The sequence below is a fragment of the Pseudomonas sp. Lz4W genome (genome assembly GCF_000346225.2).
GTDB lineage: Bacteria > Pseudomonadota > Gammaproteobacteria > Pseudomonadales > Pseudomonadaceae > Aquipseudomonas > Aquipseudomonas paraversuta.
In genome coordinates, this window is record NZ_CP017432.1 from 565,291 (window position 1) to 621,244 (window position 55,954).

Sequence of the window (55,954 nt, forward strand, 5' to 3'; positions counted from 1 at the left end):
TTCAAGGCAGGTCCGGCGCTGGTTGCCACCTGCGTACCTCCCGCCGAGCAATACCGCACGGGGCCGGAATGCCTGGTGATCCACGGTGCCAACGGCCAGGTCGATTTACGCAAGTTGCTGGTTGCATTGGCCGCACGCGGGGTGAACGAAGTGTTGGTGGAGGCCGGGCCGCGTCTGGCCGGGGCTTTTGCCGAACAGGGGCTGGTGGATGAATACCAGATTTTCATCGCCGCCAAGTTCCTCGGCTCTACTGCCCGGCCATTGCTTGAGCTGCCGTTGACCCATATGAGCGAAGCGCCTTTGCTCAAAATCATTGAAATGCGCGCGGTGGGTGATGACTGGCGAGTCACCGCCATACCTGTGCCATCCGCGAGCGTATAATTATCAGCCTCCGTTCTACGCAGGTTCTGTTCTCAAGGGGAACGCCATGTTTACCGGCATCATTGAATCCATCGGCAGCATCCGTGCACTGACCCCCAAAGGCGGCGATGTGCGGGTTTATGTAGACACCGGCAAGCTCGACCTGAGCGACGTCAAACTCGGCGACAGTATTGCAATCAATGGCGTGTGCCTGACTGCCGTGGAACTGCCGGGCAACGGTTTTATGGCTGACGTCAGCCGCGAGACCCTCGACTGCACCGCGTTCAACGATTTGAAAAGCGGCAGCCGGGTCAACCTGGAAAAGGCCCTGACCCCGACCACGCGTCTGGGCGGTCACCTGGTGAGCGGGCACGTTGACGGTGTGGGTGAAGTGATCTCGCGGGAAGAGAACGCCCGGGCTATCGAGTTCCGCATCCGCGCTCCCAAAGAGCTGGCCAAGTACATCGCCCATAAAGGCTCGATCACCGTCGACGGCACCAGCCTGACCGTGAACGCGGTCAATGGCGCCGAGTTCTCGCTGACCATTATTCCCCACACCCTGAGCGAAACCATCATGGACGACTATCGTCCGGGTCGCCGGGTGAACCTCGAAGTGGACCTGCTGGCGCGTTACCTTGAGCGTCTGCTGCTGGGCGATAAAGCCGCCGAGCCGACTTCGGGCGGCATCAGTGAAAGTTTTCTGGCCGCCAACGGCTACCTCAAATCCTGAATTAAGGGGGTGCCGCGTGGCGCTCAACAGCATCGAAGAACTGGTTGAAGACATCCGCCAAGGCAAGATGGTCATCCTGATGGATGACGAAGACCGCGAGAACGAAGGCGACCTGATCATGGCTGCCGAGTGCTGCCAGGCCGAGCACATCAACTTCATGGCGCGCTTTGCCCGTGGCTTGATTTGCATGCCCATGAGCCGCGAGCGTTGCGAGCTGCTGCAACTGCCATTGATGGCGCCGCGCAACGGTTCCGGCTTTGGCACCAAGTTCACTGTCTCGATCGAAGCGGCTACCGGTGTGACCACCGGCATCTCGGCAGCGGACCGTGCGCGCACCGTGCAAGCGGCTGCGGCCAGGGACGCGAAAGCAGAAGACATCGTGAGCCCGGGGCATATTTTCCCGTTGATGGCACAGGCGGGCGGTACTCTGGCCCGCGCCGGTCACACCGAAGCTGCCTGCGATCTGGCACGTATGGCCGGGTTCGAGCCAAGCGGTGTTATCTGCGAGGTGATGAACGACGACGGGACCATGGCCCGCCGTCCGGAACTAGAAACCTTCGCTGCTGAACACGGCATCAAGATCGGCACAATTGCCGACCTGATCCACTACCGCATGATCCATGAACGTACCGTTCAGCGGATTGCCGAACAGCCACTGGACAGCGAGCTGGGCCAATTCAACCTGGTGACCTATCGTGATTCAGTCGAAGGCGATGTGCACATGGCACTGACCCTGGGCAAGATCTGCGCTGAAGAGCCGACCCTGGTGCGTGTGCATAACATGGACCCGCTGCGTGATCTGCTGATGGTCAGGCAACCGGGGCGCTGGAGCCTGCGCGCCGCCATGAGCGCGGTGTCAGCGGCCGGCAGTGGTGTAGTGCTGTTGCTGGGTCATCCGCTGGATGGTGACGTATTACTGGCCCATATTCGCGAAACTGCTGACCAGGTGCCGGTGAAAAAACCGACCACTTACAGCATCGTGGGTGCCGGTTCGCAGATCCTGCGTGACCTCGGCGTGCGCAAAATGCGCTTGATGAGTTCACCAATGAAGTTCAATGCCATATCCGGTTTCGATCTGGAAGTTGTAGAATACGTGCCCTCCGAATAAAGACCGGTCGTGTCCTGTCCGAATTCGTGGCCCAATATCCTTAAAGAACGCACGCGAGTGCGTTCTGGCTCTTTAATACGAGACATACCGAATGACCCTGAAGACCATCGAAGGTACCTTCATCGCCCCCAAAGGTCGCTACGCTCTGGTAGTTGGCCGCTTCAACAGCTTCGTCGTCGAAAGCCTGGTGAGTGGTGCCGTTGATGCCCTGGTTCGCCACGGTGTGAACGAAAGCGACATCACCATCATCCGTGCTCCGGGTGCGTTCGAAATTCCACTGGTTGCGCAAAAGGTTGCCCAGCGCAACGAATTCGCCGCCATCATCGCCCTGGGCGCCGTGATTCGTGGCGGTACTCCGCACTTTGAATACGTTGCCGGCGAATGCACCAAGGGCTTGTCCCAGGTGTCCATGCAGTTCGGCGTACCGGTTGCATTCGGTGTGTTGACGGTCGATTCGATCGAACAGGCCATTGAGCGCTCCGGCACCAAAGCCGGTAACAAAGGCGCTGAAGCTGCCTTGTCCGCCCTTGAAATGGTCAGCCTGTTGGCACAGTTGGAGGCCAAGTGATTTCCGACGAAAGCGATCGTTTTAACCCGCGCGATCCTAAACCTGCGGACGCCGGCAAACCATCCAAGAGCGCCAAGCGCCGTGAAGCGCGTCAACTCGCGACTCAGGCCTTGTATCAATTGCACATGGCCAAGCAGTCCCTGAACGAAATCGAAGCCCAGTTTCGGGTCGATAACGACTTCACCGACGTTGATGCCGCGTACTTCCGTGAAATTTTGCACGGCGTACCTGCAATCAAGGCTGAAATCGATACCGCCCTGGCACCATGCCTGGACATCACCATCGAAGAGCTCGACCCGGTTGAACTGTGCGTTCTGCGCCTGTCCACCTGGGAGCTGATCAAGCGTGTCGACGTGCCTTACCGCGTTGTGATCAACGAAGGCATCGAGCTGGCGAAAGTGTTTGGTTCTACCGACGGCCACAAGTTCGTCAACGGTGTGCTCGACAAACTGGCGCCACGCCTGCGTGAAGCTGAAGTAAAGGCTTACAAGCGCTGATCAGCGCTGTCGGCCATGGGCGAGTTCGAGCTGATCCGTAACTTCTTCGCTGCCGCGCCTTGTGCGCAAGGCGGCGAAGGTGTTGCTCTGGGCATCGGCGACGACTGCGCCCTGCTGGATGTTCCTTTCGGGGAACAACTGGCGATTTCCACCGACACCCTGGTAGCCGGGGTGCACTTCGCAGATCCATGCGACCCTTTCTTGCTCGGTCAGCGTTCGCTGGCAGTGGCGGCCAGCGATCTGGCGGCCATGGGCGCAACTCCCCTCGCGTTTACCCTTGCCCTGACCTTGCCTGCGGTTGAAGCCGACTGGTTGCAAGCGTTCGCCCGCGGTTTGAACCTGATGGCTCAAGGCTGTGGCTTGCGCCTGATCGGTGGCGACACCACGCGCGGGCCGCTATGCCTGACGCTGACGGTTTTTGGCCGCGTACCTCGGGGCCAGGCATTGACCCGCAGTGCAGCCCGGCCCGGCGACCTGCTGTGTGTTGGCGGCGAGCTGGGCAATGCCGCTGGCGCCTTGCCTCTGGTGCTCGGCCAGCGTAGCGCCACACCCGTCATCGCCGAGCCGTTGCTGGCGCACTACTGGTCGCCGCAACCGCAATTGGCGCTGGGCCAGGCACTGCGCGGCAAGGCCAGCTCGGCGCTGGATATCTCCGATGGCCTGCTGGCCGACTGCGGGCATATTGCCTTGGCGTCGAAAGTCGGCTTGCTGATCGAAAATGACCGCGTGCCGGTTTCCCTCGCCTTGCAGGAATTTCTGGGTGACGCCGCTGCGCAGCAAGCGGCGTTGAGTGGGGGTGACGATTATGTGCTGGCGTTCACTTTGCCGGCCGTTGAGTTGCCGACCCTGCTGGCCGATGGCTGGCCGATTCATGTGATTGGCCGAGTGGTCGAAGGGCAGGGCGTCGGTTTGCTGGACGTCGATGGCCGGGACATCACCCCTGGCATACGCGGTTATCAGCATTTTCGCGGTGAATAACTACGTGGCCAGCTGCTGCAAGAGCGATCAAACTTTTAGATCTTTATCTCCGATAATTCAGCCTAAGCGTCTATAGGAACGTCCTGTTACAATGCCGCCTCTGCGAATTTCCAGTACTCAAACTGATCAGGAGCACACGGTGCCCGTCGTTTTCGTTGCCGCTTGCAAGCTTCCCACCCCCTTTGCCGAATTCACCATGCATGGCTTTCTCGAGAAAGCCACGGGTCGTGAACACGTTGTGCTCAGTTTGGGCGACGTGGCGGACGGCGCTCCGGTACTAGGCCGGGTGCACTCTGAATGCCTGACCGGCGATGCCTTGTTCAGCCAGCGCTGTGACTGCGGTTCGCAGCTCGAAGCCGCCATGCAGGCCATCGCCCGCGAAGGCCGTGGCGTGTTGCTGTACTTGCGTCAGGAAGGCCGGGGCATTGGCTTGCTGAACAAGGTTCGTGCTTACGAACTGCAGGATGGCGGCGCCGACACGGTTGAGGCCAATGAGCGTCTGGGATTTGCCGCCGATCAGCGTGACTACGGGATCTGCCTGCCGATGCTGGAGCACATGGGTGTGAAGTCGTTGCGTCTGATGACCAACAACCCGCGCAAGGTCAAAGCCTTGACCGACATGGGCATCAACGTGGCCGAACGGGTGCCTCTGCACACCGGGCATAACCCGCACAACAAGCTGTACCTGGCGACCAAAGCCAACAAGCTCGGGCACATGATGGGCAACCAGCATCAAAGCGAGGCCGACCCGGCGTGACCCGTGGTCAGATCCGTCGCCGCATGAGCTTCAGCTGGTGGCAGCAATTGGTGCTGACCCTGCTGCCGCTGGTATTGGCCAATTGGTTGTTCGGCAAGTCCGAGCCCTTGTTGCCCGGGCTGACGATGCCGTTCTTCATTGCCGGTGTTGCGTCGATGTTTGTCACGCTGCGCTTTTTCGGGCCGTACAAACATGGGCTGATCGCATTGCAAAAAGCCCTTGATACGCCCCAGGAGCCCGCTGCCTGGGCCGAGCTTGCCCGTGCCCGCTACCGCGCCTTGCTGGCTGCCGGCCTGCCGGTGTGGATCGCTGCGCTGGCGGTGTTTGTCGGGCTTGAAGGCGTGCCGTTGCTGCTGCTTTCAGTGTCGACGCTCGTACTGTTTTACCTCTATCGCATCCCGCGCCAGATCGGCTGATGCGCGCCTGGCTGGCGGTTCTGCTGCTGGCCATCGGCACCCCGGCCGGGGCGGCTACACGGGTGATCAGCCTGTCACCCTCCTTGTCAGAGATGGTTGTCGAACTGGGCGCCGCTGATCTGCTGGTGGGCCGCCTGGAGGCGGGTGAGCCTTTGCCGCAGCTGCGCAGCGTGCCTTCCGTGGGCCGTTACGGCCAGCTGGACATGGAGCGCCTGATCAGCCTGCAACCCGATTTACTTTTGCTCTGGCCGGGTAGTGTTGCCGCTGCCCAGCGCGAACAGCTGCGCCATCTCGACATCCCGACTTACACCGCCGAGCCTGCGAGCCTTGAGCAACTGGCCGATCAGGTTGAAGCCCTGGCCGTGGCGCTGAACCGCCCTGAGCGTGGCCGTGAACTGGCAGCGCAACTGCGTCAGCGTCTGGCCGGGCTGCGTGTGCAATATCGGCGCGACATACCGCTACGGGTGTTTTATCAGGTGTGGGATCAGCCGCTGTACACCGTTGGCGGTACGCAGATCATCAGTGACGCATTGGCGGTGTGCGGGGCGAGCAATGTATTTGCCGACCTCAAACTGCCTGCGCCGCAGGTCAGCGTGGAGTCGGTATTGCAGCGCAATCCGCAAGTGATCATCGCCAGCAGCCAGGCGCAGCTGGATGCCTGGAAAGCCTGGCCGCAGATTGATGCGGTCAAGCACGGACGTTTGCTGTTATTGACCGACAAAGGCCTTGAACGCCCAAGTGCGCAGATGCTTGAAGCAACGGCCCGACTTTGCGAGCAACTGGCTGACTGACTCTCACCCTGTAGGAGCTCGCTCCTACAGGGGATATGGGGGATATCGGGTTTTTAGAGCGTCGGGGTCCAGGTCACGGCCAGTTGCACGCTGCGGCTTTCTTCACGGTAGCCGTAGTAACTGCCGTCATAGCTGTAGAGCGCGCGGGTGAAGCTCTTGTCCAGCAAGTTGTCGACTTTTAAATCAAGCCTCACTTCAGCGCTGGCTTGCCAGTTGCCACGCACCCCCAGCAGTCCATAGCCGGCAATCGGTTGCGTATTGCCGTCGTCATTAAAGCTGCTGCTCACCGCCTGCCAGCTGGCGCCGACACCTACCCGGTCGAACTGGCGATCCAGATCAAGGTTCAGGGTGCGGCGGGCACGGCGGCTCAACGTATGGCCGGTGTCGCGATCACGGGGGTCGGTAATGGCGACCCCGAGGCTGCTCTGCCAGCCGAACCATTCTTGCTGCAAGGCACTTTCAAAGCCGATGATCCGGGCGGCGCCAATGTTCTGCTGAATGAAATCGGCATCGGCCACAATCGCATCACGAATGTCGGTGCGATACAGCGAGGTTTCCAGGCGGCTGCTCTCGCTCAACTGGCTGCGCCACTGCAGCTCGTAGCTTTTGGAATGTTCGGGCTTCAGGGCCGGGTTGCCGTACTGCGGGTAGTACAAATCGTTAAACGTCGGCGCCCGGAACCCTTCGCTGTAAGACAGCAGCACATCGTTGTCCGGGTTGAGCGGTACCGTCAGGCTGGCGCTCCAGGTGTTATTGCTGCCGAACTGCTGGTTGTCGTCGTGACGCAGACCCAGTTCGGTAGAGAAATAATCGCCATTGAAGCGGTGCTGAATAAATACGGCGCGATTCCAGCGGCTGTCCTGGTCAAACACCGTGCTGCTGCGCACGCGATCTTCATAGGCATCGGCACCGAGTATCACGCTGTTTTGCCCGTTCAGCGTCAGGTTGTTTTGCCAGTTCAATGAGTCGCGATAGGTGTTGAAGCTGTAGTTGTCTGTGCTGAGCTTGTCGCGGGTTTTTTCGCGATTTTCGCTGTGGCCCAGTTCCAGGCGCGAGTTCCAGCGCTCGCTCAGTTGGGCGTCGATAAAACTGCCCACACTGCTGATATCGAAGTCGCTGTAGAGCTGCTGACCACTGACCGTCATGCTGTCCGGGTCCCAGCGGCCAAAGGAATTATCGAGCTCGGTCTTGCCCATGTTCTTCATCGCCGTCAGGCCGACTTCCAGATCATCCCTCAGGAAGTGGCTCAGATTCAGGCTCAGGGACTTGTTGCGATAGGCATCGTGATCGTTGTCGCTGGGGAAGGACTGGTGCGTGCGATTGATCCCGGCCGTCTCTTCCAGGCTGCCGCTGAGGTTGTAGCGGGTCTGGGCATCGCCGCCGGACACGCCCAGGCTGTTGTCGGAGCTGCCATAGCTGCCCACTGAACTGTGTAGCCGCAGCTGAGGGGCCTGGTCTGCGCCGCGGCGAGTGAAAATCTGGATCACCCCGCCAATCGCGTCACTGCCGTAGATCACCGACCGTGAGCCGCGCAGCACTTCAACACGCTCGACCTGATCGATATTCAGGTACTGCAGGTTGCTGTCGGCCGAGGTGGCATTGGCCATGCGCTGGCCGTCGACCAGCACCAGGCTTTGTGCCGCTTTGGTGCCGCGGATGTAAATCCCGGGCAAGCCGCCACGGCCACCGCTACGTGCCACCTGCACGCCGGGCACCCGGCCCAGCAGGTCGGTGAGGCTGGTGGGTTGCAAGCGATCGATGTCGGCACGGGTGAACACCGTGTTGGCGCTGCTGCTGTCAGAGCGCGCTTCGACCTGGCGGTTGCCGGTGATCAGTGTTTGCGGGAGTTTGAGTGCGTCTTCCCGTTCGAGCGTGTCGGCGAGCAAAGGGCTGGCGGGGATGATGCCGAGGATTAAAGCCAAACGAAGGTGTTTCATGTGTTCTCAATTAACCCTGTAGGAGCGAGCTTGCTCGCGAGCTCGTTGGAAAGCTCGCGAGCAAGCTCGCTCCTGCAGTAAGTCTGATTGGCTCAGAGCCCCAGCAGTTGCATGCGCTGGCGCACCGATGCTTCGATACCTGCCGCATCCAGCCCGCATTCGGCGAGCATCTGGCTCGGTTTGGCATGTTCGACATAGACGTCCGGCAAGCCCAGATGCAATACCGACTTGAGCACGTTTTCACGGGCCAGCAACTCGCTGACTGCCGCACCCGCACCGCCCATGATGGCGTTCTCTTCAATGGTCACCAGCAGTTCATGGCTGTCGGCCATTTCGCGCACCAGTGCTTCATCCATAGGTTTGACGAAGCGCATGTCGACCACGGTGGCGTCGATTTTTTCCGCCACTTGCAGTGCTTCGGCCAATTGCACGCCAAACACCAGCATCGCCACCTTGCTGCCTTTGCGACGTATCACGGCTTTACCGATTTCCAGCGGTTCAAGGGTTTTTTCGATGCTTGCATTCGGTCCGCTGCCCCGCGGGTAGCGTACTGCCGCCGGACCGTTGTACAGGTGGCCGGTGGTCAGCATTTTGCGCAGTTCGTTTTCATCGCTCGGGGTCATGATCACCATACCCGGGATGCACCGCAGGTAAGACAGGTCAAAACTGCCGGCATGGGTGGGGCCGTCTTCGCCCACCAGGCCCGCGCGGTCGATAGCGAACAGCACGTCCAGATTCTGCACGGCTACGTCATGCACCAGCTGGTCGTAACCGCGCTGCAAGAATGTCGAGTAGATCGCCACCACAGGCTTGGCGCCTTCGCAGGCCATGCCCGCGGCAAAGGTCACGGCGTGTTGTTCAGCAATGGCCACGTCGAAATAACGCAACGGGAAACGCTCGCTGAACGCGATCAGGTCCGAGCCTTCTTTCATGGCCGGGGTAATACCGACCAGGCGTTGATCGACAGCGGCCATGTCACACAGCCACTCGCCGAATACCGCAGAGTACTTCGGCCCGCTCGCAGCTTTTGGCGCTGCTTTCGGTGCGTCCAGCGGCTCAAGTTTGGTGATGGCGTGGTAGCCGATCGGGTCAGCCTCGGCCGGGGCAAAGCCTTTGCCCTTTTTGGTCACGATATGCAGGAACTGCGGACCCTTGAGGTCGCGCATGTTGCGCAACGTGGCGATCAGGGTCGGCAGGTCGTGGCCATCGATAGGGCCAATGTAATTCCAGCCCAGTTCTTCAAACAGGGTGCCGGGTACCAACATGCCTTTGGCATATTCTTCGGTGCGCCGGGCAATTTCCCACGCGCCTGGCAGACGCGACAGCACTTTCTTGCTGCCTTCGCGCATGCTGGCGTAGGTACGGCTGGAGAGGATTTTGGCCAGATAGTTGGACAGGCCGCCGACATTGCGCGAGATCGACATGTCGTTGTCGTTGAGGATGACCAGCATGTTGGCATCGACTTCAGGCGCATGGTTCAGGGCTTCAAAAGCCATGCCGGCGGTCAGCGCGCCGTCACCGATCACGGCGATGGCCTTGCGCTCGCTATTTTGCAGGCGGGCAGCGATGGCCATGCCCAGTGCGGCACTGATTGAGGTGCTGGAGTGGCCGACGCCAAAGGTGTCGTACTCGCTCTCGGCGCGGCGCGGGAAAGCGGCGATCCCGTCTTTCTGGCGCAATGTCGCCATTTGCTCGCGGCGGCCGGTGAGGATTTTGTGCGGATACGCCTGATGACCCACGTCCCATACCAGCCGGTCATCCGGGGTATCGAACACGTAGTGCAACGCAATCGTCAGTTCAATGACGCCCAGGCCGGCGCCAAAATGCCCGCCCGTCTGGCCGACGGTATAGAGCAATTCCTGGCGCAATTCGTCGGCCAGGGGTTCCAGCTCGGCTTCAGCCAGTCGGCGCAGGCCCGCAGGCGTGCCCGCTCGGTCGAGCAGGGGCGTAGTCGGGCGCTTGCGGGGGATCTCTTGAAACGTCGTTGGCATCAGGCGAATCGTTATAAATATAGAAGAGGTGGCAGTTTACCTTAAGGAACGTAAGCTGCCCACGCGCGGAGGCAATCGTTAGTCAGACCTTGGCATTAGACACTGCCTGAAAAACCGGATTTTCCAGGTCTAGTGGCGACGTTCGACTATGTATCGAGCCAGTGCGCGCAGCGGATCGGCTGTAGTGTCAAAAGATTGCAGCGCATTGAGTGCCTGGTCACGCAGCTCCAGTGCATAGGCTTTGGCGCCATCCAGACCCATCAGTGCCGGGTAGGTCGGTTTGTCCCGTGCAATATCGGCGCCCTGGCGTTTGCCCAGGGTTGCGGTATCGCTTTCAACGTCGAGAATGTCGTCCTGAACCTGGAATGCCAGGCCAACCGCCCGTGCATAGATGTTCAGAGCCTGCAGATCATCAGCACTGGCATGGCCGCTGGCCAGGGCGCCCAGCTGTACGCTGGCCTCGATCAGAGCGCCGGTCTTGTGCCGGTGCATGAATTCGAGAGCGGTCTGATCAAGTTTGATTCCGACCGAACCGAGATCGATCGCCTGTCCGCCAACCATGCCCGCCGGGCCGGCAGCGAGGGCCAGAGCTGCGACCATGCGCAAGCGTGTCTCAGCATCCAGAGTATTGAGTTGCGGATCCAGCAGGGCGCTGAATGCAAGGCTTTGCAGGCCGTCGCCGGCCAGAATCGCGCAGGCTTCATCGAACGCTTTATGGGTGGTCGGCTGGCCGCGACGCAAGTCGTCATCGTCCATTGCTGGCAAGTCATCATGCACCAGCGAGTAGGCGTGGATCAGCTCCACTGCACAGGCCGCACCATTGGCTTGCTCGGCCGCGGCACCCAAGGCTTCGCAGGCGGCATAGGCCAAAAGCGGGCGGACCCGTTTGCCGCCGTTCATTACGCTGTAGCGCATTGCTTCATAGAGGCGGACCAACTCCGCAGACGGAGCGACAAACAAGCGCTCAAGGGCCGCGTTGACGCGGTCCTGGCTGCTGGTCTGGTAGGCATCAATCATTCTGGCTGTTCCGCTTCAAAGGGCTCTTGGGCCAGTTCACCATCACGCTCAAGCAGAATCTGCACTTTCTGTTCAGCTTGAGCCAGTGCGCCTTGGCAATCACGGGTCAAGCGGATGCCTTGCTCGAAGGCGGTCAACGAATCTTCCAGTGACAGCTCGCCATTTTCCAGACGCTCGACCAATGATTGCAGGTCAGCGAGGGACTGTTCGAAATCCAGGGCAACTTTTTTGCGGGCCATAGCGGCATTCTCGGTAGGCGTTAAAACCGGCTGACACTAGCAGACGGCGGGTTCCGGGGCAAATCCTCGGCCCCTGCCTGTCCGCCCTGACGGGGACCTGAATGCCCGTGATGGCAACACAATGGCCGATCTGCAAGATCGCGCGGCCTGGGGATCGCGGGCAAGCCCGCTCCTACAGGGATTTGTACTGGCTGGCGGATCTTGTGGGAGCTGGCTTGCCAGCGATGGCATCTCTGCGGTCTGGCGGAACGACCGGGGGGGCTAGAGGATCGCGAGCAAGCTCGCTCCTACAGGGGGTTGTGGTGGCTGGCGGATCTTGTGGGAGCTGGCTTGCCAGCGATGGCATCACTGCTGTCTGGCGGAACGACCGGGGGGCTAGAGGATCGCGATCAAGCTCGCTCCTACAGGGGTTTTTGGTGGCTGGCGGTAATCTTGTGGGAGCTGGCTTGCCAGCGATGGCATCTCTGCGGTCTGGCGGAACGACCGAGGTGCAGCGGATCGCGAGCAAGCTCGCTCCTACAGGGGTTTGTGGTGGCTGGCGTATCTTGTGGGAGCTGGCTTGCCAGCGATGGCATCTCTGCGATCGGGCAACGTCCGTAAAACCTTAAACCCCGGAGCAGGGGATACACCGGGATGCTTGCTTTGGCGTTTTCAACAGCTCGCAGCCGCGCGTTGCTTGGTAGCGACTACGATATGCGGCATGCACTGCGCAGAGATCTTATGGCGGTCAAGCCCCTTGACCTTACCATGCTGGGAAGCTTCAAGATCGGCTCAATCGTGACATTCAAGGAGAATTTCCAATGGCTAGCGTTTCGCTTCAACCAGAGTCCAAAGCATCCGCGCGCCTGAGTCTGCCGGTTGAAGGCATGACGTGCGCCTCGTGCGTCGGTCGGGTCGAACGTGCGCTCAAGGCGGTCCCGGGTGTGCAGTCGGCCGTGGTCAACCTGGCCACCGAGCGCGCCGATGTCAGCTTCAGTGGCGTGGCCGATCCGCAGGCGGTAGTAGATGCCATCGAGCGCGTGGGCTACTCGGTGCGTGAAGAAACCACCGAGCTGTCGATTGCAGGCATGACCTGTGCCTCGTGTGTGGGCCGGGTCGAGAAGGCGCTGGCGAAGGTGCCCGGCGTGCGGCAGGCCAGCGTCAACCTGGCCACCGAGCGCGCCCGGGTCACTCACCTCGCCGGTGCCGTTTCTGCTGCCGACCTTGAGGCCGCAGTCGAGCGGGCGGGGTATACGGCGCGACGCTTGTCTGCCGACCTCCCGGATGCGGGCGAGCAGGACGACCAGCGGCGCGAGGGCGAGGCCCGGGGGCTGCAGCGGTCCTTGCTGATTGCCGCCATCCTCAGCTTGCCGGTGTTCATTCTGGAGATGGGCTCGCACCTGATTCCCGCCATGCATCATTGGGTGATGACGGTCATCGGTCAGCAGACCAACTGGAACATCCAGTTCGTGCTGGCCACCCTGGTGCTGTTCGGGCCGGGGCTGCGTTTTTTCCGCAAGGGCGTTCCGGCCCTGCTGCGCGGTGCTCCGGACATGAACTCGCTGGTGGCTGTCGGGACCTCGGCGGCATACGGTTATTCGCTGGTCGCGACCTTTGCCCCTCAAGTGCTGCCCCAGGGCACCGCCAATGTGTATTTCGAAGCGGCCGCGGTCATCGTCACTCTTATTTTGCTTGGCCGCTCGCTGGAGGCCCGGGCCAAGGGCCGAACCTCACAGGCGATCAAACGTCTGGTCGGGCTGCAGGCCAAAACCGCGCGGGTAGAGCGCAACGGTGAAACCCTTGAACTGCCCCTCGAGCAGGTGACAACCGGGGACGTGGTGCTGGTACGTCCGGGGGAGAAAATCGCCCTCGATGGCGAGATTGTCGAAGGCGCCTCCTATGTCGACGAGAGCATGATCAGCGGCGAGCCGGTGCCGGTGCATAAAACTGCGGGTGCTCAAGTAATTGGCGGCACGATCAACAAGACCGGCGCTTTCAGTTTTCGCGTGACCCGAATCGGGGCCAACACGGTGCTGGCGCAGATCATCCGTCTGGTCGAGCAGGCCCAGGGTTCCAAGCTGCCGATCCAGGCGCTGGTGGACAAGGTCACCATGTGGTTCGTCCCGGCCGTGATGGCAGCGGCCACCCTGACCTTTGTGGTCTGGCTGATCTTCGGGCCGACCCCGGCGCTGACCTTTGCCCTGGTCAATGCGGTGGCGGTACTCATCATCGCCTGCCCGTGCGCCATGGGGCTGGCTACGCCGACCTCGATCATGGTCGGTACCGGGCGCGCGGCGGAACTGGGGGTGCTGTTTCGTAAAGGCGAAGCCTTGCAGGCGTTGCGGGATGTGAGTGTGATCGCCCTCGACAAGACCGGCACCCTGACCAAGGGCCGCCCGGAACTGACCGATCTGGTGCCTGCCGAAGGCTTTGATTACGACGAAGTGCTGGGGCTGGTGGCGGCGGTCGAAACCCGCTCCGAACACCCGATCGGCGAAGCCATCGTCAGCGCGGCGAAACAACGTGGTCTGGTGATGGGTTCCATCGACAGCTTCGAGGCAACCCCGGGTTTCGGGGTGACGGCCAAGGTGTCGGGGCGGACCGTGTCGGTCGGCGCAGACCGTTTCATGACGCTATTGGGGCTGGATGTGTCGAGCTTTGTCGCGACCGCCCAACGTCTGGGGGAACAGGGCAAGAGCCCGCTTTATGCCGCCATCGACGGTCGTCTGGCGGCGGTGATTGCGGTGGCCGATCCCATCAGGGAGACCACTTTAGAGGCGATCAAGGCGCTGCACGCCCTGGGCCTCAAGGTGGCGATGATCACCGGTGACAATGCGGCCACGGCCAATGCCATCGCCCGCCAGTTGGGGATTGATGAGGTGGCGGCCGAGGTCCTGCCCGACGGCAAGGTCGCGGCACTGAAGAAATTCCGGGTCAATGGTGCACGGGTGGCCTTCGTCGGCGACGGCATCAACGACGCCCCGGCGCTGGCCGAAGCGGACGTGGGGCTGGCCATCGGCACCGGTACCGATGTGGCCATCGAGGCGGCAGACGTGGTGCTGATGTCAGGCGACCTGCGTGGCGTGCCGAATGCCATCGCCCTGAGTCAGGCGACGATCCGCAACATCAAGCAGAACCTGTTCTGGGCCTTCGCTTACAACGCAGTGCTGATCCCGGTCGCGGCGGGAGCGCTATACCCGGTGAACGGCACATTGCTGTCGCCGATCTTTGCGGCGGCTGCGATGGCGCTTTCCAGCATCTTTGTGCTGGTCAACGCGCTCCGGCTCAAGGGCTTCAAGGCGCCGATGGCGGTGAGTGGCGTGTAAACGGGGGCAGTTTTTCGCGGGCAGGAGCCAGGGAGAGGAACATGATGAATATCGGTCAGGCGGCCAGTTTTTCCGGGGTTTCGGCGAAGATGATCCGCTACTACGAACAGACTGGCTTGATCCCCAAAGCCCTTCGAACCGAGGCCGGCTACCGGCTTTACAGCCCCCATGACGCCAATGCCCTGGGCTTTATCCGGCGCGCCCGCGACCTGGGGTTCTCTGTTGAACAGATCTCGGAGTTACTGGAGTTGTGGCGCGACCGTGATCGTGTCAGCGCTGTGGTCAAGGCCATGGCGCTGACCCATGTCGCGGGTCTGAAAGCGAAAATCGCCGAACTGCAGGCGATGGCGCAAACCCTCGAAAGTCTGGCCAGTCACTGTCGCGGCAATGACCGTCCGGACTGCCCGATCATAGCCGGGCTGGCCGAGCTCAATGCTTTGGCTGCAGCGCCGCAAGCCCCGCGCCGGACACCGCGGTTCGGGCTCGACACACCGGCCTCAGCCCACCAGCGGCAGTTTGCTGAAAAGTGATTGACCTTGTCACGCTGGCAAACTTCAACGTAGCGGTTCACCTTAAATAATCAGGAGATCCCCATGCATCGTTTTCATATCCCCAACATGACCTGCGGCGGCTGCGCCCGATCCGTCACCAAAGCGCTACTGGCCGTCGACCCGCAAGCGCGAATCGAAACCGACCCGGCGGCCCGTGAAGCCAGAGTCGAAAGCCAGCTGGACGAGGGCCTGTTCCACGCAGCGCTCAGCGAAGCCGGATACCCGGACAAACACTGATCAGCAGCACCGGCGAGTTTGCAGGATTGATGTTGGCTGTCGACAACCATGTGGGAGCTGGCTTGCCAGCGATGGCGGCCTGCCTGAAGGGCTGTGGCGCCGGTGCTCGCAAGCAAGCTCGCCCCTGCAGGGCTGGCAGGCTGCGGCTTTGTGGCAGGCATTAAAAAACCGGCTTGTGGCCGGCTTCTCGGGGGCGGGTTTGGCTTATTTTTGGTAAGCCGTACTCGCCTTCAATTTAGACATCCAGGCCCTGAGTGTCAGGGGTGGGGCGTGGCGGCTTATTGCTGCCTTGCCTGCAATCCGGCCTGCTCGATGCAGGGCGCGGTGCTTATGTGGCACGAATCATACTGGGATTCAATGTCGTTTCCCAGCGAAAACAGCTCAATTTTCAGGCATAAAAAAACCTCGGCGAACCGAGGTTTTGGTGTGAGCCAAGCCTGCAGCAACGCAGGCCGGGGTTCACTTAGCCTTTGTAGGCCGCTACCGACTTCATGATCTCGGTACGGGCTGCTTCTGCATCGCCCCAACCTTCGATCTTCACCCATTTGCCTTTCTCGAGATCTTTGTAGTTCTCGAAGAAGTGCTGGATTTGCTGAATCAGCAAAGGTGGCAGGTCGGTGTACTCTTTCACGTCAACGTACAGCTGGGACAGCTTGTCGTGAGGGACTGCAACGACTTTGGCATCGCCACCGCCGTCGTCGGTCATGTGCAGGATGCCAACCGGACGGGCACGGATTACCGAACCTGGCGCTACCGGATAAGGGGTAACAACCAGCACGTCGAGGGGATCACCGTCGTCAGCCAGGGTGTTAGGGATGAAACCGTAGTTGGCTGGGTAGAACATCGGGGTTGCCATGAAGCGGTCAACGAACAGGCAGTCGCTGTCTTTGTCGATTTCATATTTGATCGGCGCGTGGTTCGCCGGAATCTCGATGGCGACGTAGATGTCATTCGGCAGGTCTTTGCCAGCCGGAATCTTGCTGTAGCTCATTGGGCGGTGCCCCCGTGTATAGGCCAGTTTACTTGGCCGATTTGGCCAAAAAGTGGCGGCGATTATAGGCGTATTCCGCTAACGCCGTCACGTCTGGCCGGTTTAGTGGTGCGTCACGTCCGGTTAACGGACCCTCGGTACTCGGGGTGCCCGCTTTGTAGCGTTTGCAGCCGGGTCAGCGGGTCTTGCCGGTAGAACAGGCTGAGCTGCTGGTACACCTTGGGGTAGGCGTGGGTCAGCAGGTCCGGTGCGCTGAAGAAGTATTCGCTGGTGACCGCGAAGAACTCTGCCGGGTTTTCGGCCGCATACGGATCAATGGGCGCGTGAGCCGGGTCGTGGTGATCGAGGTAGTGATTGAGATGGTCGTAGGCTTGTTGCATGGCCTCGGTCCAGTCGCCCAGGTGCATGCTGCTGTGCAAGGGCGGCATGCCATTGGCGGCACCATTGAGCATGTCGAGTTTGTGCGCCAGTTCGTGAATCACCAGGTTGTAGCCTTCCCAGCCGCCACTGGACAACACGCCAGGCCAGGCCAGCACCACCGGGCCATGTTGCCAGGCCTCACCGCTGTGGGTGCCTTGCCATTCGTGCTCGACTCCACTGGAGTCGCGATGACGCTGGGGGCTGATGAAATCATCGGGGTAGAGCACTATTTCGTGGAAACCCTGATACCAGTCCAGTTCGCCCAGGTTGAGCAGCGGCAGCTGTGCCTGGGCGGCCAGCAACAGGCGGCCTGCATCGGTGAGTTCAACCCCGGGCATGGGGGTCAGGTGTTTTTCTTGCAGAAATAACACGCTGTGCTCACGCAGCCATTTGTCCTGGGCGTCGTCCAGCCCGTCGAGAATACTCAGGTGCTGGCGCACGTCATGCCATACGTTTGCCGCGACCGGGTGTTGCGCCAGAATCCGCTGGCGCCGCCATTCACTCAGAGACCACATACGGGCGGCCCCCTATCAGGCTTTGGATGGGCTGCGGCCCATGCGGCTGCGGATCACACCAATGATCATCGGTACCAGAGACAGCAGGATGATGCCCACTACCAGCAACGACAGATTGGACTTGATGAAGGGCACGTTGCCGAAGAAGTAGCCCAGGGTTACCAGGCCGCCGACCCAGAGGATGGTGCCGAAGACACTGAACATCAGGAAGCGCGGGTAGAACATGTGTGCCACGCCGGCAACAAAAGGCGCAAAGGTGCGGAAGATTGGCAGGAAGCGCGCCATGGTCACGGTTTTACCGCCATGACGTTCGTAAAAATCGTGGGTCTTTTCCAGGTAATCGCGGCGGAATATTTTCGAGTTCGGATTACTGAACAATCGCTCGCCGGCGGTTCGTCCTATGACGTAGTTGGTGCTGTCGCCCAGAATTGCCGCCACCATCAGCAGGCCGCCCAGCAATACCGGGTCCATGCCACCGCCCGCAGCCACTGCGCCGGCAATGAACAGCAGGGAATCACCCGGCAGGAACGGCATGACCACCAGGCCGGTTTCACAGAAGATCACCAAAAACAGGATGGCGTAGATCCACACCCCGTAATCTCTTACCAGCATGTCCAGGTACACATCGAGATGCAGGATAATGTCGATCGGGTTGAAATCCATGTAAAGCACCTGTGCTGATGACCCGGCTCTGCAGGTCCGTGCGGGAAAGGGAAGGGTATTTAACTACAAGAGATGTAGTTTTTTCGTACATCTCTTAAAAAAGCGGATTATACGGATTGGTGCAAGTCTTGTTGGTTGAGTTTGTAGCGAGGCGTGTATTGGCTCGCAGCGGCTGGCTAATCAACCCTGGGAGCGAGCGTGCCTCGCCAAGCACACAGCTCGCTCCTACAGAGTCTGGCCCAGTGTTTATTCACCCTTGAGCAGGAAATTCTCGCTGGGGGCCGCTGATTCTATGGTGTGTACCTGTGCTTCGTCCTTCAGGTTGACCCCCGACAATTGCCGACGACAGGCTTCACGCATCAAGTAAACCAGCCGATGGGCGGCCATGGCGTAGCTCAGCCCTTCGAGCCGCACGTTAGAGATGCAGTTGCGATAGGCATCGGTCAAGCCGATCTTTGGCCCGTAGGTGAAGTACAGACCCAGGCTGTCTGGGGAGCTGAGGCCGGGGCGTTCGCCGATCAGCATCACCACCATTTTTGCACCCAGCAGTTCGCCGATTTCATCGGCGACGGCGACCCGTCCTTGCTCCACCAGAATCACCGGTGACTGGCTCCAGTTTTCAGTGGCCGTTTGCTCCTGCATGCGGTCCAGAAAGGGCAGGGTGTGGCGATGAACCGCCAGCGCCGATAGCCCGTCGGCTACCACTATGGCGACATCGATCGCGCCAGGATGAGCCAGGGCGTAGTCGCGCAATTGCTGCGCCGAGTCGTCGTCAAGTTTGCGCCCCAGATCCGGCCGTTGCAGATAGCTGTGGCGATCAATGGCGGCGCTGTGCAGCAGCAGCGTTTGCTGTCCGCGCTCGGCAAGCTGGCTGCTCAGCCCTGCGTGGTCAAACGGCAAATGCACCGCATCCCGGGCCTGGGCGTGGGCAAACTGAAAATCCAGCTGGGCCCCGGTGGGCATGCTGGTGCCGGTGCGGCCCAGGGCAATGCGCGCCGGGGTCAGGCGGCGCAGTTCCAGCCAGGGGTTGAGACTGTCGGTGGGGGTAGTGGCCATGTTCAGCGTCCTCCCAGATGAGCCAGTGCCTGGCGAAATGCCGGCGGCAGTTGATGGCCGAATTCGATGCGGCCATCGGTCTGGGTGAAAATCCCGATCTTGCTCAGCCATTGCTCGAACTCGGGGGCAGGTTTGAGGCCCAGGGTTTTTCGCGCATACAGCGCGTCATGGAACGAGGTGGTCTGATAGTTGAGCATGATGTCGTCCGAGCCCGGAATGCCCATGATGAAGTTGATCCCGGCCACACCCAGCAGGGTCAGCAGGTTATCCATGTCGTCCTGGTCGGCTTCGGCGTGGTTGGTGTAACAGATGTCGCAACCCATCGGCACGCCCAGCAGCTTGCCGCAGAAGTGGTCCTCAAGCCCGGCGCGGATGATTTGCTTGCCGTTGTACAGGTACTCGGGGCCGATAAAACCCACCACAGTGTTGACCAGAAACGGTTTGAAATGCCGCGCTACCGCATAGGCCCGGGTTTCACAGGTTTGCTGGTCGACGCCGAAATGCGCGTTGGCCGACAGCGCGCTGCCCTGGCCGGTTTCGAAATACATCAGGTTGTTGCCCAGGGTGCCGCGGTTGAGGCTTAAACCGGCCTCGTAGCCTTCCTGCAATAGATTCAGATTGATCCCGAAGCTGGCGTTGGCGGCTTCTGTACCGGCAATCGACTGGAATACCAGATCCAGCGGTACGCCACGGTTGATCGCTTCAATCGAGGTGGTGACATGGGTCAGCACACAGGATTGGGTCGGGATCTCATAACGCTGGATGATGGCGTCGAGCATGTTCAGCAGGTCGCAGATCGAGGCGATGCTGTCGGTGGCCGGGTTGATACCGATCATGGCGTCGCCGTTGCCGTACAGCAGGCCATCGAGAATGCTGGCGGCAATCCCCGCCGGATCGTCCGTGGGGTGGTTGGGTTGCAGGCGGGTAGAGAGCCGCCCGCGCAGGCCCATGGTGCCGCGAAAACGGGTGACCACCCGGATCTTCTGCGCCACCAGAATCAGGTCCTGCACGCGCATGATTTTTGACACCGCAGCGGCCATTTCCGGGGTCAGGCCCGGCGCCAGGGCACGCAGGCTCTGTTCGTCGGCGGCGTCGCTGAGCAGCCAGTCACGAAAACCGCCCACTGTCAGATGGCTGACGGCGGCGAAGGCGAGCGGGTCATGGCTGTCGATGATCAGCCGGGTAACTTCATCGGATTCGTAGGGAATCAGCGCTTCCTGCAGGAACCAGGAGAGCGGGATGTCAGCCAGGGCCATTTGCGCAGCGACCCGTTCACCGTCGTTGAGCGCGGCCACTCCAGCCAGGAAATCCCCGGAGCGTGCCGGGCTGGCTTTGGCCATAAGGTCTTTGAGGCTGTCAAAACGGTAAGTCTGAGTGCCTACCGCGTGAGAAAAAGTTGCCATTCAGGATGCTCCTCAACGCCAGACGCCACGCGTCTGGCGGGTTTCTCAGCGACTAGTGCAGGGCTTGCTCGGCTTTTTGGATCGCCGCGAATTCCTCTTCAGGCGTACCGGCCACCAAGTGGTGCCGACTGTAAAAAGCGAAGTAGGCAATTAATACGCCATAGATCACGGCAGCGCCAATCACAACGCGCGGGTCCACCAGGAAACCGGCCACGACCGCGACGCAAGCCAGCACCAAAGCGATGCCTGAAGTGAAGATTCCGCCCGGAGTGCGGTATGGACGCTCCATTTTGGGGCGACGAATACGCAGGGTGATGTGTGCAGCCATCATCAGCACGTAGGAAATGGTCGCGCCAAACACCGCCACCAGAATCAGCAAGTCCCCCTGGCCGGTCAGTGACAGGCCAAAACCGATGATGCCGGGGATGATCAGCGCCAGTACCGGCGCTTTGCTTTTGTTGGTTTCGGACAATTTACGCGGCAAATAGCCGGCACGGGACAGGGCGAAGATCTGACGCGAATAGGCGTAAATGATCGAGAAGAAACTGGCGATCAAACCGGCCAGACCCACCAGGTTGACGAAACTGCCCATCCAGGTTGAGCCGCCATAGGCCTTGCTCAGTGCTTCAACCAGCGGGTTGCCCGAGGCCATCAAGTGGTGCGCGCCCGCAGCGCCGGGGCCGATGACCAGAATCAGCAGGGCAAAGGTGACGAGTACCAGCATGGCGCCGATCAGGCCGCGAGGCAGGTCGCGCTTAGGGTTTTTGGTTTCTTCGGCGGCCAGCGGCACGCCTTCGACGGCGAGGAAAAACCAGATCGCATAAGGGATTGCGGCCCACACGCCGACATAGCCGAATGGCAAGAAGGTGCTGGCGCCTTTGGCCTCGGTAACCGGAATATCCAGCAGGTTTGCGACGCTGAAGTGCGGCACCATCGATACCAGGAACACGCCCAGGGCAATCGCGGCCACGGCGGTGATGACAAACATCAGTTTAAGGGCTTCACCCACGCCGAAAATGTGAATGCCGATAAAGATGATGTAGAACGCCAGATAGATCATCCAGCCGCCAATCCCGAACAGCGACTCGCAATAAGCGCCGATGAATACGGCAATTGCCGCGGGGGCGATGGCGTATTCAATCAGGATCGCGGTGCCGGTCAGGAACCCGCCCCACGGCCCGAATGCGCTGCGGGCAAAGCCATAGCCGCCGCCAGCGGTGGGAATCATCGATGACAGTTCGGCCAGCGAAAAGCACATGCACAGGTACATGGTGGCCATCAGCAATGTGGCGATGAACATTCCGCCCCAGCCGCCCTGGGCCAGGCCGAAGTTCCAGCCGGCATAATCGCCGGAGATGACATAGGCCACACCCAGGCCCACCAGCAGGACCCAGCCGGCAGCGCCTTTTTTCAGTTCGCGTTGTTGAAAATATTCGGAGCCGACCTTTTCAAAGTCGACCGAGGAAGCTGACGCCGGAGCGCCAATGGGTTCGCTAGGCATGTGAGTGCACCTGTTCTTTTATAGTTTGGAAAATATGACAGGGAGCAAAGCAAGAGCTGGGCCATGGGGCCTGATGTAGAGCGGCTTGCTCTGTAGGAACGAGCTTGCTCGCGAGCTTTTTACGGCTCGCGGGCAAGCTCGCGCCTACGGAGGTCAGAGAGGTTAGAAGAAGCCCAGCGGGTTGATGTCGTAGCTCACCAGCAGGTTTTTGGTCTGCTGATAGTGGTCGAGCATCATTTTGTGGGTTTCACGGCCGACCCCGGACTTTTTGTAGCCGCCAAACGCGGCGTGGGCCGGGTACAGGTGGTAGCAGTTGGTCCAGACGCGACCGGCCTTGATGGCGCGGCCCATGCGGTAGGCGCGGTTGATGTCGCGGGTCCACAGGCCGGCACCCAGGCCGAACTCGGTGTCGTTGGCAATCGCCAGGGCTTCGGCTTCGTCCTTGAAGGTGGTGATGCTGACCACCGGGCCAAAAATTTCTTCCTGGAACACACGCATTTTGTTGGTGCCCTTGAGCAGCGTCGGCTGGATGTAGTAGCCGGTTGCCAGGTCGCCTTCGAGCTTGGCTACCTGGCCGCCGGTCAGCAGCTCGGCACCTTCAGCCTTGGCGATTTCAAGGTAAGACAGGATCTTGTCGAACTGCTGCTCCGAGGCCTGGGCGCCAACCATGGTGTCGGTGTCCAGCGGGTCGCCGCGTTTGATCGACGCGACCTTCTTCATCACCACTTTCATGAAGTCGTCGTAGATCGATTCCTGAATCAGCGCGCGGGAAGGGCAGGTGCACACTTCGCCCTGGTTGAAAAATGCCAGCACCAGACCTTCGGCCGCCTTTTCAATGAAAGTCGGTTCGGCCTGCATGATGTCGGCGAAGAAGATGTTCGGCGACTTGCCGCCAAGTTCAACGGTGGAAGGGATGATGTTCTCGGCGGCACATTTCATGATGTGCGAGCCCACCGGGGTCGAGCCGGTAAAGGCGATTTTGGCGATGCGTTTGCTGGTGGCCAGCGCCTCGCCAGCTTCTTTGCCGAAGCCTTGCACCACGTTCAGCACGCCCGGAGGCAGCAGATCACCGATCAGTTCCATGAACACGGTGATGCTCAGCGGGGTTTGCTCGGCCGGTTTGAGCACGATGCAGTTACCGGCAGCCAGCGCCGGAGCGAGTTTCCAGGCGGCCATCAGCAGCGGGAAGTTCCACGGAATGATCTGCCCGACCACGCCCAGCGGTTCGTGGATGTGATAGGCCACGGTGTTGCCGTCGATTTCTGCCGCGCTGCCTTCCTGGGCGCGGATGCAACCGGCGTAATAACGGAAATGGTCAGCTGCCAGGGGGACGTCGGCGTTCAGGGTCTCGCGTACCGCCTTGCCGTTGTCCCAGGTTTCGGTCACGGCCAGCAGTTCGAGATTCTGTTCGATACGATCGGCAATTTTAAGCAGCACCAGCGAACGGGCCTGAACCGAGGTCGAGCCCCAGGCGTCAGCAGCGGCATGGGCGGCATCCAGGGCTTTTTCGATGTCTTCTGCTGTTGAACGCGGGAATTCGGCGATGGGTTTGCCGTTCACAGGCGAGGTATTGGTGAAGTACTGGCCTTTGACGGGCGCCACGAATTCGCCGCCGATGTAGTTGCCGTAGCGGCTCTTGAACGAGACGACAGAGCCTTCGGTACCGGGTTGTGCGTAACGCATGGGGAGTGTCTCCTGGCTTTATTGTGCTTATGGGAGGACGCGCTGTGGCGTTGTCATATGCAAGAGCAAAGGCCGGGCCATATTGTCTGCAGGGCTCTAGGCTGGGGCTCACATGGATATAGGGGCAGTAGGGGTGGCAGTCGCTGTCACGGGCTCGATACAGTTGCCGTGACACTTTGTACCAAAACAGGTGCAGATGATGACCGACGGGTCAGTTGGCGATTGCAAAGCCCGGCCGGCAAGCAGATGCTGAGTGTTCGGTCTGGACCTGGATCCATGTTGGCGAAGAGGGTAAATGTGCCCCTGCCGGACATGAGACCGCCGATACAGCGCGGAGAATAATAAGAATGCACAGCAGTGATTTAAGCCGGCACGCCCGGCAGGTTCTCGATGTCACCCAGGGCCGCCCTCAGGGGTGCGACCCTTCTATTGTCCGTTCCTGGCAGCGCTGCCTGGAGGACTACCACCTCGATCCCGCACAAACCATTGCACCGACGGTGCTGGAGCACGGGCGCATTCTGGAAGGTCGCGAGCGTTTGCAGCAGGTGCTGCAAATCGCCGGGCACGAGATGAACAGTCTGCATCAGCAACTGTCGGGGGCCGGGCACGCGGTACTGCTGACCGATGCCCGCGGGGTCATTCTCAACTGTGTAACGGCGGCGACCGAACGCAAAGTGTTCGAGCGGGCCGGGCTGTGGCTGGGAGCTGACTGGAGCGAGGCCCGCGAGGGTACCAACGGAATTGGCACCTGTGTCGTGGAACGCCAGGCCTTGACCATTCATCAGGACGAACATTTTCGTGGCCGCCATACCGGGCTGACCTGTTCGGCAAGTCCGGTATTCGATCCCCAGGGCGAATTGCTGGCGGTGCTGGACGTGTCCTCGGCGCGGCATGACGTTTCGCGCCAGAGCCAGTTTCACACCATGGCCCTGGTCAACCTCTCGGCGCGGATTATCGAAAACAGTTATTTTCTGCGGCACTTCGAAAACCAGTGGCTGCTGCGCTTTCACCTGCAGGCCGAGTCGGTGGGGCTGTTCAGCGAAGGGATGCTGGCGTTCGATGGCGACGGCGCCATCTGCGCAGTCAATCAGAGCGCCCTGAATTTGCTGGGGCATGAGCGGGGCGGTCTGCTGGGGTTAACAGTCGACAGCCTGTTCGATTGTCCGCGGGACGAACTGTTCGCCCGTGCCAGCACCCAGGCCAGCACCAACTGGCCCCTGCGCACCCGCGACGGTCGCCGCTTGTATGCGGCGGTGCGTGGTCAGCCGCGCAGCGTGCCGTGCGCGGTCAAGCCGCAGGTCGAAGCCGTGGTGCCCCGGGTGAGTAGCATTTGCCTGGGGGACCAGGCCCTGCAGACCGATTTTCGTCGTGCCTTGCGGGTGTTCGAGCGGGATGTGCCGTTATTGATCAATGGCGAAACCGGTTCGGGTAAAGAAGCCTTTGCCAAAGCGGTGCATCAGGCCAGCTTGCGTAACGGCAAAGCATTCGTCGCCCTCAATTGTGCGTCGATCCCCGAAAGCCTGATCGAAAGCGAGCTGTTCGGTTATCGCGGCGGCAGCTTTACCGGAGCGCGCAAAGAGGGGATGCAGGGCAAGTTGCAGCAGGCCGATGGCGGCACCCTGTTTCTGGACGAGATTGGCGATATGCCCCTGGTGCTGCAAACCCGTCTCTTGAGAGTGCTGGAAGATCGCCTGGTGGTGCCGATTGGCGGTGAACCGCTGGCAGTCAATGTGCGCATCATCAGCGCCACGCACCGCAACTTGCAGGAGCGCGTGGCTGACGGCAGTTTTCGCGAAGACTTGTATTACCGTCTCAATGGTCTGGAAATCGGTTTGCCGGCGTTGCGCGAGCGCAGTGACAAGTCGCAGTTGCTGGATTTTCTCCTGGCCGAAGAAGCGGCTGACCAGCACCTCGTGCTCAAGCCAGCGGCACGCCAGGCTTTGCTGGATTTTCAGTGGCCGGGCAACGTCCGCCAACTGCGCAACGTGTTGCGCACTCTGGCGGCGTTGTGTGAAAACCAGACGATCGAGTTCGATGACTTGCCCATGGCCATTCGCCAGGCCCCCGCCACGGCTGCCGTCCCCTGTGCGCAGCCGCTGGAAAACGCTGAAAAACTGGCCCTGCTCGAGGTACTGGAGCTGCACCGCTGGCATATGACCCATGCCGCCGTGCAGCTGGGGATCAGTCGCAATACGCTGTACAGAAAGCTGCGCAAGCACGGGATAGAGCGATAGCTTATTTTGCGGGAGCCGGCCGGGCGGCTCCCGCAAAAGAAGGCATTTGAATCATCAGGTGCGAAAAACAACCCCCTGCGATACCCTTCGCCGATGATTTTCGAGGTCGACTATGCACATTCATATTCTTGGTATTTGCGGCACTTTCATGGGTTCGCTGGCTGTTCTGGCCAAAGAACTGGGTCATCACGTTACCGGTTCCGACGCTAACGTCTATCCGCCAATGAGTACCCAGCTGCAAGCTCAAGGCATTGAGTTGACCCAGGGCTATGATCCGGCCCAGCTCGACCCGGCACCCGATCTGGTGGTGATCGGCAACGCGCTGTCCCGTGGCAACCCGGCCGTCGAATACGTGCTGAACAAAGGCCTGCCTTACGTATCGGGCCCGCAATGGCTGGCCGATCACGTGCTGCAAGGCCGCTGGGTACTGGCTGTGGCTGGCACCCATGGCAAAACCACCACCAGCAGCATGCTGGCCTGGGTTCTGGAGCATGCGGGCATGGCCCCGGGCTTCCTGATAGGTGGTGTGCCGCAAAACTTTGCGGTGTCGGCCCGTCTGGGTGATACGCCGTTCTTCGTGGTCGAGGCCGATGAGTACGACAGCGCCTTCTTCGACAAGCGTTCAAAATTTGTGCATTACCGTCCGCGCACCGCGATCCTGAATAATCTTGAGTTCGATCACGCGGACATCTTCCCGGACTTGCCGGCCATTGAGCGCCAGTTCCATCACCTGGTGCGCACCATCCCGAGCGAAGGCCTGGTGATTCATCCCACCACCGAGCCGGCCTTGCAGCGCGTGATCGAGATGGGCTGCTGGACCCCGGTGCAAACCACAGGCGATGCCGGCCAATGGCAGGCCAAACTGCTCAGCGAAGACGGTTCGCGCTTTGAAGTGTTGTTTGAAGGCAGCGTTCAAGGCACCGTCGAGTGGGACATGACCGGCCAGCACAACGTGGCCAATGCCCTGGCGACCCTGGCGGCGGCACGCCATGTGGGTGTGGTACCAAGCCTGGCGATTGACGGATTGAGCGCGTTTAAAAGCGTGAAACGGCGGATGGAGAAAGTCGCTGAAGTTCACGGCATCACCATCTACGACGACTTTGCCCACCACCCGACTGCCATTGCCACGACCCTTGATGGTCTGCGCAAACGCATCGGCGACGCGCCGCTGATTGCCGTCATCGAGCCGCGCTCCAACTCCATGAAACTGGGCGCCCATCGCGACGGCTTGCCGCAAAGTGTGGTGCAGGCCGATCACGTGGTCTGGTATGCCCCGGCCAATCTGGGCTGGGATCTGGCGGCGACGGTGGCCTCAAGCCCTGTGCCGACTCTGGTATGCGATTCGCTGGAGGCGATCATTGCCGAGGTCAAGCGCCATGCCAAACCCGGTACTCAGGTGGTGATCATGAGCAACGGCGGCTTTGGCGGCCTGCACGGCAAATTGGCGGAAGCCCTGCAATGAGTGGCCCGGAACGCATCACCCTGGCGGTAACCGGTGCCTCTGGCATGCAATACGCGCTGCGCCTGCTCGATTGCCTGGTGCGGGAAGACCGTGAGGTGCATTTCCTGATTTCCAAGGCCGCGCAATTGGTGATGGCCACTGAAACCGATGTCAGCCTGCCGCCCAAGCCACAGGCCATGCAGACTTTTCTGACCGAATACACAGGAGCTGCCGCCGGGCAGATTCGCGTCTACGGCAAGGAAGACTGGATGTCACCGGTGGCGTCAGGCTCCGGAGCACCGGCCGCCATGGTAGTGGTGCCCTGTTCTACGGGGACGCTGTCGGCCATTGCCACCGGCGCCTGCAACAACCTGGTTGAGCGGGCTGCGGATGTCACGCTCAAAGAGCGCCGGCAGCTGATTCTGGTGCCCCGTGAGGCGCCGTATTCCAGCATCCATCTGGAGAATATGCTCAAGCTGTCGAACATGGGGGCGGTGATACTGCCCGCCTCGCCGGGCTTCTATCACCAGCCACAAACCATCGATGACCTGGTGGACTTTGTGGTGGCGCGAATTCTCAACCTGCTCAATATCCCGCAAGACATGCTGCCACGCTGGGGCGAGCACCATGTGGGCGGCGATGAGTAAGGTTGTGCTGCTGATGCTTGCGGCTATGCATGTCTGTGGTTGCGCCAGTGTTCGCACGCTGGACGCGGCCAAGCCGGGGGCGCCGATTGTCTATTCCGGCACCCGACTGGACATGTACGCGTTACAGGGCGGGTGCTGTGCGATGGACCGCTTTGGTGCCGATGCCCCGCGCTACCCGGGGCTGGACCTGCCAGCCAGCGCATTGCTCGATACGCTGCTGTTGCCCTTGTCGGTGTTGACGGTGCTGGGTGTGGGCTATCAGGCCAGCGGTGGTTTGTAGTCGCTGCCAAAGGCTGCTGGCTCTGTGCTGCGCAGGACTACGCCCCCCGGTTTTATAAAGCTCGCAGCCTTTGGCAGCGACCACAGGGCGGATTATTTACCCAGCCTTCTCAGTTCATCGGACTCGACCACCCGCACCCCATCCTGCTCTTCCAGGGCCAGGCGCCATAGGGCACGAGCCAGCTGGCAGGCCTCGATACCGTGGTATTTGCCCGGGATCAGTCTGGACAGGGGCGCCGCCAGCTGCTCCGCCAAACGCGGTTCTGTACGCTCACCGATCAGCAGCGACGGGCGGGCAATGGTCAGCTGCGGCCAGCCCTGGACGCGCAATGATTGCTCCATCTCGCCTTTGACCCGGTTATAGAACACCGACGATTTAGGATCGGCCCCTATCGCGCTGAGCACTATCAGGTGCCGCGCGCCCATTTCCCGTGCGCGTTTGGCAAAGGCTACGACCATGTCATGATCGACCGCACGGAAGGCTTCTTGCGAGCCCGCCTGCTTGATGGTGGTACCCAGGCAGCAAAATGCGATATCGACCTGTCCGCTCAGCTCTGGCAGAAACACCGACGGATCGCCCACCGGATTTTCCAGGTGCGGATGTTTGGCCAGTGGTCGCCGTGAGGGCGCAAGTACTCGGGTGATGGTGGGTTCGTTAAGCAACCGGTCGAGCAGATGTTCGCCGGTAAGACCGGTAGCTCCTGCAAGCAGGATGTGCTGAGGCGTCAAGTACATGCGTGGTTCTCCCTTGATACATCCAGCTTAGTCTTAGTTAGCTGACTTGCAGTTCATTCAGGTGACTGCAAGGCCTGTTTTGCCTGTTGCTGGCGCAAGCGTTGCCAGTGCGCCAGGACACCTTTTGGCGCCCATATCTGCGGCTCGGAGGGCTCGTAGCCGTCAGTCTGCTCGCGCTCGGTGATATAACCCCTGGCCAGTTTGAAAGCTTTTTCCAGGTCGTCGGTCTGATTCAGCGCCTGAGCGAACAGCGCATTGCCGAAGTAAGTGAAGTCGGCTTCTTCCGAGCAGCCAAAAGACACGCGGTCGGCCCGGGATGCGGTCATGATCAGGGTTTTGTCATCTTTGAGCGCCGGGATAAACCCGCCGGAGTAGCAGGATGAAATCACGATAATCTTGTCCCGGTTTTTCAGCGGAGCCAGGGCTGCGGCCAGTTCGTCGGCAGGCAGGTCTGCCAGCTCCAGGCGCGGTTGATCCAGCACCAGTTCATGCTCCTGGGTGCCGTGACTGGTGAGGTAGATAAACACCAGGTCTTCGGGGCCGGTACGCTCGGCCAGGGTTTTGGCTGCGCGGTGCAGGTTTTCCCGGGTGGCCATGGGCTGGTCCAGCAGATGATCGCGATGGTTCACCAGGTTGATCTGGCCGTGGCTGCCGAAGCGGGTGGCGAGCATGTTGTTGACGTATTCGGCTTCACGCATGAACACACTTTGCTTGCCGTCGCCCGCCAGCACCAGGCTGTATAGCTCTACGTCGGGGGTCGACGCAGGTACTGCATCCAGTGCGTCTTTGAGCAGCGTTCCCTGATTGAGCAGGCCCAGTTCCAGCGGGTCGGGCAGCAGGTTGCCATTGGCATCGCGTACCCGTTGTCCGTTAAGCCAGTAGCCGCTTTCGACGGTGCCATCGGCCAGGGTCAGGGTGCCATGCCCCTGATAGGTGTCCGCGGCAAATTCACCGATATAGCTGCTGCCGTCGGCCATGCTCAGGTGGCCGGGGCCATTGAACCGCCACTCATTGAACATGCCGCGATAGTGCGAGCCATCAATGCCGATCAGCTCGCCCTTGCCGGTCAGGGCGCCATCTTTGAACTCGCCGATCCAGACATCGCCGTCAGCGTTTTCATAGCGGCCTTTGCCGTTCAGTTGATTGTGTTTGAATGCGCCTTCGTACTGGTCGCCATCGGCACTGTTGAACACGCCGTTGCCTTCCAGCTCGCCATTGACGAACTGGCCGCTGAATTCATTGCCGCTGGCATCGCTGCGCTTGCCTTCGCCGTTGGGTTTGCCGTGGGCGAACTGCCCCTGGTACTGGCTGCCGTCTTCAAGTTCAAGATGGCCAACGCCGGAGAACTGATCGTCCTTGAACTCGCCGCGGTAGCTCATGCCACCTTCTTTGAGCGTGCCCTCACCCTCGCGCCGGCCCTGCTTGAAGCCGCCGACATAGGTGCTGTCGTGGGTGGTCAGGCTGCCCTGGCCGCTGTACTGGCCCTGTTCGAAGCCACCGCTATAGACGTCGCCGTTGCTGGCGTGCCATTCACCCTGACCGTGCCACAGGCCATTTTTGAAATCGCCGGTATACCAACTGCCATTCGGGTAGTCGATACGGCCCTGACCTTGCAATAGCCCGTTGACCACTTCGCCTCGATAGCGGCCGCCATCAGGCAGGCGTGCGTCGGGAGGCATCAGCGATTCGCCGTCTCCGCAGGCCGTCAACAGCAGGGTCAAAGCAAGGGGGGCAAGTGGGCGCATAGCGGGATCCGGATAGTTAGGCTTGCGAGTATGCCGTAGCAAGGAGAGCCGCTCTATAGGGCTGGATGAAACATCCTGGTAATTGCGTGACCATCGCCATGGTTTGGCAATGCCGGCTTGTGAGGGGACGTGCTTATAATGCGACGCAAAAAATATTTGCTGGAGAAGTGAGATGTTGTTACGCGGCTTGACGTGGCTGGTGCTGTTTCAATTGCTCGGTACTGCCCTTAATCACTTGTTCGTCCCCGTGTTGCCCGGCCCCATTATCGGTCTGTTGCTGCTGCTGGTATTTTTGCTGCTGCGCGGCCAGGTCGGCGAACCCCTGAGCCAGGCGGCCAGCAGTTTGTTGCGCTACCTGCCGCTGCTGCTCGTCCCTCCTGCCGTCGGAGTCATGGTGTATGCCGCCGATATCGCGGCTGATTTTTGGGCCATTGCCGGTGCCCTGGTGCTGTCACTGCTGATCTCTATGGCGTTTGTCGGTGTGCTGATGCAGCGCTTGCTCAAAGGGCACAGTCACCCCGGGGAGCGGCCATGAACCTTGAGTGGCAGGGCGCCTGGGCGTCGGTAATCCATCACCCGCTGTTTGGCATCGGGATTACCCTGGGCGCTTATCAACTGGTGCTGGCGGCCTATGAAAAAACCCGCTGGATTTTCCTGCAGCCGGTGTTGGCGTCGATGTTACTGGTGATCGGGGTCCTGGTCAGTTGCGGTCTGAGCTATGTCGAGTACCGTAAAAGCACGGAAATCCTCAGCATCCTGCTTGGCCCGGCCACTGTGGCGCTGGCGGTGCCGCTGTATCTGAATCTGCGGCGAATCCGTCAACTGTTCTGGCCCATTTTTACTACGCTGGTGATTGGCGGAGTCCTGGCCACCGGACTGGTGGTTTTGCTGGGCTGGTGGTTTGGCGCCGAGCATATGATGCTGATGACCCTGGCGCCGAAGTCGGTTACTTCGCCGATTGCGATGCTGGTCGCAGAACAGATCGGCGGTGTTGCGCCCCTGGCGGCGGTATTTGTGCTGATTACCGGAGTAATCGGCGCGATAGTCGGCCCCGGGCTGTTGCGGCTTTTGCGGGTGCATAGCCCTGAGGCCCGGGGTATGGCGCTGGGCATGACCGCCCACGCGGTGGGCACCTCGGTCGCGTTGCAAGAAGGCGAGGAGTGCGGCGCTTTTGCAGCGCTGGCCATGAGTCTGATGGGCGTAGGTACGGCGGTTTTCCTGCCGTTGGCTGTAACCCTGGTTGTCTAAGGAAAAATATATGAGCTTGCCGCTGTTTCCATTGAACACCGTGCTGTTTCCGGGCTGCGTGCTGGACTTGCAGATTTTCGAGGCGCGCTATCTGGACATGATTGCCCGTTGCATGAAGCAAGGCACGGGTTTTGGTGTGGTGTGCATCCTGGAAGGCGGCGAGGTAGGAGAGGCGCCCCAGGATATCGCCCGGATTGGCTGTGAAGCGCTGATTCGCGATTTTCAGCAGCAGGACAACGGCCTGCTGGGGATACGGGTCGAGGGCGGACGGCGATTTGAGGTGTTGAGCACCGAGCTTCAGGGCAATCAGTTATTGCTGGCCGAGGTCGACTGGCTGGACGAGCTTCCCGAACAGCCGCTGGAGCACGAAGACCAGGACCTGCTGGCATTGCTCAAAGCCCTGGCGGAACACCCGATGGTGGCTGCGTTGAACATGAGCACTGAAGTGCCGGGTCAGCAGGCACTGGCAAACCAGTTGGCCTACCTGCTGCCCTTTGCCGAACAGGACAAGCTCGAACTGCTGCAGGTCGATGACCCGCAGCAGCGTCTGGACGGGATTCAGGTGCTGCTCGACGAGATGCAGAGCGAGGCGCTGGGCGAAACCCTGATGTAGGCGTCGGGCTGCATCAATAGGTGTAGCGCAGCAACTCGCGGGACAAGTCGTGCAGCATGAAAAAGCCATACAGAGCAACGATTGCCGGCAGGATCAGCCACCAGATCTTCTGCGGTATCGGCTGCAGCGGCATGTAGCGCTGGCTCAGCGCCAGGGCAAAAGCGTTGACCAGGATGGCGAGCAGGGCGCCGGCCATGATGTCGGTTGGCCAATGGGCTCCCAGATACACCCGCGACAGCGCCACGCTGATCGCCAGCAAGCAGCCCAGCAGGACCCAGGTAATGCGCATGCGCTGGGGTTGTTCGCGACCGGCCAGAATCGCCAGGGCGATAAAAAACGCAAATGAGCCGGAGCTATGGCCGCTGGGCATGCTGTAGGTGGTCAGCGGATCCACCAGCACTTCGGGGCGCATGCGGGCAAAGAAGTGTTTGGTGGCGGTGTTGGCCAGGGCCGTAAACAGCGTCACCCCGCCAAAAAAGATCATCGCCCGCCACTGCTTGGTGACCAGCAGCAACCCGCAGAGCAGCGCCGCGGCCACAAACTGGGTGTGGAAGTTGCCTATTTGCGTGACCAGCACGGCGCCGAGATCCATCGCGCTGCTGCGGTGCTCCTGCAGCAGCGCACTGATGCCACGGTCAAAAGCGCCCATGTACGGATAGCCCGCGAACACCGCGATCAGCAGCGCCAGACCCAGGGCGCCGATCAATAACGTGGCTTTGGGTTGGCGGCGGATGCTGGCATTGATGCTCAGCCCCAGCAGTGCAGTCAGACCCGCGGCAACGATGGCTGCTTGCGGCCAGAACCCTTCAGGCAACGGCAGGCGAATCGCGGCCCCTGTTGCCCAGCCCGGCAGGAGATAGGCCACCGACCAGCCAGCCCCGGCCAGCAGGCTGACAATGATGAAGCGCGGGACCGGCATGTCGCACATGCCTGCCACCATGGGCAGCATAGGACGCAGCGGGCCGATGAAGCGTCCGACCAGCAGGCTGGCAATCCCGTAGCGTTGAAAATAGCCTTCGGCGCGGTTTATCCATTCAGGATGGTGGCGCAGCAAGGGCAGGCGCCGGATGTTTTGGTGGAAACGTCTGCCCAGAACGTAGGACACAACGTCTCCGGTCAGACCTCCGAGCAGCCCCAGTAACAATGTTTCACCCAGTGACATCGCGCCATTGCCTGCCAGAACGGCGATCGCGAACAGCAATATGGTGCCCGGAATGATAAAGCCGATGATCGCCAGGCATTCAAAGAACGTCACTAAAAATACGGCAAGGCCCAGCCATTGCGGGTTGGCCGTTAACCAGCCGGTCATGCTATCGAGCCATGGGCCCATGCTAAAACTTCCTTTTTAATCGTTGTTTCAATCGTCTGCAGATGCGAGCTCTGCGTTGCTGTGTTGAACAGCTTGCTCCTACAGAGGGGGCCGGTTTTCCAACACTATATAGTCGCGCCCCTCAACCTGGCCGCGGCGCAGTGGGTTGCGGGTGCAGTACGCGGTGTAGTCGGCATCGACAAATCGGTACAGCAAATGCTCGTCCCGGCCATGGGGTATGCCCAGGCGGGTGGTTTGAATGATCTGCGACGGCACCTCTGAGACGTCATCGACCCGTAAACGTTCGGGATCGAAACATTTTGCATCCCAGTCAGGTACTTTCAGCCCCAGTGCTTTGCACAGCAGGGTTTGCCCCGCGCAGAGTTTCTGGTCCGGGCGTGGCCGACCCTGGGTGTCAGGGTTGTTGAGTCGCATCCGGGCCAGGCTGGCCGGGCCGGACAACGGGTCCTGCCAGGGGTAGGCCGACTTGATCAGTACCGCGTTGCCGGGGCCCTGGGCACTGAAGTTCAGCGAGTCGCCGCCCCGTGCGTAGTACATATAGATGTGGCCACCATCGAAAAACAGCGCCTTGCGCTTTTCGGTGTAGCCCAGGGACGCGTGGCTGCCCTTGTCTGCGCAGTAATAGGCTTCGGTTTCGATGATCCGCGCGCTAAGCCACAAACCGTCAACCCGGTGACGAATGACTTTTCCCAACAGTTCGCGAGCGAGCAGCTGGGCGTCGCGATTGAAAAAAGTATCGGGCAACGTGATTGGCATCTTCAGGGGGGTCAGCAGATGGCTAAAAAGTCGCCAATCATAGCAAGGGATGCTTAATCGGGGCTGAACACTGTGTATTTACGGCCGATTTCGACCATCCGCCTGTCACCGCTGTGCGTGAGACGGCGCGACAGCTATAATCGGCCGCTTTCCTCCCTGCCAAGACCCTTGAGACCATGACTGAGTCCGTTCTTGACTACATGACCCGCCTGGGTCGCGCTGCTCGCGAAGCCTCCCGCGTGATCGGCCGCGCCAGCACGGCGCAGAAAAACCGTGCCCTGCACGGCGCTGCCGACGCCCTGGATGCGGCCCGTTCGGAGCTGGTTGCGGCCAACGAACTGGACCTGGCCGCCGGCCGGGCCAATGGCCTTGAGCCAGCCATGCTGGAGCGCCTGGCGCTGACCCCTGCCCGTATCGACAGCATGATTGTCGGTTTGCGTCAGGTGGCAAGCTTGCCGGACCCCGTCGGGGCCATTCGTGACATGAGCTATCGCCCCTCGGGTATCCAGGTGGGCAAGATGCGCGTGCCGCTGGGAGTAGTCGGAATCATCTACGAGTCGCGTCCGAACGTGACCATCGATGCCGCCAGCCTGTGTCTCAAGTCGGGCAATGCCACCATTCTGCGTGGCGGCTCCGAGGCGATTCACTCCAACCGTGCGATAGCCATCTGCATCCAGCGAGGTCTGGCCGAGGCCGGACTGCCGCCGGCAGTGGTACAGGTGGTTGAAACCACCGACCGGGCTGCGGTCGGCGCGCTGATCACTATGCCCGAGTACGTGGATGTGATTGTGCCCCGTGGCGGCAAAGGCCTGATCGAACGGGTCAGCCGTGATGCCAAGGTGCCGGTCATCAAGCACCTTGACGGCATTTGCCATGTCTATGTCAGTGCCCGCGCTGATCTGGCCAAGGCCCAGCGCATCGCGTTCAACGCCAAGACCTACCGTTACGGGATCTGCGGGGCGATGGAAACCCTGCTGGTGGATCAGACCGTCGCTGCGCAGTTTTTGCCGGCAATGGCCGAACAGTTCCGCACCAAGGGCGTCGAGCTGCGCGGTTGCGAACGTACCCGGGCGTTGATCGACGTGCTGCCGGCCACCGAAGATGACTGGAGCACCGAGTATCTGGATGCGATTTTGTCGATCCTGATCGTCGACGGTCTGGACCAGGCGATTGAGCACATCAATCACTACGGCTCCCATCACACCGACTCGATCGTCACCGAACATCAGGGCGACGCCCGGCGTTTTATGGCCGAAGTCGACTCCAGTTCAGTGATGCTCAACACCCCGACCTGCTTCGCCGATGGATTTGAGTACGGATTGGGTGCGGAGATTGGCATTTCTACTGATAAGCTGCACGCCCGCGGCCCGGTGGGTCTCGAAGGTCTGACCTGCGAGAAGTACATTGTGGTCGGTGACGGTCAGCTGCGCGGCCAGGAGCCGGTCTGACTTGGTTGACCTCAGTCCGTTAGTGGTGGCCCCGGCCATCGGCCTGTTACCCCTGCGCATTGGCGTTCTGGGTGGCACCTTCGATCCGGTGCACATCGGGCATTTGCGCGGTGGCCTGGAAGTGGCCGAAATGATGCAGCTCGATGAGCTACGTCTGACTCCCAACGCCAGGCCGCCACATCGCGATACGCCCCAGGTGTCGGCGCTCGACCGTTTGGCGATGGTTGAGTGTGCTGTCGCTGGAGTAGCTACGCTGGTAGTGGATTCCCGGGAGCTGCAACGGGACACGCCGTCCTACACCATTGATACCCTGGAACTGATGCGGGCCGAGCTGGCCGCTGATGACCAGTTGTTTTTACTGCTGGGCTGGGACGCTTTTTGCGGCCTGCCTACGTGGCACCGCTGGGAGGATTTACTCCAGCATTGCCATATCCTGGTGCTACAGCGCCCGGATGCCGACAGCGAACCGCCGGATGCCTTGCGCAACCTGCTGGCAGCGCGCTCGGTGAGCGACCCGCTGGCCCTGAAGGGGCCTGGCGGACAGATTGCATTCGTCTGGCAGACGCCGCTCGCGGTATCCGCCACCCAGATCCGTCAACTGCTGGCCAGCGGTAAGTCGGTACGTTATCTGGTGCCCGACGCGGTCCTGGCCTACATCGATGCGCACGGACTTTACCGTGCGTCGAACTGAAAAGGCGCGTTTCAAGGCACGATTCAACGTGTATTGAAACGCCCGAACACATGAGCAAAACGAGTTTTTATATGACGAACAAAGACGTAAGCAAAGTAAAGCGCACAGGCAAAGCCAAAAGCGCTCCGCTGCCAGTTGAAAAATTCACCGGTGAGCCACTCAAGGGCGAAAAACTGGTTGAAGTAGCCGTTGCCGCTCTGGAAGACGTTAAAGGTCAGGACATCCAGATCATCGACGTGCGTGACAAGCACAGCATCACCGATTTCATGATCATCGCTACCGGTACTTCGAACCGTCAGATCGGCGCGATGCTGGACAAGGTTCGTGAGGCCGTCAAAGCGCTGGGCGTGAAGCCATTGGGCGAAGAAGGCAAGGGCGACAGCGACTGGGTCCTGCTGGATATGGACGACGTGATCGTGCACATGATGACTGCCAGTGCCCGTCAGTTCTACGACCTGGAACGCCTGTGGTCCGGCGCAGAACAGAGCCGTGCCCTGAACGCTGCTCACCACAGCCCGGAAAACACCCACGAGCACTTCATCAAGCTCAACAAAGACCAGGAATAAGGGTTCGTTGTGCGCTTGCGTCTGATCGCTGTCGGTTCGCGTATGCCCAAGTGGGTGGAAGAGGGTTGGCATGAATATGCCAAGCGTCTGCCATCCGAGCTGGCGCTTGAACTGGTAGAAATACCGCTCAATACCCGCGGCAAGAATGCTGACGTGGCTCGTTTCATCCGTCAGGAAGGCGAGGCCATGCTGGCCAAGGTCGGCCCGGGGGAGCGAATCGTTACGTTGGAAGTCCACGGCAAGCCGTGGAGCACCGAGCAGCTGGCGGTTGAGCTCGACCGCTGGCGCCTGGACTCGCGCACGGTGAACTTCATGGTCGGCGGCCCCGAAGGGTTGGCGCCTGAAGTTTGCGCGCGCGCCGATCAGCGCTGGTCGTTGTCGCCCTTGACGTTGCCGCACCCGTTAGTACGGATTCTGATTGGTGAACAGTTGTATCGCGCCTGGACAGTGTTGTCCGGGCACCCTTATCACAAATAGTCAGCGTCCCGAATGTCTCAGCCGATACGCCTCAAAGACCACGAGAAAGACGCACGCCTGGTGCGCGGACGAGTCGTGGTCGGCGCAATTGCGGTGGTGGTACTGATTTGCGTCCTGCTCGCACGCCTGTATTTTCTGCAGGTGGTGCAGTACGAGTACCACTCGACCCTGTCGGAAAACAACCGGGTGCATGTGCAGCCGATTCCACCGACCCGCGGCCTGATCTTTGACCGCAATGGCGTAGTGATCGCGGACAACCGTCCCAGTTTCAGCCTGACCATGACCCGTGAGCGTTCGGGCGATTCGCAGCAGGTGCTCGACGTTATCGTTGAAGTCCTGCAGCTCACGCCGGAAGATCGTGCGTTGTTTGAGAAACGCATGAAACAGGGGCGTCGGCCGTTTGAGCCAGTGCCCATTCTGTTTGAGCTGAACGAAGAGCAGATCGCCCGGATTGCCGTGAACCAGTTCCGCCTGCCCGGGGTTGAGGTGGTTGCGCAGCTGGTACGGCATTACCCGCAAGGCGCGCACTTTGCGCACTCGGTGGGTTACATGGGGCGGATCAACGAGAAAGAGCTTAAAACCCTCGATCCGGTCAATTACAGCGGCACCCATCACATCGGCAAAACCGGTATCGAACGCTTCTATGAAGCCGAGCTGCACGGTCAGGTGGGTTACGAAGAAGTTGAAACCAACGCCCGGGGCCGGGTATTGCGGGTGTTAAAGCGCACCGACCCGATTCCCGGCAAAGACATCGTGCTCAGCCTCGATATCAAGCTGCAAGAGGCGGCCGAAGAAGCACTGGCCGGTCGGCGCGGGGCGGTAGTTGCCCTGAATCCGATGACCGGTGAAGTGCTGGCCATGGTCAGTCAGCCAAGCTTTGACCCCAACCTGTTTGTCACCGGCATCAGCTTCAAGGCCTATGCCGAGTTGCGCGATTCGATTGACCGCCCGCTGTTCAACCGCATCTTACGCGGCCTGTACCCGCCGGGCTCGACCATCAAGCCGGCAGTAGCGATTGCCGGTCTGGACAGTGGCGTGATCAATGCTTCGACCCGGGTCTACGATCCGGGCTATTACCAGTTGCCCAATTACGATCACAAGTACCGTAACTGGAACCGCACCGGTGATGGCTATGTCGACCTGGACACCGCGATCATGCGGTCCAACGACACCTATTTCTATGATCTGGCCCACAAGCTGGGCATCGATCGTCTGTCGACCTACATGAACCAGTTCGGTATCGGCCAAAAAGTCTCCCTCGACATGTTCGAAGAGTCGGCTGGCCTGATGCCGTCCCGGGAGTGGAAGCGCGCGACCCGGCGTCAGGCCTGGTTCCCGGGCGAGACCCTGATTCTGGGGATTGGTCAGGGTTATATGCAGTCCACGCCTCTACAGCTGGCGCAGGCGACTGCGCTGATTGCCAGCAAGGGCAAGTGGATTCGCCCGCACCTGGCCAAAACCATTGAGGGCGTGGCGCCGGTCGATCCTAACCCGATGCCCGATATCATTCTTCGCGACCCGTCCAGCTGGGCCAAGGTCAGTCACGGCATGCAGCAAGTGGTGCACGGTGCCCGCGGCACTGCGCGGGTAGCAGGCGTCGGGGCGCAATACCTGATTGCCGGCAAGAGTGGTACGGCGCAGGTCGTGGCGATCAAGCAGGGTGAGAAGTACGACCGCTCCAAGGTTCAGGAACGTCACCGTGACCACGCCTTGTTTGTCGGCTTTGCCCCGGCCAACAACCCGCAAATTACCGTCTCGGTCATGATTGAAAACGGTGAGGCGGGCAGTCGGGTTGCCTCGCCGGTGGTGCGTAAGGTCATGGATGCCTGGTTGCTGGATGCTGACGGCAAGCTCAAACCCGAATACGCCAGCCCTTTAAAGGCAGAGGTTACGGCCAATGATTAGTAATTTTGACCGCATCCTCTCCAGTGAGGACGTGATGCGTCGACGTGCCACGCTGCTGCAGCGTTTGCATATCGATGGTCCGCTGCTGATTCTGCTCCTGACCCTGGCTGCGGGCAGTCTGTTTGTACTCTATTCGGCCAGCGGTAAAAGCTGGGACTTGCTGAGCAAACAGGCAACATCCTTCGGCATCGGCCTGGTGTCGATGTTTATCATCGCCCAGCTCGAACCCCGCTTTATGGCGCGCTGGGTGCCGGTGGGCTACCTGGTCGGGGTGATGCTGCTGGTGGTGGTGGATGTCATGGGCCACAACGCCATGGGCGCTACGCGCTGGATCAACATACCGGGGGTCATTCGCTTCCAGCCCTCGGAGTTCATGAAGATTCTGATGCCGGCGACCATCGCCTGGTATCTGTCCAAGCGCACGCTACCGCCACAACTCAAACACGTGGCAGTCAGTTTGCTGCTGATCGGCATTCCCTTTGGTCTGATCGTGCGTCAGCCCGACCTTGGCACCGCGCTGCTGGTTCTGGCGGGCGGCGCGTTCGTGCTGTTTATGGGTGGTTTGCGCTGGCGCTGGATTATCAGCGTGTTGGCGGCGGCCGTGCCGGTGGCAATTGCCATGTGGTTTTTCATCATGCATGACTACCAGAAGCAGCGAATCCTGACCTTTCTCGATCCTGAGAGCGATCCGCTGGGCACGGGCTGGAACATTATCCAGTCCAAGGCTGCCATCGGTTCGGGCGGGGTATTCGGCAAGGGCTGGCTGCTGGGCACCCAGTCGCACCTGGATTTTCTGCCTGAGAGTCACACCGACTTCATCATTGCGGTGATGGGGGAGGAGTTCGGTCTGGTGGGTATCTGTGCGCTGTTGTTGATCTACCTGTTGTTGATTGGTCGGGGCCTGGTGATTACCGCCCAGGCACAGACGCTGTTCGGCAAATTGCTGGCGGGCAGCCTGACCATGACGTTTTTTGTTTATGTTTTCGTCAACATCGGTATGGTCAGTGGCCTGTTACCGGTGGTGGGCGTGCCATTGCCGTTCATTAGTTACGGCGGAACTTCGCTCGTGACGCTGCTGTCAGCGTTTGGGGTTTTGATGTCGATCCACACTCATCGCAAGTGGATCGCACAAGTTTGATTAAGGTGAAGAATTCAATGCAAGTAATGCGTGGCTGGGCCGCTCGATACGCGTCCTGGATGGGCCTGCTGGGTCTGTTCGGGGCAGCGCAGGGCGCGGTGGCCGGCGACTATGAAGGCTCGCCCCAGGTGGCTGAGTTTGTCGGTGAAATGACTCGCGATTACGGGTTTGCCGGCGAGCAGCTGATGGCCGTGTTCCGTGATGCCGAGCGCAAGCAAAGCATCCTCGATGCGATCTCGCGTCCGGCGGAGCGGGTCAAACAGTGGAAGGAATACCGCCCGATCTTTATCTCTGACGCCCGCGTGGCCCGGGGTGTGGATTTCTGGCGTGAGCACGAAGCCGTGCTGGCCCGTGCCGAAAAGGAGTATGGGGTTCCGGCCCAGGTCATTGTGTCGATTATCGGTGTCGAAACCTTTTACGGGCGCAACACCGGTAGCTATCGGGTGATTGATGCGCTGTCGACCCTGGGTTTTGACTACCCGCCGCGCGCCGAGTTTTTCCGCAAGGAGTTGCGTGAATTTCTGCTGCTGACCCGCGAAGAACAAGTCGATCCGTTGAGCCTCAAGGGCTCTTATGCCGGGGCCATGGGGTTGCCGCAGTTCATGCCGAGCAGCTTTCGTGCCTACGCAGTGGACTTCGACGGCGATGGCCACATTAATATCTGGAGCAATCCGGACGACGCCATCGGCAGTGTTGCCAGTTACTTCAAGCGTCACGGCTGGGTGGCCGGTGAACCGGTGGTGGTGCGTGCCGACGTACAGGGCGACAGGGCAGATGAAGGCTTGACCCAGGGCATCGAACCGGTCAAAACCGTCGGGGAGTTGCGAGCGCTGGGCTGGTCGGGTCATGATGCGCTGCCGGACGACCTGCCGGTCACGGCGTTCCGTCTTGAAGGCGTCAATGGCCCTGAATACTGGATGGGCCTGAAGAATTTTTATGCGATCACGCGCTATAACCGCAGCGTGATGTACGCCATGGCAGTGCATCAACTGTCCGACTTGCTGGTTCAAGCACGGGGCAACAAGTAATGCCGTTTCTAGCAATCCGCACACCTCTTAAACTCGCAACCTGCGCCGCTATTGCGCTGCTGGTGGTGAGCTGCACCAGCAGTCGTCCGAACAGCCCGCAAAAGCCGACGGCCGTTGTTTCCAAACCGGGGCTGGACATCAACCGTGCCCACAAGGACGGCGCGCCGTGGTGGGACGTCGATGTTTCGCGCATCCCGGACGCGACGCCGACCCTGCACTCCGGTCCTTACAAGGCCGCGCCGTACTCGGTGCTGGGCAAGACCTACTTCCCGATGCAAGAGTCCAAGACCTACGTGGCCTCGGGCACGGCGTCCTGGTACGGCACCAAGTTCCATGGCCAGAACACCGCCAATGGCGAGGTTTATGACCTGTACGGCATGAGCGCGGCGCACAAGACCCTGCCACTGCCCAGCTATGTCAAGGTAACCAACCTGGATAACGGCAAGGCCGTGGTATTGCGGGTCAACGACCGTGGCCCGTTTTATTCGGACCGCATCATCGACCTGTCCTACGCAGCCGCCAAGAAACTGGGCTATGCCGAAACCGGCACCGCACGGGTCAAGGTTGAAGGCATTGACCCGCAAGCCTGGTGGGCGCAACGTGGGCGCCCGGCGCCATTGATGCTCAATGAGCCGAAAGTGGCCCAGAACACCGCCCCGACAGTGACGACCGGCAAGGTCGAGCAATGGACGCCGCCAGCCCAGCAGCATGCCGCCGATGTCGTGCCGGTCAGCCCTATGGTCAAAGGCCAGGGCACGTATTTGCAGGTTGGCGCTTTTGCCAATCCGGATGCCGCCGAGTTGCTTCGTTCCAAACTCAGTGGCATGGTCAGCGCTCCCGTGTTCATCAGCTCGGTTGTGCGTAATCAACAAACCTTGCACCGCGTTCGCATGGGGCCGATTGCCTCGGTAAATGAAGTGCAGCAGACACAAAACAGCGTGCGACTGGCCAATTTGGGCCAGCCGAGCGTTGTGACCGATCAGTAACACCGGTTAAAGCGTTGTGCCTCCAGGCCTGGGGGCGCAAACGCAGTTGCAAGGGCCAAGAACAAAAGCCCTTCGAGGGGCAGGTTTGCAACTGAATACGCGACAGCCAGTCAAACGGCTGTCAGAACAGTTTTGCCCGCGAGGGTAAGTTTCCATTAACAATTTCGAGAGACGGATGAACATCACCACCTTTGCCAAACGCCTGTGCCTGCTTGTCCCGCTGATCATCACCCCGGCTGCCTGGGCAGTCGAGATGATGCCGTCGCCGCCACAACTGGCTGCCAAGGCCTATGTCCTGATGGATGCCAACAGCGGTAACGTGCTGGTTGAAAACAACGGCGACCAGCGTCTGCCGCCGGCCAGCCTGACCAAGCTGATGACCGCTTACATCGCGACCCTGGAAATCCGTCGCGGCCAGATCGGCGAGAACGATCCGGTAACTGTCAGCGAGAACGCCTGGCGCACCGGTGGTTCGCGGATGTTCATCAAGGTAGGTACCCAGGTTTCGGTCAGCGACCTGCTGCACGGGATCATCATCCAGTCGGGTAACGATGCCAGCGTAGCCCTGGCCGAGCACATTGCCGGCAGCGAAGATGCGTTCGCCGACATGATGAACAAGACCGCCGGTGAGTTGGGCATGACCAACAGCCACTTCATGAACCCGACCGGCCTGCCGAACCCGGATCACTATTCGTCTGCCCACGACATGTCGTTGCTGGCACGCGCGATCATCCACGAAGATCCGACTCACTACGCGATCTACTCGCAGAAAGAGTTCTTCTGGAACGGTATCAAGCAGCCTAACCGCAACCTGTTGCTGTGGCGCGACAAGACCGTTGATGGTCTGAAAACCGGTCACACCGACGAAGCCGGCTACTGCATGGTGTCTTCGGCTGTTCGCGATGGCATGCGTCTGATTGCTGTGGTATTCGGTACCAACAGCGAAGCGGCACGTGCTGCTGAAACCCAGAAGCTGCTGACCTACGGTTTCCGTTTCTTCGAAACCCAGACCTTCTACCAGAAGGGTGTTGAACTGGCTCAGGCTCCTGTCTGGAAAGGCACCACCAATCAGGTCAAAGCCGGTCTGGCTGAAGATTTGACCCTGACCCTGCCTAAAGGCCAATTGAAAAAGCTGGCTGCAAGCATGACCATGAATCCTCAGCTGATGGCGCCTATTGCCAAAGGTGACGTGATCGGCAAGGTTGAAGTCAAACTTGACGACAAGGTCGTGCACAGCGCTGACCTGATTGCACTTGAGCCTGTCGAGGAAGGTGGTATTTTCCGACGCGTATGGGACAGCATCCGTCTATTCTTTTACGGCTTGTTCAACTGATTGCACTCACCTGTATGACCCCGCGCTTACCCTGCGCGGGGCACGTATGTAGTTCTGGGCTTACGAGGCCGATACGCCATGACCGATACCGAAGTAAAGGCGCCAAAGATCGAATTTCCGAACGTTGATTATCCGGTTAAGGTGATCAGCGACACGGGTGTGGGCAATAAGGACAAGATCATCGATATCGTGAAAAAGCACGCGACGGTAAACGATGATCGTGTTGACGAGCGCCAGAGCACCAATGGCAAGTACACCACGATCCAGTTGCACATCGTTGCGACCGATCAGGACCAGCTGTACAACATCAACAGCGAACTGCGAGCCACCGGCTTCGTGCACATGGTGCTTTGATGTCGCAGGTGCTGGGTATTCGCGAGCTGGGTGTGGCCGACTATGAGTCCACCTGGCTGGCGATGAAGCACTTTACCGACGGTCGCGACAAGCACACGGCGGACGAAGTCTGGCTGGTGCAGCATCCGCCGGTATTTACCCAGGGGCAGGCAGGCAAGGCCGAACATCTGCTGCTGCCGGGGGATATCCCGGTGGTCAAGTCCGACCGCGGTGGCCAGGTGACCTACCACGGTCCCGGGCAGCTGGTCGCATACCTGATGCTCGACGTACGGCGCCTCGGTTTTGGCGTACGTGATCTGGTTACCCGGATCGAGCATTGCCTGATCGACCTGCTCGCCAGCTACGGCGTGACCGCCGCAGCCAAACCTGATGCGCCAGGGGTGTATGTTGAGGGGGCTAAAATCGCCTCCCTGGGCCTGCGAATTCGCAATGGCTGCTCTTTCCACGGCCTGGCACTGAATGTGGACATGGACCTGGAACCGTTTCGACGGATTAACCCCTGTGGCTATGCGGGGCTGGCGATGACCCAGTTGCGTGACCATGCAGGGCCGATTGAATTTGCCGAGGTAGGTGCCCGGCTGCGTACGCAGCTCGTCAAACACCTCGACTATGCTGAGCAGACGACCCTTACGGGCGGAATTGATTGATATGACTACTGCGCAAGACGCTGTTCAAACCCTGATCCCTACGCTGGATATCTCAGAACGTGTGGCCCGTGCGAACGAGGCCCGTTCCAAGGTCGAGACCGGCGTTAAATTGCGCGGTGCCGAGAAGGTTGCGCGTATCCCGGTAAAAATCATTCCGACCACCGAGCTGCCGAAGAAACCGGACTGGATTCGCGTGCGCATCCCGGTCTCGCCGGAGGTCGACCGCATCAAGGCGCTGCTGCGCAAGCACAAGCTGCACAGCGTGTGCGAAGAAGCATCCTGCCCGAACCTGGGCGAATGCTTCTCGGGTGGTACCGCGACCTTCATGATCATGGGTGACATCTGCACCCGTCGCTGCCCGTTCTGCGACGTTGGCCACGGCCGGCCGAAGCCGCTGGACGTGAATGAACCGCAAAGCCTGGCGATTGCCATCGCTGACCTGGGCTTGAAGTACGTGGTGATCACCTCGGTGGACCGTGACGACCTGCGTGATGGCGGTGCCCAGCACTTTGCCGACTGCATCCGCGAAATCCGCAAGTTGTCGCCGAACGTGCTGCTCGAGACCCTGGTGCCCGATTACCGTGGCCGGATGGACGTGGCACTGGAAATCACTGCTGCCGAGCCGCCTGATGTGTTCAACCATAACCTCGAAACCGTGCCGCGCCTGTACAAGGCTGCACGTCCGGGTTCTGACTATCAGTGGTCGCTGACCTTGCTGAAGCGCTTCAAGCAAATGATGCCGCACATCCCGACCAAATCCGGCCTGATGCTGGGTCTGGGCGAGACGGACGAAGAAGTCATTGAAGTGATGAAGCGCATGCGCGAACACGACATCGACATGCTGACCCTGGGCCAGTACCTGCAACCGTCGCGCAGCCACTTGCCGGTACAGCGTTTCGTGCACCCGGACGTATTCGCCTGGTTTGCCGAAGAAGGCTACAAAATGGGCTTCAAAAACGTGGCGTCGGGCCCTCTGGTACGTTCGTCGTACCACGCCGACGAACAGGCCAAGCTGGTCAAGACCATGTTGGTAGGCGCCTGACTCCATGAATAGCCGGCTCACCGCGCAGGTGTCTTACAAGGCCCACAGCGCGGTGCCCGCGCTTCCCACTGGCGGGGTGATCGCCCTGATCGCCCCGGCAGGTCCCGCCGAACTGGATCTCGAACTCGCCACCCAATGGATGGCCGCACGCGGCTATCAGCTTCGGGTATTGCCGGGGGTGTGGGAAAAGGATGGCTATCTTGCAGGTTCAGACGCTGTTCGCTTGCGTGATTTGCACGATGCGTTTGCGGATGAAAGTGTTGATGCCATTTTCTGTTTGCGCGGTGGCTATGGCTGCCCGCGCCTGCTGGCAGGTATCGATTTTGCGTTGCTGCGCCGCAACCCCAAGCCTTTTGTGGGGTACAGCGACATCACCGCGCTGCATCTGGCGATCACCCGTTATGCAGGCTTCGTGACCTTTCACGGGGCAATGCTGAACGCCGATTTGCTGGGTAACAAGCTGGAGCCGACCGAGTCCGGTTTATGGCAGATGTTGAGCGGACAGCGATCGCCCGTCCTGGAGCATCCGCCAGCCTTTGCCCTGACCACCCTGGCCCCGGGCAGTGCCAGCGGCCGCTTGCTGGGCGGCAACCTGTCGATGATCTGCGCCACCATCGGTTCAGCGTTTGAGCTGGACGATGAAGGCATCATTCTGTTTATCGAAGACGTCAACGAGCCTTTGTACCGGGTCGATCGCCTGCTTACGCACTTGCGTCTGGCAGGTAAGCTGAATCGGCTGCGTGGTGTTCTGGTGGGGGATTTCGCCGGGGTTGATAGCGTGGCGCTGCACCGGCTGCTCCAGCAGGAGCTGGGGCCTTTGGGCATACCGGTACTGGCTGGCTGGCGCAGCGGGCATTGCAATCCAAACCTGACGTTGCCACTGGGGGCTCAGGTCAGGCTGGATGCGGACCAACAGCAGTTGGTGCTCGAACAGCCAGTTGTAACCTGACCCTTACCCCTTCGCACCTACTGGCGCAAACTCTCCAGCAACTTGTGACTCGGGTAGCCGTCTGCCGGCCAGCCCAGGGCTTGCTGTGCGCTGCGGATTGCTTTGCGGGTGTTGGCACCAATGATGCCATCGGCATTGCCGGCATCGTAGTTGCGCTGGCTGAGCAGGGTTTGCAGCTCGACACGCTCGGAACGGCTCAGCGGTCGCTCATCTTTTGGCCACTCGCCCAAAATAACCCCGCCGCCGTTGAAGCGCTCGGACAACAGGCCCACGGCCAGTGCATAGGACGATGAGTTGTTGTAGCGCAGAATGGCGCGGAAGTTATCCAGCACCAGGAAGGCCGGGCCCCGGTAACCGGCAGGCAGTAGCAGGGTGGCACTCAGCTGCTCGGAGCCGGCAGGCAAGGTGGCGCTGCCTGTCAGTGAAACGCCCAGTTTCTGCCATTCGCCGACGCTTTTTCTGATCGCGCCATCAGCCAGTGCATAGTCGAAACCGGCGGGCAGTCTGACTTCAAAACCCCAGGGCTGGCCTTGCTTCCAGCCGGAGCTCTGCAAATAGTGGGCGGTCGATGCCAGGGCATCCGCCGAGCTGTTCCAGATATCCCGACGGCCGTCACCATCGAAATCCACTGCGTGGGTTTCATAGGTGGTCGGAATGAACTGGGTCTGGCCCATGGCGCCGGCCCAGGAGCCGAGCATCTTGTCGGGGGTTACATCGCCTTCCTGGATGATCTTCAGTGCGGCGATCAGTTGGCTCTGCGCAAATTCCGGACGGCGACCTTCGTAGGCCAGGGTGGCCAGTGAGCGAATCACTGACTTATTGCCCTGGAACGTACCGAAGTTGCTTTCCATGCCCCATACCGACACCAGGGCCTGGCGATCAACGCCATAACGCTGCTCGATCTGGCTCAGCAGTTCGGCGTTTTGTTCCAGCAGGCGCTGGCCATTACGCACGCGCAACGGCGATAGCGCGCCATCGAGGTATTCCCACACCGGACGGCTGAACTCGGGCTGGCTGCGGTCGGCCTTGATCACGCTCATGTCGGGGGTGAGGCCGCTAAAGGCGTTATCGAACACCTCGGGGCGGATCCCGGCCTTGAGTGCCTGCTCGCGGAAGTTGGCTTGCCACTCGCTGAAGCTTTGGGCGGGGGCAATGACGGGCATGTCGGCGATGGCCACACCAGGGGTCGCCACGGGAGCGGCGGGTGTGACAGGCAGAGGCTGAGCATCGGCTGCGGTGGGCTTTTCTGCGCAGGCGACTAGAAGAATGACGCTGGAAGCAGCGATCAGTTGGCGCATCGGCCAACCACGTTTATGACTTAAGGGCATGCGCAGGTCCAGGTAATGCAAAACAGATGCAGACCTTATCATCCCCGCCGTCAGGCAGCCAGAAAGTAAAAAGCCTCCCGGTCTCTCGACTGGAAGGCTTCGCGGCGGTAGCTGCCTTTGCCTTTGGCGGGGCGTTCCTGGCGGCTGCGGAACAAGGGTTGGGCGACGATGGATTTGGCCTTGTTGGGGCGCTTGCTCATGGCATTTGCTCTCGCTTGGTTTGAACAGACGCAAATCATCGGCCAGATTTTTTGCGTTGTCCAGTACCGTCAAAGCCAGCTGCCGCAGGATTATTCCGCAGGTAGATTCAGTCGTTGCCCACACATCAGCAGTGTTAATCGACTCAGGCTGCTCCAGGCGGACCCGCCTGCCTGCCCCTTGATTTGTGCATCGATGCGTTGCGCGTCCATCAGCAGTTGTGCCCAGCGTTGCGCTGAATAGCGTTGCAGGGCTTTGCTCATCAACGGTTTGCGCTTGTCCCAGACGGGCGGTCGGGCCTGGCTGAAGGCTTTGTCCAGCGGGATGCCCTGGCTGTATTGCAGCGCAATATTGGCCAGCACCCGGAGTTCGCGGGCCAGTGCCCACAAGATGACCGGCGGCTCAACACCCTCGCCGCGCAGGCCTTCGAGCATGCGCAGGGCGTGGGCTGCCTCGCCATTGAGTACGGCATCGACCAGGCCAAACACATCAAACCGCGCGCTGTCAGCCACTGCAGCCTGTACGGTTTCGACGGTGATCTGGCCTTCTTCAGCCATCAGCTTGAGCTTTTCGACTTCTTGCGCGGCTGCCAGCAGGTTGCCTTCGACCCGTGCCGCAATCAGTTCGACAGCGTCCTGGCTGGCGGACAGGCCCGCCTGAGACAAGCGCTGGCGAATCCATTGCGGCAACTGACTGGCATCCACTGGCCAGATCTGTACGAACTGGGTTTGTGGGCCCTCGATCAGTGCTTTGCCCCATTTGGTCTTCTGTGCGCTGCCATCGAGCTTGGGCAGGCTGACGAGCAATAAAGTGTCTTCGGCAGGGCGCGAGCAGTATTCGATCAGGGCAGCTGCGCCTTTGTCTCCGGGCTTGCCCGAAGGCAGGCGTAGTTCCAGCAGACGCTTTTCGGCAAACAGCGACATGCTGGCGCCCGCTTGCAACAACGAACCCCAGTCAAAACTGGCGTCGGCGCTGAAAACCTGGCGCTCATCGAAACCTTGCTGGCGTGCAGCGCTGCGAATGGCATCGGCCGCTTCCTGGCACAGCAGCGGGTCATCGCCGCTGACGATGTAGACCGGGGCAAGGCTGCCTTGCAGGTGTTTGGCGAGTTGGGCGGGGGCGAGTTTCATAGGGGCTTGATAGATAGCGGGGCGCCTGAGCGCCCCGTATGCCTTACTGGTTTTGCAGTTCGAGTGGCGACTGTTGAGGGGTTGCCTCTTGAGCCTTGCGTGCAGCGTCGAGGGCTGCGGCCTCGGCCCGGGCCTTCTCGTCAGCGACCTTTTGCAGATCGGCCAGGCGTTCTGGTGTCAGTTGCTCAAGACGCAGGACCATTTGTTGCACGAGATCGCGGCGCATTTCCTTGCGAGCCATTGCCGCTTCCTGGGCGGAACCGGTGATGTTGCTCGGGTCCTGCAGGTAAATCTTGTGCACTTCTAGCTTGTTGTTGAGCAATGCCAGATTGTTATTACCCTGAATCTCGTAGTTAAGTACGTTCGTCAGTTCATATTCGACCGAGTTACCGGTACCGGCGTAGCTGGCTGCTCGCTGGGATTCTTGTTCGTTGGTCAGTATCAGTTTGTAAGGTGCGCTGGCGGTGATTTTAACGCCGCTGTTTTCCAGCGTCTGGCGCAGCTCGCGCACAGTATCGCCGTAAGCGTTACGCGCGGTGAGATCAAGCTCGGTGATTGTCAGCTGATTGGTGCCGGTACCGCGCAGCTGGAAGCCGCAGGCACTCAACAGAACAGCGAGACCCATCACCAGCAAATTGCGTTTGATCATGTGTAGCTCCCCTTGAAACCAGATAGGCCGACTGAGCGGCCCTGAAGGTTTTATTGGGCGCCCGCACTGGGGGCGGGCGCCTGTTCCAATTTAGCTGGCGACGATATTGACCAGTTTGCCTGGCACAACGATCACTTTGCGGATCGTCAGGCCTTCGGTAAAGCGCAGCACGTTTTCGTTGGTGCGGGCAGCCGCCTCAACGTCTTCACGGCTGGCGCCGGCCGGCATCTCGATATGACCGCGCAATTTGCCATTGACCTGGATAACCAGCTGCAAGGTGTCTTGAACCAGTGCATTTTCGTCCAGCGTCGGCCATGGCGCGTCGATGACTGCACCGGCGTGGCCCAGCTGGTTCCACAGCTCATGGCTGATGTGCGGCGTGATGGGGGCCAGTACCAATGCAACTGTCTCAAGGCCTTCCTGCAGCAAGGCGCGATCCTGTTCGGTGGCTTGGGGTGCTTTTTCGAGCACGTTCATCACGGTCATCACCTGAGCGACTGCAGTGTTGAATTTGTGATGCTGACCGACATCCAGGCTGGCTTGCTTGATGGCCTGGTGGATAGCGCGACGGATTACTTTTTGCCCGTCGTTCAGGGTAGCGATGTCCAGTGCTTGCGGCAGGCCCTGGCCAACGTGGGCGTGAGCCAGGCGCCATACGCGCTTGAGGAAACGGTGTGAACCTTCAACACCCGAATCCGACCACTCCAGGCTGGCGTCAGGCGGCGATGCAAACATCATGAACAGGCGGCAGGTATCGGCGCCGTATTGTTCGATCATGGATTGCGGGTCAACGCCGTTGTTCAGCGACTTGGACATCTTCTGCGTGCCGCCGATTTCCACCGGCAGGCCGTCGCTCTTCAGCGTGGCGCCGATGATCTTGGCCTTGGCGTCACGTTCGATGACAACGTCGTCAGGGTTGAAGAAGTCCTTGCCGCCGTTGTCCAGCGTACGGAAGTAAGTGTCGGCGATCACCATGCCCTGGGTCAGCAGGTTCTTGAACGGCTCGTTGGAGCTCACCAGGCCTTCGTCGCGCATCAGCTTGTGGAAGAAGCGTGCATAAAGCAGGTGCAGGATGGCGTGTTCGATACCGCCAATGTACTGATCAACCGGTAGCCAGTGGTCAGCCGCCGACTTTTCAACCAGGCCGCCTTCATAGTGGGGCGAGGCGTAGCGGGCGTAGTACCACGACGACTCGACGAAGGTGTCCATCGTGTCGGTTTCGCGTTTGGCCGGTGCGCCGCATTTAGGGCAGCTGCACTCGTAGAACTCAGGCATGCGCGCCAATGGCGAGCCGGCGCCATCGGGCACGACGTCTTCCGGCAGCACGACAGGCAACTGGTCTTGTGGTACCGGAACGTCACCGCAGGTATCGCAGTGCACGATCGGGATCGGGCAGCCCCAGTAACGTTGGCGGCTGATGCCCCAGTCGCGCAGGCGGAACTGGGTGCGGGATTGACCCAGGCCTTTGGCGGTCAGGGCCGCTTCCATGGCGTCGAATGCAGCCTGGAAGTCCAGACCGTCGAATTCGCCGGAATTGATCAGGAGGCCGTGTTCGTTATAAGCCGCTTGCCACGGAGCCGGTGTCTCGTCGCCAGCGCTGGTGCGAACAACCGGCTTGATCGGCAAGTTGTACTTGGTGGCGAATTCGAAATCGCGCTCGTCATGTGCCGGAACAGCCATGACTGCGCCATCGCCGTAATGCATCAATACGTAGTTGGCGACCCATACCGGGAGCTTTTCACCGGTCAGCGGGTGCTTGACGAACAGCGGGGTTGGCAGGCCCTTTTTCTCCTGGGTCGCCATGTCGGCTTCGGCAACACTGCCGCCCTTGCATTCAGCGATGAACGCTTGCAGCTCGGGATTGCCTTGTGCAGCCTGGGTCGCCAGCGGGTGCTCGGCAGCCACGGCCACGTAAGTCGCGCCCATCAGGGTGTCTGGACGGGTGGTGAAAACTTTGAGCGTACCCGCTTCGCCGATGGAGTCGACGTCGTAGGGGAACTGCACTTCCATGCCGCGGGATTTGCCAATCCAGTTGCGCTGCATGGTTTTGACCTGCTCCGGCCAGCCGGGCATGTCATCGAGGCCTTCAAGCAGTTCATCTGCGTAGGCAGTGATCTTGAAGTAGTACATCGGGATTTCGCGCTTCTCGATCACCGCGCCGGAACGCCAGCCGCGGCCGTCGATCACTTGCTCGTTGGCCAGAACGGTCTGGTCAACCGGGTCCCAGTTCACGGTGCCGTTTTTACGATAGATCACGCCTTTTTCGAACAGGCGAGTGAACAGCCATTGTTCCCAGCGGTAGTAATCGGGCTTGCAGGTAGTGATTTCCCGGGACCAGTCCACAGCCAGGCCGAGACTGCGCAGCTGGGTTTTCATGTAGGCAATGTTTTCGTAGGTCCACTTGGCCGGCGCGACGTTGTTCTTCATCGCGGCGTTTTCGGCAGGCATGCCGAAGGCGTCCCAGCCCATGGGCTGCAGGACGTTTTTGCCAAGCATGCGCTGGTAACGGGAGATCACGTCACCGATGGTGTAGTTACGCACATGCCCCATGTGTAGCTTGCCGCTTGGGTACGGGAACATCGATAGGCAGTAGTAGGTTTCCTTGCCTAGATCTTCGCTGACTTCGAAGGACTTTTGGTTGTCCCAGAATGATTGGGCGGCGGCTTCTATTTCACGGGGCTGATATTGTTCGTGCATGGCTACTTGTACTAATAAAGGGTGGCCTAATCCTCTTCAACTTATACCGGCTATTGTGTTGCCCGGTCAGGTTGGAGCAGGGGTTACAGGAAGTCCCGTAGCATACATGACCCCACTCTATCGAGGGAAACCCTGATTGCCTCATCACTCCGTTGGTCGCAGCAGCACGCTGGTTTTTGAAGCGCAGCTAAACTCTGCGAGGGGAAGAACTATTTCCTTAATGAGGTGAACGGATGGCAGAGACGCAACGCAAAGCTATAAAAACGCAGGTGTATGAGCGGCTGATTGATCGTTTGAGTGTGGCTCTTGATTCAGCAAACACGGCAGTTCGATTACGAGACGAACGTCCTGTCGAGCTGGAACTGCGTGGTTTGAGTCGTGCCGAGTTGGAGTTGATCAACGTCTATTTGAACCGGATCGGGCGTGAGGCTGATGGACGCTCGCAAGGCAGCATGAACGAACGGGATACCCGCCCCAAGGCCAAGGTCATCTGGCTGAAGGACAGGGTACAGGGAGTATAGGGGCACTCGGCGTTTCGGCCGGCCCATGATGCAAACTGTGTCACGACACAGGTACCCTCGGTATGACGTAACAGGTGTTTGAGTTTTTGACCTGCCCTGTTGATGCGTCGCTTTAACCCCCTTAGGCTTCGGGCATCTGTGGAGATGCCCGATGCCTATTCGATATTTCGTTAAACAACTTCTTTTACCCCCCGGAATTCTCTTGCTGTTGTTGCTGCTCGCCTGGTGGCTACGTAGCACCCGTCCGCGGCTGGCCGCCGTGCTGTTTGCATTGGGGGTAGGCGGTTTGTGGCTGATGAGTTTGCCGGTGGTCGTGCAATGGGGCGCCCGCGCGATCGAACGTGAGCCGGCATTGGCCCCCAGCGAATGGTCGACCCTGGCCGGGCGTGCGGATGCCATTGTGGTGCTCGGCTCCGGACGCGAGCGGGGTGACCCTGCATGGGGCAGCGACCAGCCCACGGCAATGGGCCTGGAGCGCCAGCGTTATGCCGCCCGGCTGGCCAAGGCTTCGGGTTTGCCGGTATTGACCACGGGTGGCCTGCATTACGGCACACCGCCCAGTGAGGCACAGATGATGGCGGACTCGTTGCGCGATGATTTCGGGGTGCAAGTACGCTGGAAGGAAGAGCAAAGCCGGACCACGTGGGAAAACGCACAGATGACGGCCGACATCCTTCTGGCGCAAGGCATCAAGCGGGTAGTGGTGGTCACCCAGGCCTGGCATATGCCGCGTTCGGTGTGGAGTTTTCAACAGGCAGGGTTTGAGGTAGTGCCGGCCCCGGTCGGTTTCTTCAGCGCTGATAGCGAGAGACCGCTGGGTGGCTGGGTGCCAGAGTACAAATCGTTCTGGCAGTCCGGGCTGTTGCTTAATGAAGCGGTGGGGCAGATTGCCTACCCCTGGTTGTATCGCTGACTGCACAGTGCTTTTTTGTAGGAGCTGGCTTGGCAGCGTGCAGGAAGTTCGATTTATCCTGCTGGCTGTGGCGAGTCCATCGCTGACAAGCCGGCTCCCACAATATTCCTTTTAGCTGTGCATGCGCATCACACCGTCTTGGCAATCCGGCTGGTGATCAGTGCCCAGCCTAACAACAGGCCGCACAAAATGATCAGTGGCCATGAGCGCCATTGCAGATAAGGCGTGAGGTTGTGCATCGGCACCACTTCGCCGTACATGATGCCGCGCTCGAATTGCGGAATTTGTGTGGTGATTTGCCCGTTCGGGTCAATAAGTGCAGTGACACCATTGTTGGTTGCCCGAATCATCCAGCGCCCGGCTTCAAGCGCGCGCATTTGCGCCATCTGCAGATGTTGCAGCGGGCCAATAGAGGTGCCGAACCAGGTGTCGTTGCTGATGGTCAACAAAATATCGCTCTGGGCGGCAAGGCCGGCCACGAATTCCGGGTACACCACTTCATAGCAAATCAGCGGCGCGATCTGATAGCCCTTGGCTTGCAGCATGGCCTGGTCGGCCGGGCCCCGAGCAAAGTCGGACATCGGCAGATCAAAGAACGCAATGACCCCGCGCAGCACGTCCTGAAGCGGAACGTATTCGCCAAACGGCACCAGCTTCTGCTTCAGATAGCTGCCATCCCCCTCGCCAACGGCGGTGATGCCATTGAAATAGCGCGATTCATGGCGCACTTCCTGGCGAATCGGCACGCCGGTAATCAGCGCTGAATTCCGCTCGGCAGCAAAGCGGCTCATCATGCTCAGGAAGCCTTCGGCGTTCTCCTTGAGCACCGGGACCGCTGTTTCTGGCCAGATAATCAGGTCGGCCCGTTTAGAGCTGAATGTCATGTCGCGGTACAGCGCCAGCTGTGCATCAAGCTGTGCCGGGTCCCATTTCATGCTTTGTTCGATGTTGCCCTGAATCGCCGCAACACTTAGCGGGTCACCCGAGGGGCTGGTCCAGGCGTGATGCTTGAGCGCCATGCCGATGCCCCACGGACCGATCAGCAGCGCGGCGCCGGCAACCACAAAGGCTTTGTTTTTGGCCTTGATCAGGCGTGGCAGGTTGCACAACAAGGCTGCGGTCAGTGCCAGAGTGAAGGAAATCAGCCACATGCCTCCCAGCGGGGCAAGCCCGGCCAGAGGTCCGTCAAGTTGGCTGTAACCCGAATAGAGC

At 60.2% G+C, this 55,954-nt stretch carries 55 protein-coding genes (2 of these 55 running past the window's edge); 34 read left to right on the plus strand and 21 right to left on the minus strand.

The window, feature by feature from the left end:
• The 9 genes from ribD to B195_RS02780 form a co-directional block, all read left to right on the plus strand.
• On the plus strand, positions 1 to 381 hold the 3' portion of the coding sequence (ribD, locus tag B195_RS02740; RefSeq protein ID WP_029612150.1) for a bifunctional diaminohydroxyphosphoribosylaminopyrimidine deaminase/5-amino-6-(5-phosphoribosylamino)uracil reductase RibD. 753 nt of this gene lie to the left of the window's left edge; only the last 381 of its 1,134 coding nucleotides appear in the window; its start codon lies beyond the left edge, outside the window; its stop codon occupies positions 379 to 381.
• Positions 382 to 427: 46 nt separating this feature from the next.
• On the plus strand, positions 428 to 1,090 hold the full coding sequence (locus tag B195_RS02745; RefSeq protein WP_003444279.1) for a riboflavin synthase: 663 nt from the start codon (positions 428 to 430) through the stop codon (positions 1,088 to 1,090).
• A 16-nt stretch (positions 1,091 to 1,106) separates the two neighbouring features.
• Positions 1,107 to 2,198: a bifunctional 3,4-dihydroxy-2-butanone-4-phosphate synthase/GTP cyclohydrolase II gene (ribBA, locus tag B195_RS02750; protein ID WP_003444277.1), complete on the plus strand. Its 1,092-nt coding sequence runs from the start codon at positions 1,107 to 1,109 to the stop codon at positions 2,196 to 2,198.
• A gap of 91 nt (positions 2,199 to 2,289) precedes the next feature.
• On the plus strand, positions 2,290 to 2,766 hold the full coding sequence (ribE, locus tag B195_RS02755) for a 6,7-dimethyl-8-ribityllumazine synthase (RefSeq protein ID WP_003444275.1): 477 nt from the start codon (positions 2,290 to 2,292) through the stop codon (positions 2,764 to 2,766).
• Positions 2,763 to 3,263 carry a transcription antitermination factor NusB gene (gene nusB, locus B195_RS02760; RefSeq protein ID WP_003444273.1) on the plus strand — a complete coding sequence of 167 codons (501 nt, stop codon included), beginning with the start codon at positions 2,763 to 2,765 and terminating at the stop codon, positions 3,261 to 3,263. Before ribE ends, nusB begins: the two co-directional genes overlap by 4 nt.
• A 15-nt stretch (positions 3,264 to 3,278) precedes the next feature.
• Entirely contained in the window at positions 3,279 to 4,241 is a 963-nt protein-coding gene (gene thiL / locus B195_RS02765; protein WP_003444272.1) for a thiamine-phosphate kinase, read from the plus strand.
• 139 nt (positions 4,242 to 4,380) lie between these two features.
• Positions 4,381 to 4,998, plus strand: coding sequence for a GTP cyclohydrolase II (gene ribA / locus B195_RS02770; RefSeq protein ID WP_003444271.1), 618 nt, complete (start codon positions 4,381 to 4,383; stop codon positions 4,996 to 4,998).
• Positions 4,995 to 5,414, plus strand: a complete 420-nt coding sequence (locus tag B195_RS02775; protein WP_003444270.1) for a hypothetical protein — start codon at positions 4,995 to 4,997, stop codon at positions 5,412 to 5,414. The genes ribA and B195_RS02775 overlap by 4 nt, the downstream gene beginning before the upstream one ends.
• Positions 5,414 to 6,205: a cobalamin-binding protein gene (locus B195_RS02780; RefSeq protein WP_003444269.1), complete on the plus strand. Its 792-nt coding sequence runs from the start codon at positions 5,414 to 5,416 to the stop codon at positions 6,203 to 6,205. The genes B195_RS02775 and B195_RS02780 overlap by 1 nt, the downstream gene beginning before the upstream one ends.
• 53 nt (positions 6,206 to 6,258) lie before the next feature.
• Here B195_RS02780 and B195_RS02785 read toward each other — a convergent pair whose 3' ends face one another.
• The 4 genes from B195_RS02785 to B195_RS02800 form a co-directional block, all read right to left on the minus strand.
• Positions 6,259 to 8,142 carry a TonB-dependent receptor domain-containing protein gene (locus B195_RS02785; RefSeq protein WP_003444267.1) on the minus strand — a complete coding sequence of 628 codons (1,884 nt, stop codon included), beginning with the start codon at positions 8,140 to 8,142 and terminating at the stop codon, positions 6,259 to 6,261.
• A 92-nt stretch (positions 8,143 to 8,234) separates the two neighbouring features.
• Entirely contained in the window at positions 8,235 to 10,133 is a 1,899-nt protein-coding gene (dxs, locus tag B195_RS02790; RefSeq protein WP_003444264.1) for a 1-deoxy-D-xylulose-5-phosphate synthase, read from the minus strand.
• A gap of 129 nt (positions 10,134 to 10,262) precedes the next feature.
• A complete protein-coding gene (gene ispA / locus B195_RS02795; protein ID WP_003444262.1) occupies positions 10,263 to 11,150 on the minus strand; it encodes a (2E,6E)-farnesyl diphosphate synthase in 888 nt (295 codons plus the stop codon).
• Positions 11,147 to 11,389, minus strand: a complete 243-nt coding sequence (locus B195_RS02800; protein ID WP_003444260.1) for an exodeoxyribonuclease VII small subunit — start codon at positions 11,387 to 11,389, stop codon at positions 11,147 to 11,149. The genes ispA and B195_RS02800 overlap by 4 nt, the downstream gene beginning before the upstream one ends.
• Positions 11,390 to 12,189: 800 nt before the next feature.
• Between B195_RS02800 and B195_RS02810 the strand changes: the two genes are divergently transcribed.
• The 3 genes from B195_RS02810 to B195_RS02820 all read left to right on the plus strand — a co-directional run bounded on the left by B195_RS02810 (position 12,190) and on the right by B195_RS02820 (position 15,482).
• Positions 12,190 to 14,694 (plus strand): heavy metal translocating P-type ATPase, encoded by a 2,505-nt coding sequence (locus tag B195_RS02810; protein ID WP_003444258.1) that lies wholly within the window; start codon positions 12,190 to 12,192, stop codon positions 14,692 to 14,694.
• Between the two features lie 41 nt (positions 14,695 to 14,735).
• Positions 14,736 to 15,224, plus strand: a complete 489-nt coding sequence (gene cueR / locus B195_RS02815; RefSeq protein ID WP_100917147.1) for a Cu(I)-responsive transcriptional regulator — start codon at positions 14,736 to 14,738, stop codon at positions 15,222 to 15,224.
• Positions 15,225 to 15,287: 63 nt separating this feature from the next.
• Positions 15,288 to 15,482 (plus strand): heavy-metal-associated domain-containing protein, encoded by a 195-nt coding sequence (locus tag B195_RS02820; protein ID WP_003444255.1) that lies wholly within the window; start codon positions 15,288 to 15,290, stop codon positions 15,480 to 15,482.
• A 463-nt stretch (positions 15,483 to 15,945) separates the two neighbouring features.
• On the opposite strand, the gene ppa is transcribed toward B195_RS02820, so the two are convergent.
• The 7 genes from ppa to B195_RS02855 all read right to left on the minus strand — a co-directional run bounded on the left by ppa (position 15,946) and on the right by B195_RS02855 (position 23,714).
• Positions 15,946 to 16,473 carry an inorganic diphosphatase gene (gene ppa / locus B195_RS02825; RefSeq protein ID WP_003444254.1) on the minus strand — a complete coding sequence of 176 codons (528 nt, stop codon included), beginning with the start codon at positions 16,471 to 16,473 and terminating at the stop codon, positions 15,946 to 15,948.
• Between the two features lie 113 nt (positions 16,474 to 16,586).
• On the minus strand, positions 16,587 to 17,408 hold the full coding sequence (locus B195_RS02830) for a zinc-dependent peptidase (RefSeq protein ID WP_003444253.1): 822 nt from the start codon (positions 17,406 to 17,408) through the stop codon (positions 16,587 to 16,589).
• A 15-nt stretch (positions 17,409 to 17,423) separates the two neighbouring features.
• The gene (locus B195_RS02835) at positions 17,424 to 18,071 is read right to left on the minus strand and encodes a DedA family protein (protein ID WP_003444252.1); all 648 of its coding nucleotides are present in this window, start codon (positions 18,069 to 18,071) and stop codon (positions 17,424 to 17,426) included.
• Positions 18,072 to 18,317: 246 nt separating this feature from the next.
• Positions 18,318 to 19,127, minus strand: coding sequence for an ethanolamine ammonia-lyase subunit EutC (gene eutC, locus B195_RS02840; protein WP_003444251.1), 810 nt, complete (start codon positions 19,125 to 19,127; stop codon positions 18,318 to 18,320).
• 2 nt (positions 19,128 to 19,129) lie between these two features.
• Positions 19,130 to 20,530 carry an ethanolamine ammonia-lyase subunit EutB gene (locus tag B195_RS02845; RefSeq protein WP_003444248.1) on the minus strand — a complete coding sequence of 467 codons (1,401 nt, stop codon included), beginning with the start codon at positions 20,528 to 20,530 and terminating at the stop codon, positions 19,130 to 19,132.
• Between the two features lie 52 nt (positions 20,531 to 20,582).
• Positions 20,583 to 22,031 carry an ethanolamine permease gene (gene eat / locus B195_RS02850; protein ID WP_003444246.1) on the minus strand — a complete coding sequence of 483 codons (1,449 nt, stop codon included), beginning with the start codon at positions 22,029 to 22,031 and terminating at the stop codon, positions 20,583 to 20,585.
• Positions 22,032 to 22,193: 162 nt separating this feature from the next.
• Positions 22,194 to 23,714, minus strand: coding sequence for an aldehyde dehydrogenase family protein (locus tag B195_RS02855; RefSeq protein WP_003444244.1), 1,521 nt, complete (start codon positions 23,712 to 23,714; stop codon positions 22,194 to 22,196).
• 347 nt (positions 23,715 to 24,061) lie between these two features.
• On the opposite strand from B195_RS02855, the gene B195_RS02860 reads away from it, so the two are divergent.
• From B195_RS02860 to B195_RS02875, 4 genes are all read left to right on the plus strand, one after another.
• On the plus strand, positions 24,062 to 25,948 hold the full coding sequence (locus tag B195_RS02860; protein ID WP_003444241.1) for a sigma-54-dependent Fis family transcriptional regulator: 1,887 nt from the start codon (positions 24,062 to 24,064) through the stop codon (positions 25,946 to 25,948).
• A gap of 112 nt (positions 25,949 to 26,060) precedes the next feature.
• Positions 26,061 to 27,410: a UDP-N-acetylmuramate:L-alanyl-gamma-D-glutamyl-meso-diaminopimelate ligase gene (gene mpl, locus B195_RS02865; protein WP_003444238.1), complete on the plus strand. Its 1,350-nt coding sequence runs from the start codon at positions 26,061 to 26,063 to the stop codon at positions 27,408 to 27,410.
• Positions 27,407 to 28,036 carry a flavin prenyltransferase UbiX gene (gene ubiX, locus B195_RS02870; RefSeq protein WP_003444235.1) on the plus strand — a complete coding sequence of 210 codons (630 nt, stop codon included), beginning with the start codon at positions 27,407 to 27,409 and terminating at the stop codon, positions 28,034 to 28,036. Before mpl ends, ubiX begins: the two co-directional genes overlap by 4 nt.
• Positions 28,029 to 28,316 (plus strand): YceK/YidQ family lipoprotein, encoded by a 288-nt coding sequence (locus tag B195_RS02875; protein WP_003444232.1) that lies wholly within the window; start codon positions 28,029 to 28,031, stop codon positions 28,314 to 28,316. Before ubiX ends, B195_RS02875 begins: the two co-directional genes overlap by 8 nt.
• 92 nt (positions 28,317 to 28,408) lie before the next feature.
• On the opposite strand, the gene B195_RS02880 is transcribed toward B195_RS02875, so the two are convergent.
• A complete protein-coding gene (locus tag B195_RS02880; RefSeq protein ID WP_003444229.1) occupies positions 28,409 to 29,050 on the minus strand; it encodes an oxidoreductase in 642 nt (213 codons plus the stop codon).
• A 53-nt stretch (positions 29,051 to 29,103) separates the two neighbouring features.
• Positions 29,104 to 30,795 (minus strand): C13 family peptidase, encoded by a 1,692-nt coding sequence (locus B195_RS02885; RefSeq protein WP_003444226.1) that lies wholly within the window; start codon positions 30,793 to 30,795, stop codon positions 29,104 to 29,106.
• A gap of 172 nt (positions 30,796 to 30,967) precedes the next feature.
• Here B195_RS02885 and B195_RS02890 point away from each other — a divergent pair, with 172 nt between their 5' ends.
• Genes B195_RS02890 through B195_RS02900 form a run of 3 tightly spaced genes read left to right on the plus strand, consistent with a single transcriptional unit; the run spans position 30,968 to position 32,656 of the window.
• Positions 30,968 to 31,330 (plus strand): CidA/LrgA family protein, encoded by a 363-nt coding sequence (locus tag B195_RS02890; RefSeq protein ID WP_003444223.1) that lies wholly within the window; start codon positions 30,968 to 30,970, stop codon positions 31,328 to 31,330.
• A complete protein-coding gene (locus B195_RS02895; protein WP_003444217.1) occupies positions 31,327 to 32,043 on the plus strand; it encodes an LrgB family protein in 717 nt (238 codons plus the stop codon). Before B195_RS02890 ends, B195_RS02895 begins: the two co-directional genes overlap by 4 nt.
• Before the next feature lie 10 nt (positions 32,044 to 32,053).
• Positions 32,054 to 32,656: an LON peptidase substrate-binding domain-containing protein gene (locus tag B195_RS02900; protein WP_003444214.1), complete on the plus strand. Its 603-nt coding sequence runs from the start codon at positions 32,054 to 32,056 to the stop codon at positions 32,654 to 32,656.
• A 13-nt stretch (positions 32,657 to 32,669) separates the two neighbouring features.
• Here B195_RS02900 and B195_RS02905 read toward each other — a convergent pair whose 3' ends face one another.
• Together B195_RS02905 and B195_RS02910 are read right to left on the minus strand one after the other, a co-directional pair.
• Positions 32,670 to 33,986, minus strand: a complete 1,317-nt coding sequence (locus B195_RS02905; protein WP_003444211.1) for a bifunctional DedA family/phosphatase PAP2 family protein — start codon at positions 33,984 to 33,986, stop codon at positions 32,670 to 32,672.
• 78 nt (positions 33,987 to 34,064) lie between these two features.
• Positions 34,065 to 34,742 carry a DNA-3-methyladenine glycosylase gene (locus B195_RS02910; RefSeq protein WP_037001589.1) on the minus strand — a complete coding sequence of 226 codons (678 nt, stop codon included), beginning with the start codon at positions 34,740 to 34,742 and terminating at the stop codon, positions 34,065 to 34,067.
• 176 nt (positions 34,743 to 34,918) lie between these two features.
• On the opposite strand from B195_RS02910, the gene B195_RS02915 reads away from it, so the two are divergent.
• The 13 genes from B195_RS02915 (at position 34,919) to B195_RS02975 (ending at position 47,306) form a co-directional block, all read left to right on the plus strand.
• Positions 34,919 to 36,190, plus strand: a complete 1,272-nt coding sequence (locus B195_RS02915) for a glutamate-5-semialdehyde dehydrogenase (protein WP_003444207.1) — start codon at positions 34,919 to 34,921, stop codon at positions 36,188 to 36,190.
• 25 nt (positions 36,191 to 36,215) lie between these two features.
• Positions 36,216 to 36,881, plus strand: coding sequence for a nicotinate-nucleotide adenylyltransferase (gene nadD, locus B195_RS02920; RefSeq protein ID WP_165878380.1), 666 nt, complete (start codon positions 36,216 to 36,218; stop codon positions 36,879 to 36,881).
• A gap of 71 nt (positions 36,882 to 36,952) precedes the next feature.
• Entirely contained in the window at positions 36,953 to 37,447 is a 495-nt protein-coding gene (rsfS, locus tag B195_RS02925; RefSeq protein WP_003444202.1) for a ribosome silencing factor, read from the plus strand.
• Positions 37,448 to 37,456: 9 nt separating this feature from the next.
• The gene (gene rlmH, locus B195_RS02930; RefSeq protein ID WP_003444191.1) at positions 37,457 to 37,924 is read left to right on the plus strand and encodes a 23S rRNA (pseudouridine(1915)-N(3))-methyltransferase RlmH; all 468 of its coding nucleotides are present in this window, start codon (positions 37,457 to 37,459) and stop codon (positions 37,922 to 37,924) included.
• Between the two features lie 12 nt (positions 37,925 to 37,936).
• The gene (mrdA, locus tag B195_RS02935) at positions 37,937 to 39,829 is read left to right on the plus strand and encodes a penicillin-binding protein 2 (RefSeq protein WP_003444190.1); all 1,893 of its coding nucleotides are present in this window, start codon (positions 37,937 to 37,939) and stop codon (positions 39,827 to 39,829) included.
• A gap of 34 nt (positions 39,830 to 39,863) precedes the next feature.
• Positions 39,864 to 40,967 (plus strand): rod shape-determining protein RodA, encoded by a 1,104-nt coding sequence (gene rodA / locus B195_RS02940; RefSeq protein ID WP_165439601.1) that lies wholly within the window; start codon positions 39,864 to 39,866, stop codon positions 40,965 to 40,967.
• A gap of 5 nt (positions 40,968 to 40,972) precedes the next feature.
• Complete coding sequence (gene mltB, locus B195_RS02945) at positions 40,973 to 41,995, plus strand: lytic murein transglycosylase B (RefSeq protein WP_177413000.1); 1,023 nt, start codon at positions 40,973 to 40,975, stop codon at positions 41,993 to 41,995.
• A complete protein-coding gene (locus B195_RS02950) occupies positions 41,995 to 42,981 on the plus strand; it encodes a septal ring lytic transglycosylase RlpA family protein (protein ID WP_003444183.1) in 987 nt (328 codons plus the stop codon). Before mltB ends, B195_RS02950 begins: the two co-directional genes overlap by 1 nt.
• Positions 42,982 to 43,156: 175 nt before the next feature.
• Positions 43,157 to 44,314, plus strand: a complete 1,158-nt coding sequence (locus B195_RS02955; protein ID WP_003444180.1) for a D-alanyl-D-alanine carboxypeptidase family protein — start codon at positions 43,157 to 43,159, stop codon at positions 44,312 to 44,314.
• 78 nt (positions 44,315 to 44,392) lie between these two features.
• Positions 44,393 to 44,668 carry a DUF493 domain-containing protein gene (locus B195_RS02960; RefSeq protein WP_003444178.1) on the plus strand — a complete coding sequence of 92 codons (276 nt, stop codon included), beginning with the start codon at positions 44,393 to 44,395 and terminating at the stop codon, positions 44,666 to 44,668.
• Positions 44,668 to 45,315, plus strand: coding sequence for a lipoyl(octanoyl) transferase LipB (gene lipB, locus B195_RS02965; RefSeq protein WP_003444175.1), 648 nt, complete (start codon positions 44,668 to 44,670; stop codon positions 45,313 to 45,315). Before B195_RS02960 ends, lipB begins: the two co-directional genes overlap by 1 nt.
• 1 nt (position 45,316) lies before the next feature.
• Entirely contained in the window at positions 45,317 to 46,357 is a 1,041-nt protein-coding gene (gene lipA / locus B195_RS02970; RefSeq protein ID WP_003444173.1) for a lipoyl synthase, read from the plus strand.
• A 4-nt stretch (positions 46,358 to 46,361) separates the two neighbouring features.
• Positions 46,362 to 47,306, plus strand: a complete 945-nt coding sequence (locus B195_RS02975; RefSeq protein ID WP_003444170.1) for an LD-carboxypeptidase — start codon at positions 46,362 to 46,364, stop codon at positions 47,304 to 47,306.
• 17 nt (positions 47,307 to 47,323) lie between these two features.
• Here the strand turns inward: B195_RS02975 and B195_RS02980 are convergent, their stop codons facing one another.
• From B195_RS02980 to leuS, 5 genes are all read right to left on the minus strand, one after another.
• Positions 47,324 to 48,634: a lytic murein transglycosylase gene (locus B195_RS02980; RefSeq protein ID WP_003444168.1), complete on the minus strand. Its 1,311-nt coding sequence runs from the start codon at positions 48,632 to 48,634 to the stop codon at positions 47,324 to 47,326.
• Between the two features lie 50 nt (positions 48,635 to 48,684).
• Positions 48,685 to 48,834: an alternative ribosome rescue factor ArfA gene (gene arfA / locus B195_RS02985; protein WP_003444166.1), complete on the minus strand. Its 150-nt coding sequence runs from the start codon at positions 48,832 to 48,834 to the stop codon at positions 48,685 to 48,687.
• 90 nt (positions 48,835 to 48,924) lie between these two features.
• Positions 48,925 to 49,962, minus strand: a complete 1,038-nt coding sequence (gene holA, locus B195_RS02990) for a DNA polymerase III subunit delta (protein WP_003444164.1) — start codon at positions 49,960 to 49,962, stop codon at positions 48,925 to 48,927.
• A gap of 43 nt (positions 49,963 to 50,005) precedes the next feature.
• Positions 50,006 to 50,611, minus strand: a complete 606-nt coding sequence (gene lptE / locus B195_RS02995; RefSeq protein WP_003444161.1) for an LPS assembly lipoprotein LptE — start codon at positions 50,609 to 50,611, stop codon at positions 50,006 to 50,008.
• Positions 50,612 to 50,701: 90 nt separating this feature from the next.
• A complete protein-coding gene (gene leuS / locus B195_RS03000) occupies positions 50,702 to 53,308 on the minus strand; it encodes a leucine--tRNA ligase (RefSeq protein WP_003444158.1) in 2,607 nt (868 codons plus the stop codon).
• A 233-nt stretch (positions 53,309 to 53,541) separates the two neighbouring features.
• Here leuS and B195_RS03005 point away from each other — a divergent pair, with 233 nt between their 5' ends.
• Positions 53,542 to 53,829, plus strand: coding sequence for a hypothetical protein (locus tag B195_RS03005; RefSeq protein WP_003444155.1), 288 nt, complete (start codon positions 53,542 to 53,544; stop codon positions 53,827 to 53,829).
• Positions 53,830 to 53,980: 151 nt separating this feature from the next.
• Positions 53,981 to 54,742 (plus strand): YdcF family protein, encoded by a 762-nt coding sequence (locus B195_RS03010; RefSeq protein WP_003444153.1) that lies wholly within the window; start codon positions 53,981 to 53,983, stop codon positions 54,740 to 54,742.
• Positions 54,743 to 54,870: 128 nt separating this feature from the next.
• Here B195_RS03010 and lnt read toward each other — a convergent pair whose 3' ends face one another.
• On the minus strand, positions 54,871 to 55,954 hold the 3' portion of the coding sequence (lnt, locus tag B195_RS03015; RefSeq protein WP_003444151.1) for an apolipoprotein N-acyltransferase. Its footprint extends 440 nt past the window's final position; only the last 1,084 of its 1,524 coding nucleotides appear in the window; its start codon lies off the right edge, out of view; it ends in the stop codon at positions 54,871 to 54,873.

Excerpts from the sequence above, each read along its gene's own strand:
- B195_RS02745 (WP_003444279.1), top strand. The coding sequence starts at position 428 with ATGTTTACCGGCATCATTGAATCCATCGGCAGCATCCGTGCACTGACC.
- ribE (WP_003444275.1), top strand. The coding sequence starts at position 2,290 with ATGACCCTGAAGACCATCGAAGGTACCTTCATCGCCCCCAAAGGTCGC.
- thiL (WP_003444272.1), top strand. The coding sequence starts at position 3,279 with ATGGGCGAGTTCGAGCTGATCCGTAACTTCTTCGCTGCCGCGCCTTGT.
- B195_RS02780 (WP_003444269.1), top strand. The coding sequence starts at position 5,414 with ATGCGCGCCTGGCTGGCGGTTCTGCTGCTGGCCATCGGCACCCCGGCC.
- B195_RS02785 (WP_003444267.1), bottom strand. The coding sequence starts at position 8,142 with ATGAAACACCTTCGTTTGGCTTTAATCCTCGGCATCATCCCCGCCAGC.
- dxs (WP_003444264.1), bottom strand. The coding sequence starts at position 10,133 with ATGCCAACGACGTTTCAAGAGATCCCCCGCAAGCGCCCGACTACGCCC.
- ispA (WP_003444262.1), bottom strand. The coding sequence starts at position 11,150 with ATGATTGATGCCTACCAGACCAGCAGCCAGGACCGCGTCAACGCGGCC.
- B195_RS02800 (WP_003444260.1), bottom strand. The coding sequence starts at position 11,389 with ATGGCCCGCAAAAAAGTTGCCCTGGATTTCGAACAGTCCCTCGCTGAC.
- B195_RS02810 (WP_003444258.1), top strand. The coding sequence starts at position 12,190 with ATGGCTAGCGTTTCGCTTCAACCAGAGTCCAAAGCATCCGCGCGCCTG.
- cueR (WP_100917147.1), top strand. The coding sequence starts at position 14,736 with ATGATGAATATCGGTCAGGCGGCCAGTTTTTCCGGGGTTTCGGCGAAG.
- B195_RS02820 (WP_003444255.1), top strand. The coding sequence starts at position 15,288 with ATGCATCGTTTTCATATCCCCAACATGACCTGCGGCGGCTGCGCCCGA.
- ppa (WP_003444254.1), bottom strand. The coding sequence starts at position 16,473 with ATGAGCTACAGCAAGATTCCGGCTGGCAAAGACCTGCCGAATGACATC.
- B195_RS02830 (WP_003444253.1), bottom strand. The coding sequence starts at position 17,408 with ATGTGGTCTCTGAGTGAATGGCGGCGCCAGCGGATTCTGGCGCAACAC.
- B195_RS02835 (WP_003444252.1), bottom strand. The coding sequence starts at position 18,071 with ATGGATTTCAACCCGATCGACATTATCCTGCATCTCGATGTGTACCTG.
- eutC (WP_003444251.1), bottom strand. The coding sequence starts at position 19,127 with ATGGCCACTACCCCCACCGACAGTCTCAACCCCTGGCTGGAACTGCGC.
- B195_RS02845 (WP_003444248.1), bottom strand. The coding sequence starts at position 20,530 with ATGGCAACTTTTTCTCACGCGGTAGGCACTCAGACTTACCGTTTTGAC.
- eat (WP_003444246.1), bottom strand. The coding sequence starts at position 22,031 with ATGCCTAGCGAACCCATTGGCGCTCCGGCGTCAGCTTCCTCGGTCGAC.
- B195_RS02855 (WP_003444244.1), bottom strand. The coding sequence starts at position 23,714 with ATGCGTTACGCACAACCCGGTACCGAAGGCTCTGTCGTCTCGTTCAAG.
- B195_RS02860 (WP_003444241.1), top strand. The coding sequence starts at position 24,062 with ATGCACAGCAGTGATTTAAGCCGGCACGCCCGGCAGGTTCTCGATGTC.
- mpl (WP_003444238.1), top strand. The coding sequence starts at position 26,061 with ATGCACATTCATATTCTTGGTATTTGCGGCACTTTCATGGGTTCGCTG.
- ubiX (WP_003444235.1), top strand. The coding sequence starts at position 27,407 with ATGAGTGGCCCGGAACGCATCACCCTGGCGGTAACCGGTGCCTCTGGC.
- B195_RS02875 (WP_003444232.1), top strand. The coding sequence starts at position 28,029 with ATGAGTAAGGTTGTGCTGCTGATGCTTGCGGCTATGCATGTCTGTGGT.
- B195_RS02880 (WP_003444229.1), bottom strand. The coding sequence starts at position 29,050 with ATGTACTTGACGCCTCAGCACATCCTGCTTGCAGGAGCTACCGGTCTT.
- B195_RS02885 (WP_003444226.1), bottom strand. The coding sequence starts at position 30,795 with ATGCGCCCACTTGCCCCCCTTGCTTTGACCCTGCTGTTGACGGCCTGC.
- B195_RS02890 (WP_003444223.1), top strand. The coding sequence starts at position 30,968 with ATGTTGTTACGCGGCTTGACGTGGCTGGTGCTGTTTCAATTGCTCGGT.
- B195_RS02895 (WP_003444217.1), top strand. The coding sequence starts at position 31,327 with ATGAACCTTGAGTGGCAGGGCGCCTGGGCGTCGGTAATCCATCACCCG.
- B195_RS02900 (WP_003444214.1), top strand. The coding sequence starts at position 32,054 with ATGAGCTTGCCGCTGTTTCCATTGAACACCGTGCTGTTTCCGGGCTGC.
- B195_RS02905 (WP_003444211.1), bottom strand. The coding sequence starts at position 33,986 with ATGGGCCCATGGCTCGATAGCATGACCGGCTGGTTAACGGCCAACCCG.
- B195_RS02910 (WP_037001589.1), bottom strand. The coding sequence starts at position 34,742 with ATGCCAATCACGTTGCCCGATACTTTTTTCAATCGCGACGCCCAGCTG.
- B195_RS02915 (WP_003444207.1), top strand. The coding sequence starts at position 34,919 with ATGACTGAGTCCGTTCTTGACTACATGACCCGCCTGGGTCGCGCTGCT.
- rsfS (WP_003444202.1), top strand. The coding sequence starts at position 36,953 with ATGACGAACAAAGACGTAAGCAAAGTAAAGCGCACAGGCAAAGCCAAA.
- mrdA (WP_003444190.1), top strand. The coding sequence starts at position 37,937 with ATGTCTCAGCCGATACGCCTCAAAGACCACGAGAAAGACGCACGCCTG.
- rodA (WP_165439601.1), top strand. The coding sequence starts at position 39,864 with ATGCGTCGACGTGCCACGCTGCTGCAGCGTTTGCATATCGATGGTCCG.
- B195_RS02950 (WP_003444183.1), top strand. The coding sequence starts at position 41,995 with ATGCCGTTTCTAGCAATCCGCACACCTCTTAAACTCGCAACCTGCGCC.
- B195_RS02955 (WP_003444180.1), top strand. The coding sequence starts at position 43,157 with ATGAACATCACCACCTTTGCCAAACGCCTGTGCCTGCTTGTCCCGCTG.
- B195_RS02960 (WP_003444178.1), top strand. The coding sequence starts at position 44,393 with ATGACCGATACCGAAGTAAAGGCGCCAAAGATCGAATTTCCGAACGTT.
- lipB (WP_003444175.1), top strand. The coding sequence starts at position 44,668 with ATGTCGCAGGTGCTGGGTATTCGCGAGCTGGGTGTGGCCGACTATGAG.
- lipA (WP_003444173.1), top strand. The coding sequence starts at position 45,317 with ATGACTACTGCGCAAGACGCTGTTCAAACCCTGATCCCTACGCTGGAT.
- B195_RS02975 (WP_003444170.1), top strand. The coding sequence starts at position 46,362 with ATGAATAGCCGGCTCACCGCGCAGGTGTCTTACAAGGCCCACAGCGCG.
- B195_RS02980 (WP_003444168.1), bottom strand. The coding sequence starts at position 48,634 with ATGCCCTTAAGTCATAAACGTGGTTGGCCGATGCGCCAACTGATCGCT.
- arfA (WP_003444166.1), bottom strand. The coding sequence starts at position 48,834 with ATGAGCAAGCGCCCCAACAAGGCCAAATCCATCGTCGCCCAACCCTTG.
- holA (WP_003444164.1), bottom strand. The coding sequence starts at position 49,962 with ATGAAACTCGCCCCCGCCCAACTCGCCAAACACCTGCAAGGCAGCCTT.
- lptE (WP_003444161.1), bottom strand. The coding sequence starts at position 50,611 with ATGATCAAACGCAATTTGCTGGTGATGGGTCTCGCTGTTCTGTTGAGT.
- leuS (WP_003444158.1), bottom strand. The coding sequence starts at position 53,308 with ATGCACGAACAATATCAGCCCCGTGAAATAGAAGCCGCCGCCCAATCA.
- B195_RS03005 (WP_003444155.1), top strand. The coding sequence starts at position 53,542 with ATGGCAGAGACGCAACGCAAAGCTATAAAAACGCAGGTGTATGAGCGG.
- B195_RS03010 (WP_003444153.1), top strand. The coding sequence starts at position 53,981 with ATGCCTATTCGATATTTCGTTAAACAACTTCTTTTACCCCCCGGAATT.